Raw genomic sequence first — 57671 nt, 5'->3', positions numbered from 1 at the left:
GGGGAGATTATCGAGAGTCTTGGCAACCAGCAGTTGTTTCTGAAGAGTTGCTTCAGGAAGCGCAAGCGATCGCGCAAAAAGTTACTGATGCTTTGGGAGGCGCAGGTATCTTCGGAGTTGAGTTCTTTATCACCAAAGATTCAGTAATTTTTTCTGAGCTTTCTCCACGTCCTCACGATACTGGAATGGTGACATTAATTTCGCAGAACTTAAATGAGTTTGAACTACATTTGAGAGCTGTTTTAGACTTGCCAATTCCAAAAATTGAACAGCTGGGAGCTTCAGCAAGTGCAGTAATATTAGCAAACAGAAATTCAAATTCCATAGCTTTTGTGGGAGTGCAAGATGCCTTATCAGAACCAGATGTAGACCTGAGGTTATTTGGCAAGCCTAATTCACGTCCGGGGCGCAGAATGGGCGTAACTTTGGCAAAAGGGAGAAATGTTCAAGAAGCGCGGGACAAAGCAACTACCGCCGTCAGTAAAATCAAAATAGTCGATCAAGAGGATTTTGATGCTTAATTAGAGAAAAAATACACCAAGCCGAACCAATAAACTCCAGGGCGAACCAGCGAAGTCTCACAAGAGCAGGCTTTTTCTGGTTCCCAGGCTGAGCCTGTGAATGTTTATTACTGAGCCTCAGCCTCAATTAAAATCGGTTTCAAAGAAAGAGGAGGTAGAACCTCCAAATAAGGGTTTCCAGGTTGATACTGGGAACGAGGATATATGTAAAAAATTGGGAGTTATTAAAGTTGAATAATCCAATATTTTCTGATATTCAAAATCATTGGGCGGAAGATTGCATTAAGCAGCTCTCCCAGCGCAATTTAATTAGTGGGTACCCGGATGGAAGTTTTCGCCCTAATGCACCAGTGACGAGAGCGGAATTTGCGGCACTGCTGCGAAAAGCATTTCCCAACGCCGCACCAATACGTAATGCTATTACCTTTGTCGATGTGCCATCAAATCATTGGGCAAATCAAGCGATTCAAGCTGTATATCGGGCGGGTTTTTTGTCTGGTTATCCGGATCGAACTTTTAAGCCAAACCAACAAATTCCGCGAGTGCAAACTTTTGTTGCTATGGTGTCGGGATTAAAGTATAGCCCTACAAAAACACCTAGTGAGACAATAAAAAAGTATTTTGATGATGGGTTAGAAATTCCTAGTTATGCGATAAATGCGATCGCATCTGCAACCGAAAGATATCTTGTGGTTAATTATCCTAATGTTAGGCGCTTCAACCCCAATCAAAACGCCACCAGAGGCGAGGTAGCAGCATTGATTTGTCGTGCTTTAAAAATCTCTGGAGTGCCGTTGCAGTACATTCCGGGAATGGAATTTATTGTCATTGGGGCGCAATTTGAAGAAGCTGATGCCTTTGCCGAAGGGATGGCACGAGTCAAAATCGGGGAAAAATGGGGCTATATTGACAAAACAGGTAAACTCGTAATCGCGCCACAATTTGATGAGGCTGATGCTTTCTCGGATGGAGTGGCACTGGTCAGGCAATATAAGGTAAAGAGAGAGTAATGGAAACTCGTGGCGTTTGGATTACCAGCACAGACAGCAAAGTTTTGAATTCCCGGCAAAACATTGCCGAGGCGATGGATTTTCTCGCGCAAACGGGATTTAATGTCATATTTCCTGTTGTTTGGAACAATGCTTATACTTTCTATCCCAGTAAAGTTATGCGGGAAAATTTTGGTGTAGAAATCGACTCGCGATTTGTTGGACGCGACCCCTTAGCCGAAGTTATTATCGAAGCACGTCGGGTAGGAATTGGGGTTATCCCTTGGTTTGAATATGGATTCGCCTCTTCTTACAATCAAAATGGGGGCCACATCCTCGCAAAAAAACCTCATTGGGCTGGCCGCGACTTCAACGGCAATATTCTGAAAAAGAACAGTTTTGAGTGGATGAATGCGTTCGATTCTGAGGTGCAAGATTTCCTGCTGAACCTGTTACTAGAAGTTGCTAAAAATTATGATATTGATGGTATCCAAGGCGATGACCGACTTCCGGCACTTCCTAGCGAAGGTGGTTATGACCGGGGAACAAGCGATCGCTACTTTCGACAATTTAATCAAAACCCGCCGCAAAACTCTAGAGATCCGCAGTGGCTTCAGTGGCGTGCAGATATTCTCACTGATTTCTTAACTCGTCTGTATCAGGAACTCATTAATGTTAAACCAGGTTTGATAATTTCGATGGCACCCAGTCTCCCCGGTTGGGCGCTTCAAGAATATCTGCAAGATGCCATAGCTTGGCTTGACCGGGGGCTGATCGATATGCTGCACCCGCAACTTTATCGCCGCGACTTCTTGAGCTACAAACAGCTGATTGATAGTATCGTCACCCAGCAATTTACAACTTGGCAACTGCCTTTTTTGATGCCTGGTATCCTGTTAAAGGTGGGGTCGTATCGCATCAGTCCCGACTACCTTTTACAAGCGATCGCTTACAATCGTTCTCGTGGTATTCCAGGCGAGGTGTTATTCTTCTACGAAGGTCTGCGAGAAGACAACGATGCTTTAGCTAAAGCCTTGCGTTCAGGCCCCTACGCTCAACCTGCACCATTTAAGCCCTCAGACTTAAAAAAGCTTGGCTTTACTGAGCGGAGAACTAGCGGCAAATACAGCTATATAGATAGTACAGGAACAATCGTAACTCAGCCCCAATTTGATTGGGCTGATTCTTATAATAACGGGTTAGCGCCTGTAAAAATCGGCTACAAGTGGGGTTATATTGACAAAACAGGTAAACTTGTCAGCCGATTACAGTTTGACCGCGCTGAACCTTTAAAAGAAGGGCTAGGATTAGTAAAAATTGGGAACAAATATGGCTATATCGACAATACAGGAAAACTTTTAATTCTGCTGCAAGTTGATGATGCTGAATCTTTTTCCCAAGGGCTGGCAGCAGTCAAAATTAATAACAAGTGGGGCTACATTAATAAACTTTGGAATACGGTCATCCCTTTGCAATTTGATAGCGCTGATAGCTTTTCTGAGGGGTTAGCATTGATAAGTGTTGGTGGCAAATACGGCTATATTGATATGACCGGAAGGGTTATATTACCGCCGCAATTTGATGATGCTAAGTCTTTTTCCGAAGGGCTGGCGGCAGCAAAGATTGCTGGAAAATGGGAATATATTAATAAAACTGCTCAGGTGATAATACCACCGCAATTTGAGGAGCCTGAATCCTTTTCTGAAGGACTCGCGGCGGTAAAGATTGCTGGGAAATGGGGCTATATTGACAAAAGTGGCAAACTGGTAATTCCCACAGAATTTGATGTAGCTAAGCCCTTTTCCCAAGGACTGGCGCTGTTTAATATTGGTGGAGAATGGAAAGTGGACAGCAATAATGGCGAACTGTTTTTCAGCGGCGGTAAGTGGGGTTATATCCGCAATGTTATTTCTTAAAAATCGAGGCTAAAAATTTAAAACGCAAAGGTACGCAGAGATATTAGTTTTACCTTGCGTTTTTTTGCGTCAAAAAGATAATCATGTCTATGCTGTCAGAGTGGGTGAAGCGAAGCTATCGCCTTGAGGCGAGCTCTCAACCTGAATGCTTGAGGCGGTTTTGTTCGCTCCTATCTTTGCCGCCAAGAAAGGCAAAGTGATGCAAATCCCACTTGAAACCAGCGTCATTAGTAAACAATCAACTAAACCCATATTCTTATGTGCTTTTTTCACAATCAGGCTCAGGAAAACTTATCGCTTTCCATGTATTTATTTTGAAGGTAAATTTCGGAAATGGAGCAACTGCAAGGGTTTGAATAAATTGTAGCAGTAATAAGATTTACTTATACATACTGAGTGATCGCTGCCTTGCATTTTTGTAAGTGGCTAAGCAAAATTAATTTTTGAAAATTCAAAATCAGGGTGTCAGGAAACTAGGCAATTCCAGCAGATGAAAGTAAGCAAGAGCTGCAACTACCAGAGTGTAAAGCGTTGAGCCACCCAGCCCAATCAACAAATCCCGTTTTGGGTTTTGCTGCTCTTTGGCTACAAACATATCCATCGCTCCCATCTGCATCATCACAATCCCTAATACATTGGAGAGCCAATAGCCAACAATCGTAAACGGCAAAAACCAGTCTGGGTTCATCCAACTGACGAGATAGCCAAACAGTAGCGCAATCGGCAGATTAAAGAACAAGTCGTTCCACCACGAGAGGGGAGAGAGCATATAGCCAATTCCTAACAGAAAGCCACCTCGCAGTTTCTTGAACACGACGATTACTCCCGCTCTCAAATTGTTTAAATACGTTAAGCATCATTAATTAGTATGGCATCGCACGCGAACGAATCATTATGGTAAAGATTCCTTAACCCTGTTCTGGTGCGGTTGATGCTACACAAAGGAAGCTTGACGAGAGCAGGCGTGTTTATTTTTTTTTGTCTTTTCTCTAGTTAGCTGGCTGCAAACGCGGACGCACAACCTGAGCAAAATCTTCGCGTCCAGTCTCCAACTGCGGCGGAACGCCATTAGGATAAGTTTGAGAAATTAAATTTTGTAAGCGTTCAATGCGGTTACCGGGGTTGGGGTGAGTGCTGAAAAACTCCGGCGATTGTCCACCCGGTCTGGCATTAGCAAGTATCTGCATTACTTCTACAATACCTTTAGGGTTATAGCCAGCTTCAGTCATAAATCGGAAACCCAGGCGATCGCTTTCTAACTCATCCTCACGCCCGTACCGCAGACTGACCATCTGGTTAACCGCTTGGGCAAGCACTGCTGCTTGCCGACCCCCGCCTTGGTCGTCGCTTGCTGCTACCCCCACCGCACTCACCAGAGCTTGACCGAGTTGCTGCTTTGCCAAACGTTCCGCACCGTGTCTTCCTATGACGTGTCCTACCTCGTGTCCCAGCACAGATGCCAATTGAGCTTCCGATGAGAGACGACGCAGCAAACCAGCAGTGATGAAAATCTGTCCTCCCGGTAGCGCGAAAGCATTGACAGTTTGTGGGTCGCGCAATAGATGGAATTCAAAGGGATAGGGGGCATTCCTTGCCTCTGACCGCTGCACCACCGTAGTTCCTACCTGGTCAATATACTGCTGTAGCGCCTGATCTGGGTACAACCCGCCATGTTGAGCAGCCATACGCGATCGCGCTTGCAGCCCTAATATTACCTCCTCCTTTGGTGTCAGCTGTACGCGCTGGTTTTCCCCAGTTATCGGGTTTTGGGAAGTGGAACTACAGTAACTAACCAGTCCAAATAGCGTCAGTAAAAGCGCAATCCCCAGCCTTATCAATGCTCTCACTGCTTGTCTCCAAATTTACTGGTCTGAAGGGTATCATAATACCTGCCAATCCAGCATCAGTCTCAAGGTTACATTAATAGTTCTTCTTAATGATCTCCATGATTCTAAAGCTTGGACACTAGACTATGTTTTCATAAGAGCAAAGTGTTAATTTTAATTAATTTCAAACAACATATATTGCCCTACACAATTGTTAAACAATTCATCTAAAGGCTTATAGAAAAAACCGTTAGCTATTCCTTTGAGGTATATCAACTTATATCGTCTGGCAGATGGGATAGCTTTGTAAGAACTGATATTCTGTAGTTAACTCGAAAAGAAAGAGATTAAAGGAAACAGGACTATGAATATTATTGCTTGGATTGTTTTAGGACTGATTGCTGGTGCTATCGCTAAAGCCATCTATCCTGGTCATCAGGGCGGTGGGATTCTAGGAACAATCCTGTTGGGAATTATTGGCTCTTTCATTGGCGGTACGTTGGGGCTTTGGTTAACAACAGGGACTTTAGCGCTAGGAACTGCACCTTTTAGTATAGGCGGAATCATTGCTTCTATTATCGGCGCACTTATTGCAGTATTTCTGTGGAACTTGGTTACCCGCAGAGCCGCTTAATCAGCTTGGCTTAGCTGCTAACATTTCGGCGGCACTAAGATGAGGAATATGCGATCGCACTTCCAAGGTGAGTATCCCATTCTCCCAGTAGTGGAATTGCCACTTAATAAGCAATTTGCTTTACCTAACGCCCTTGCGGGAGAATACTCACCTTGCCCCCAGCCAATTAAAGGTTGATGATTTCTGACGTAGTTTACTGACTGCTAGAATCAGTAGTAAGACATTCCAGAATTTATCAACCTGGTAAAATATTCGGGCAAAATTTATTTGTGATTGTGATAAGCATCTATCAACAGCTAAAAAAAGCTTCCAACTGTAGCCGTATCCTACCAATAGCAATTTAAGGGTTAGGTGCAATACATCTGTAGGGACATGGCATTGCCATGTCCCTACCAAGGCCACGGGAAGGTCAGAATTGCGATATATTCCACCCAACTGAAGTTCCTACTTAAAGTTTTTCACTGGGCTCAAAACTTTAGTTGCGATCACTTGACTAGGTGACACTTGCCACTGAAATATTTTTACCGAAAATATAATAACTCCTAACTCCCTCCTTATATTGGTATCAGTTGACACCCAGCAATTTTCCAATTGCCGTTATGTTGTCTTTGCATCAGATAAATTGCCTTTATCAGCCTCCCTTCCCGGTCGAATAGCAGCACCTGTGCAGAAGGGAATCCTTCAATATAGGCGATTTTTTCAAACATCACCGAACGAGGACGATACACCGGATCGTAGGCAGTTTTTACCATCCTCATAAAGTTTTCGGGAGTGCCGAATTGAGCTTTAATTTCTCGGCTGGCAAAAGAGAAAGCGCCAACAGCATCATCCTTTTGAAACGCTTCTATTTGGTGAGAAATTACAAAGCGAATGGCAGTGCGGTCATTATCAGTTACTTCCATATTTTGAGCTTAAAAAAGTGATAGATATGGAACTAATTCGGGAACCAGAGTGGACAAGTTTAGGATTTGGGAACCTTAATCAAAGTAGCAATAACATCAAGGAAAGCACCTTGATTAAGGCTATTTTAGACCTAAAAAGGCAATTGTCAGCTTGTGTTTGCTAAATCCTTGCGGCGCAATAAAACACAAGTGCTTTAGGCTTCATGGAATCACAATATTTTCTAAACCAGTTTCTGCCCTTGGATATTGAGGATTCATTGCTTCCAAAGTGTCCACAATGGTTCGAGCAATTACCAAGTTGCGATACCACTTATTATTTGCAGGTACAACGTACCACGGGGCATAGGCAGTAGAGCAATTATTAATTGCTTCCTCAAACGCCATTTGGTAATCGTCCCAAAATAGGCGCTCTTTGATGTCATTACTAGAAAATTTCCAGTGCTTCTCCGGGTTATCCAACCGACTCTGCAAACGCCGTTTTTGTTCGTCTTTGGAAATATGGAGAAAAAACTTAATTACCCCAATGTTGTTAAAAGTGAGCATTTGCTCAAAGTCATTAATCGCGTGATAGCGCTTTCGCCAAATATCCTCCGGAACCAACTGCTTGACTCGCACAACTAGCACATCTTCGTAATGCGAACGGTTGAAAATCGTAATCATGCCACGTCGAGGCGATCGCTGGTGATAACGCCACAAGAAATCGTGACTGGCTTCCTCATCACTGGGCTTTTTAAACGACCAAACTTGGCAGCCTTGGGGGTTAATGCCTTGAAAGACGTGTTTAATCGTGCCATCCTTACCGCCAGTGTCCATCGCTTGCAGTACAATTAGCAGACTGCGCTGGTTTTCAGCATACAAGCGTTCTTGTAAATCTCCCAGGCGATCGCGCAGATGCTCAAGTTCCTCTTCGACGTGTTGCTTTTTTGTATAGTGTTCTGAGGCGTTTGGATCGATATCGGCTAAACTAATTCGCTCTCCCGGTTTAACCCGATATTGGGGATAATTCGGTTTCGGTGGTGGCTCATCGACTACGATTGTTTCCGGTGACATGACATCAGCAATTTGTGCCGCCGCCAAAGCTGCTGCCTTTTTGGTTTTGGGAGCTTCAGCTTGAGCTATATCGTTGGCAGCACTATCTGTATTATTTTCGGAATTACTGCGATCGCTCATAGGGCTTTTCTGGTTGTCCAGCTGAGGGGAACCTATTTTTGATATTAGTTCAGGTACATTGGAAAGCATCCCTGCCGCAAGGCAGACGAGAGGGATAACTTGCAGTGTCGGATGCTACAGCAGCGTCAATTGGCAACCCGATCCGTCTGGTGCTTTAACTGAACGCGATCGCCTTCCCAGTACGAATTAATAGTGCAACTGCAACTACCAAATCAGGTATCCACAAGAAGTGAACAGGAGATTTCTTCAACAATCAGAAAATTTTCCTATCTCCTTTAGGACTCGTTAGCCGCGTTGCATAATAGAAGAGTGAATTGTACTAGATGTGCATCTATTAAAATAAGTTTAATCACCTAGAGGTTAACTGAAATTGCTCAACTTGACGATTGACACTACTACAACTACAGAACCGCTGGGATTTTTGAGCGAGTTTGGGTAAGATTGATTCTTCCCCTACCCTACGTGGTTCAACAAGCAGGAGCGTATTTTACAAAGCAATCGGATTTCCTGCGTTACCCTAAAGATGTCAAAGGTCTTTCTCTCCTCTCTGGGATTGAGAAGACTCCTATGCTGTTGTGCTTACATCACCGGATCTTCAATGCCATTATAAAATTTTGCATCTATCCTGAATTTACAACAGTTTTACCTTGTATCAGGTATACTCACTTATTCTGCCTTGAATTACATGATGGCAATGAATTTGTGTGTAATTTAACTAGAGTATTCAGAGTTGCCAATAGGCAAATAACTTGCTAAATAAAGTCTCTTAGATTGAGGTTTATCCTTATGCCAAACCATCTTGTATACATTATCATGGACAGTTGCCGATATGACAGCTATGAGGCAGCATCAACACCGAATATGGATCGGTTAGGGCTGGCGGAGCCTCGCTACAGCTATGCTTCTTGGACATCTCCTTCCCACTACACAATGCTCATGGGGATGATTCCTCATACTAGCCCTCGCGGTGTGTTTGCCTCGGAAGTCTATAAGCAGGAATTTTTGAAATGGGTAGATCGGCTGGGAATTCCCGACTTGTCTTTCAAAACTTTTGTCCCTCAATTGTCTTTGCCTAAAGTTTTAAAAGACTTTGGATACAAAACAATTGCACGAGTTTCCATGCCTGTGCTGAATCAATTTACCAGTATAAATCAATTTTTTGATGACTATGTTTTGATGTCGAATCATAACGACTTCGCCACAATGGTGCATCAAATTGATTTTTCAGGTTCTGAACCTTGTTTTTACTTTCTGAACCTGGGGGAAACCCACTATCCATATATGCTTAAAGGCGATGATATGCCGCGTATATCTGGAGTTCATGGGGTGTTTAAGAATATGGATCAATTCGCACTTGCTAAGAATGAACCTGGAGAAAGCAAGTTTTTTGAACAGGAGGAAATGCAGCGCTTACACAAGCAGCAAATATCCTGTGTTGAATATATAGATGGGCTTTTGGGAGAACTATATCGCAAGTGTCCTGAGAACACTCACATTATCCTGACAGCAGATCATGGAGAGTTATTTGGAGAAGATGGCTATTTTGGTCATGGCCCTGTAATGCACCACAAATGCTTTGAAGTGCCTTTTGTCGAGGGTCTGCGTCCGACCATCTAAGAGCTATATGTTTCTGTGGTGACTACTTACAATAGATCAATAGATGGCAAAAAGCTGGGAAGTCTCAACATCTTGCAGATAAATAATTTTAGCTTCTACCCTGCCTTAATAAGCACCAAACCAGAGATGTTTTCCACTAATTTCTGGAAAATTTGGCGATTACATTGTAGACACTTTTACAAACACGGTAGAAAAAAACTATAATTCAGGCTTTGCGAGGATGCCAAGCCAATTAGCAAAACTCTTGTAAAGGAGGCACCGAGATTTGATGACTAGGGAGATATTATTAAAGAATGTAAGCTGTAGTTATATGTATTCTTAAAAGTATTTTTAGCTATAATGAGTAGATTTATTACATTAATTCACTAACAGAAAATATTCCGTGAAATTACGGATGAAAGTGAAACCCAAATAGAAATAGGCTGAAATTATTCAATATATTTTATAGTTAACAGAAAACCCACAAATTAATTATCCAAAATGTTAACTACAAAAAAGATATAAAACCAGAAACTTTTTTATTGCCAAACTCATCTGGTTATTTTATTTTTCCTTTACTTGACTGATCCCTGTCGTGATAATAAGGCAAGACTCATGAATACCTTCACCTGTTTCTCCCTAAGCCCTATTGGATTAGAACATCCTGGTCTAGCGATCGCAACCTCTAGAGCAGGCGGTGTGGGTGTGCTGGATTTAGAATTTTGTCGGGATTCCGAACAAGCGACGAGGAATCTGGATAAGCTTTTAGAGCTAGTTAATCCTAGCAGTCAGATAGGGTTAAGGTTAAAAGTTGACCAAGTTGCTGATAGCCAAAAATTGCTGCAACGGCTGCTGCATCGCTCCCATTGGATAATTCTAGCTGGATGGGAAGCACGATCCTTAGGGGAGGTTATCGCGTGTCTGCCCCAGTGCCAATCGCGCCGCCTATTGCTGGAAGTCACAGATGTTGAACAGGCACAAGGCATCAATTACCATGCAGAAATCTTTGGGTTAGTGGCGAAGGGACAGGAAAGCGGCGGTTGGGTAGGTGAAGACCCGGCATTTATCCTGACGCAAAAACTCTTAAATGTCAGTAGTCAGGAGTTAGTAGACGTTGGAACTACTGACAACAAACAAATTCTTCCAATCTACGTGCAAGGTGGGATTGGGATTCATACAGCAGCAGGAGTCTTGGCAGCTGGTGCAGCAGGTGTGGTACTTGACGATCAATTGTGGTTGATGCCAGAATCGCCCCTCCCCGGTGCATGGCAACGTTACCTCAACAACCTGAACGGACAAGAAGCGATCGCAATTGGCGATCGCCTCAACCGCAGTTGTCGCGTGTTGTCTCGTCCCGGTTTCCAGGCAATTACCGCTTTGCAACAACTGGCAGAAAAAATAGAAATTCAGGAACTGGGGACTGGGAACTGGGGACAAGGAAGCAACCCCTCAATCTCTAGTTGGCAACAGGCGGCTACATCCTTAATCGGTTGGGATTCGCCTGGAACTTTAGCATGGCCTATGGGACAGGCTGTAGGATTAGCCGCTCATTTTCGACTTCGCTACCAGACGACAGGCAAACTAATCCAAGCCATTCTCAAGCAAAGCCTCGCTAATGTGAAAAAGGCTGAACAACTACAGCCACTAGCACCAAATTCACCCTTAGCCGCTTCTCATGGCACCCGCTATCCGATTATGCAGGGGCCGATGACCAGAGTCAGCGACAAGGCAGAATTTGCGATCGCAGTGAATAAAGCGGGCGCTTTGCCGATGCTGGCGTTAGCGTTAATGCGAGGCAAGCAGGTAGAAGAATTATTGCAGGAAACGAAGCAAAAAATTGGCTCTAGCGCTTGGGGAGTCGGCATTCTGGGCTTCGTCCCCCAAGCACTACGGGAAGAACAACTGCAAATCGTCAAAGCTGTTAAGCCGCCATTTGCCTTAATTGCAGGCGGTCGTCCAGATCAGGCGGCTGACTTAGAAGCCGAAGGAATCGCCACCTACCTTCACGTTCCGACACCGGGATTGCTGCAAATGTTCCTCGAACAAGGGGCGCGGCGGTTTGTCTTTGAAGGAAGGGAATGCGGCGGACACGTTGGCCCATTGAGCAGCTTTATGCTTTGGGAAAGCGCCATTGAGACACTTTTAAAAGACGTTCCGGCGGGCAAAGAAAGCGAAATCCACGTTTTCTTTGCTGGGGGGATTCACGATGCTCGTTCTGCTGCCACAATCAGCGCGATCGCTGCGCCTTTGGTAGAACGCGGGATGAAGATTGGCGTGCTGATGGGAACAGCTTATTTATTCACCCAAGAAGCTGTCAAGTGCGGTGCAATTGTGGAAGGATTCCAGCGCACAGCACTAACTTGCACTCATACTATCAATTTGGAAACCGGGCCAGGTCACGCCAGCCGTTGTGCAATTACTCCCTTTGCTGAAGAATTTTACGCAACTCGACGGGAAATGTTGGCGGCGGGTCATTCCCCTGAAGAAATTAAGAATGTTTTAGAAGATTTGACGCTGGGACGCTTGCGCGTTGCTTCTAAAGGTTTGGTGCGCGATGAGCAAGGTATTGTTCTCGTGGAAACTCAAAAACAACTGACTGATGGAATGTACATGATTGGTCAAGTTGCCACTCTGCGTAACTCTGTTTGCACCTTAGAAGAGTTACATCAGGATGTTTCACAAAAGAGTTCAGAGTTGTTAGTTCATAGCAATGAACTATCAACCGTAAAAAATGAACCGTCTCCCTCAGATGTAGCAATTGTCGGTCTTAGCACACTGCTACCGAAGGCTGAATATCCAGATACCTTCTGGGAAAATATTTTGCATAAAGTAAGCGCCATTACAGAAATTCCAGCACACCGTTGGGATTGGCGACTTTATTACCATCCAGACCGTACCGCACGAGACAAAATCTATTCCAAATGGGGTGGTTTTATCGATGATGTGCAATTCGATCCGGTGCGGTATGGAATTCCGCCCAAGTCGGTGAAATCGATCGACCCAATTCAACTGCTGGCGCTGGAGGGAGTGCGACGGGCGTTAGCAGATGCGGGGTATGAGTCGGGAGACTTTGACCGGGAGAATACTTCGGTTATTTTTGGCGCAGCAACAGGTGCGGGGGATTTGGCGCATCAATACGCCACGCGATCGCATCTTTCTCTCTATGTAGACGAACCCTCAGAGCAAACTTTGGATCGTTTACCAGAATGGACAGAAGAATCATTCCCAGGCATTCTATTAAATGTTGCCGCAGGTCGCGCTGCTAATCGCTTTGATTTTGGTGGGGTAAACTTCGCCGTTGATGCTGCTTGTGCTTCTTCCCTAGCAGCAATTCACCTAGCCGTTCGAGAATTGGAAAGCGGTCGCAGCAATGTGGTAATTGCCGGCGGAGTAGACACCGGGCAAAGCCCCTTTGCCTACTTGACATTTAGCAAAACTCAGGCTCTCTCGCCACAACAGCAACCCCGCGCCTTTGACAAAGCAGCCGACGGGATTGTGATCAGCGAAGGGATTGTGATTCTGGTGCTGAAACGTCTAGCTGATGCTGAACGAGATGGCGATCGCATCTATGCTGTAATTAAATCTGTTGCGGGTTCCAGCGATGGCAAAGCCTTGGGATTAACAGCGCCCCGTCCAGCGGGACAAATGCGAGCCTTAGACCGCGCCTACACCCAAGCTGGTTTCTCACCCAACACTCTAGGATTATACGAAGCTCACGGAACGGGAACTGTTGCCGGAGATAGAGCAGAAGCCGAGACAGTCACCGAAACCTTAAAAGCAGCCAATACACCGCCCAAGTCCTGCGTCATCGGTTCCGTCAAAACTGTAATCGGTCACACTAAGAGTTCGGCTGGCGTAGCGGGACTCGCCAAAGCAACATTAGCTTTGCACAACGCAGTTTTGCCACCCCACTTAGGCGTAGAAAATCCCCTAGATACTCTTGCCGATCCGCAAAGCCCAGTGTACTTGCTCAAAGAAGCAAAGCCTTGGCTGATGCACCCGAATTATCCCCGCCGCGCTGGTGTCAGTGCATTTGGCTTTGGCGGCACTAATTTTCATGTAGTGCTGGAAGAATATCGAGGTAACTTGCGCGATCGCACGCTTGGTGCCGATACTTGGCCTTGCGAACTGTTTGTTTTCAAAGCTGCCAACTCCGAAGCTTTAACAAAAGAGATCGGCACTTTGTTAGAAGCTTTACGCACTGGTGCCACTCCTCGCCTACGAGACTTAGCTTACAGCTACTCTCTCAAAGCTCAAACAACCTCACAGAATGTTTGTCTAAGCATTGTTGCCGAAAGCCTCCAACAGTTGCAAGCAGCTTTGGAATTAGTCATTAATCAAGACACACAACAACCCTTACCACCGCACATTCAACTGTCGTCTGTCAATAACAACGGACAAAAAATTGCCTTCCTCTTCCCCGGACAAGGATCGCAATATCCAGATATGGCTCGTTCCGTGGCACTATATCGCCAGGAAATGCGAGAAGCATTGGAATTTGCCGACCGCGAGTTACAGCAGTGCTTTCCCCAATTGTTGAGTCAATTTATCTATCCACCGAGTGCCTATTCTGAAGAACAAGAAGCACTCAACCAAAAACAACTGACTGATACGCAGATCGCGCAACCGGCAATTGGTGCTGTGGAAACCGGATTTATCGACTTGGCGGCAAATCTGGGTTTAAAGCCGGATATGGTTTGCGGTCACAGTTACGGAGAATATACTGCCCTTTACGCGGCGGGAGTTTTGTCTCGGCAAGACTTTCTGCACCTTTCTCAAACCAGAGGCAAAATCATGGCAGCTGCCTGTAAAGGTGCCGATGGTGCAATGGCAGCAGTGCAGATGCAACGCCCAGAATTGCAGGCGCGGTTAGCTAGTGTTGAGGGGGTGGTAATTGCCAATCATAACGCTCCTTTGCAAACAGTAATTTCTGGAAACAAAGACGCGATCGCTCAAATTGTAGACCAGCTGAACGCCGAAGGAATCATGGCGCGGATGCTGCCAGTCAAGGGCGCTTTCCACTCTCCCTTAGTAGCTTCTGCCCTTAACCCACTAATCGAAGCTATCGACAAAGTGACATTGCGATCGCCCACGATTCCTGTTTATGCTAACTCCACGGCTCGTCCCTATGATGCCGATTCCGAGGCAATTTCCACTCAGTTATCTAAACACCTGATCCACAGCGTCGAGTTTGTCAGCCAAATTAACGCCATGTATGCAGCTGGCGCTCGAATTTTTGTGGAAGTTGGCCCCAAGAGCATCCTGACTAAATTAGTTGGGCAGATTCTGGAAGGAAAAGACCATACAGTTGTCTCCCTCGACGGACAAGGCGGGGGGATGCGAGGTTTTCTGATAGCTCTGGGTACACTATGTACGCAGGGCATCAATATCCAGTTACCAACTCTATTTGAAGGGCGGAACGTGCGTCAGCTAGATTTATCCTTGCCAGCTTTGACGAAAAAACCAGATATTTCGCCCACAACTTGGCTGTTAACTGGTGCTAGTTCCAGACCTATCAAGGACGCGGTGGGTCACATGGGTAAAACACCGCTGATAAATCAGGACACCGCCGCCCAAAGCAAAGCGCTAAATGCAAAACAACCAGAACAAGAAACAGCCTTACCAGTGGTGGGAACTTCTGGAAGTTCTACAAAGTCAGCAGTGAAGTTTGCTGGACAGCATCAGGAAGAAGAAAACAAGAAACCCACTACTAATTCCGCCCCCACTTCGTGCAGCGCTAACAGTCCTCAGCCCTCAGCACTATCACCAGGAGTTGCTCCCAAATTGACAATGACCCCTTACCCAGAACAACAGCCCACACCATCACCCAGCGCCTCAGCTCTTACTGGCGAGACTGCCCTAGCAGCTTACCAAGCTTATCAAGAAACCATGCGGCAATTCCTGGGGTTACAGGAACAGGTGATGAAGCAGTTTCTCGGAGGGGTGAATTATCAATCGCCCCAACAGCCGCAACAAATACCATCAAAGAAGGCGATCGCGTCTACTCCCCGGATCGTTACCAACTTCAGCCAGCCTTCGGAAAATGGTAGCAACAATGGTGCAAAAACGCCTGAAGTGTTAATCCAAAATACCAATGGTACAGCGATCGCTCCTGTCGTACCGACACCACAACCTGACATTCAATTGCCAGTTGTCACTCCTCAGCCCTCAGTCGTCCAAACCCCAACAAACAACGCACAGCTTCCAGATCGCGCTGTTTTGACCCAAAAATTATTGCAGTTAGTTAGCGATCGCACTGGCTACCCAACAGAAATGTTAGGGTTAAACGCTGACATGGAAGCGGAACTCGGTATCGACTCGATTAAACGGGTGGAAATTTTGGGTGCTTTGCAAAAAAGCTTGCCAGAACCTTTCAGCAGCTTGATGCGATCGCGCATGGAAAACTTCACCCGCGCCAAAACCCTCAACAGCGTTGTTGAACTACTAAATAGTCAATTAACAACCAACAGCCAACAAGCAACAACTAACAACCAACAGCTTCCAGATCGAACTGCTTTGACCCAAAAATTGTTGCAGTTAGTTAGCGATCGCACTGGCTATCCAACAGAAATGTTAGGGCTAAATGCTGACATGGAAGCCGAACTCGGTATCGACTCGATTAAACGGGTGGAAATTCTGGGTGCTTTGCAAAAAAGCTTGCCCGAACCTTTCAGCAGCTTGATGCGATCGCGCATGGAAAACTTCACCCGTGCTAAAACCCTCAACAGCGTTGTGGAACAATTACTAAAATCTGGTAATGTTCCGGAGGAAAATAATAGCCTGGGAAAGTCATTGCCCCGGTAGAAGCCCTGCCGCGCTACATAATGAAAGCGCGGACAGAACTTTTACCTGACACGGAAGTAGTCTCCCTTAACGGGCTATTTCTGATTACCCAAGATCAGATGTCCGTTGCGCCTTACGTCTCGGAAGGCTTGCGGCGCATGGGAGCCACCCCAGTTACCATCTCCACTGCTAGTCTGCTCAATCCGGAAAAACTGGCGGCTGAGATTAACGAAGCGCGATCGCTCAATGGGGAAGTCAGAGGAATTATCCATCTGAGCGCACTTTCTCCCATCCCCATGCCGGAAACTCTCTCAGAGTGGCGACAGTACACCCAAATCGACTGCAAAAGCTTATTGACAGTTCTCCAAATTTGTGAATCTGACCTAATCCCCCCAGCCCCCCTTCCCTATGAGGGAAGAGAGGTGTCTAGCGCCCCTCTCCTAACAGGAGAGGGGCAGGGGGAGAGGTTCCCCTATACGCAAGTCCTAGCAGCCTCGCTACTAGGAGGGCAGTTTGGGCGCGAAGGTAGCTGTAGTTCTGGTCTTCCCACAGGTGGCGGTAGTAAAGGGCTACTCAAAACAATGGTGCAGGAATGGTCTGGAGTGGAAGCGAAAGCCATCGATTTCGACGATAGTTTATCAGCCGCCGAAATTGCTAGAACAATCATCCAAGAATTGCTGGGATCAGGAGGTCACTCAGAAATCGGCTACCCACAAGGAAAGCGGATGGTATTTCAGCCAGTTTTGGCACCTTTATCTTCCATTCCTGGTTCCTCCTTGCCGATTCATCCTGCCAAAGATTGGGTAGTTCTAATTACTGGTGGTGCCAGAGGTATTACAGCCGAAATTGCCAGTACCTTTCTGATTCCTGGGATTACCCTGATACTGGTTGGTCGTTCTCCTGAACCTGCGGAGGAATCTCCCGACACAGCAGGAATCGAGGATGTCTCGCAACTGCGGAAAATATTGCTAGCAGCGCAAGGAAAGCCAGTAACGCCTGTACAGATTGAGAATCAACTACGGGGAATATTACGCGATCGCGTCATCCGTCGCAACCTCAGCCATTGTCGGCAAGCTGGTGTCAACGTTGAATATCAAGCAGTTGATGTTAGAAACGCTGGAGAATTTGGCTATTTCATCGAGGAAATTTACTCTCGCTACGGTCGTCTGGATGCCGTCGTTCACGGTGCTGGTGTCATCGAAGACAAGCTAATAGTTGATAAAACCCTAGAATCCTTCGACTTTGTGTTTGATACGAAAGTCGATAGTGCCTTTATTCTCAGCCGACACCTGCGACCCGACTCTTTAAAATTACTCGTTTTCTTCACCTCCGTTGCCGGAAGCTTTGGCAATCGCGGACAGTCAGACTATGCTGCTGCTAACGAAGTTGTCAACCGTCTGGCATGGCAACTAGACCAGCGTTGGCAAAATACTCGCATTGTCGCCCTCAACTGGGGGCCTTGGGACATCACGGGTATGGCTTCTGAGTCAGTGAATCGTCAGTTTCGAGAACGAGGCGTTATTCCCATTCCCCCTCATGCAGGTCGTCACTTCTTTATTGAGGAACTGCGTTATGGAAATAAGGGCGACACAGAGTTAATTATTGGGACTTTTGAAGGATTGGGGGCTGGGAATGAAGGGACTGGGGACTGGGGACTGGGGACTGGGCATCCAATCACGTTTTCTCAACTACAAATTCAACCCAATAGCACCGTTACCTTAGAACATACTTTCTCGCTTCTGTTGCATCCCTACTTGCAAGATCATTGCCTGGACGGTAAACCAGTTTTGCCGGCTGCGGGTGCCTTAGAGTGGATGGCGCAATTTGTCCAAGCTGCTTGGTCAGAATGGACAGTAACAGAGGTTCGGGATTTGCGAGTTTTGCGGGGAATTGTACTCGAAGAAACCAGAAAAGTGCTTTTTATCGCTCGTGCTTCTAGTCACTCCGACTTGGAATCTTTGGAAGTGGCAGCCCAAATTGTAGACCCTGAGAGTAAAATTCCTTTCTACAAAGCTACTGTGATTCTGCGTCCGCAGATGCTGGCATCGCCTAAGGTGCAAATAGACGCTTTAGATTCCGGCAATAGTTTGGATGTTGCTGTTGCTTATCGTGACTATTTATTCCACGGGCCTAGTTTCCAGTTATTGACAGCTATTGACCGATTAAATGAGCAAGGAATTGATGCTGAGGTGATGCCATCGCCGCAATCATCTTGGTTATTTGACTTGGCTTTAATTGATACAGCACCGCAGTTAGCGATCGCTTGGTCGCGTGTCCAAAAAGGTACAACTGCCTTACCTTCAAGATTTGGCTCAGTTATCCGCTATGGCAAATCAGCGCTCAATAGTGTGCTAAAAGTTGCTTTTCGGGTTACTCAAGCTGACGACCATATGCTTGTGTACGATGCCATTTTTATTGATAAAAACGGTAACGTCCGCTTCCATCTCAAAGACATAGAAAGTACCTGCAATACCGCCCTTAATCGTTTGGCAAGCAAATTATGAATAAAATAGGTTCATCTACCAATATTGCGATTATCGGGATGTCTGCCTTGTTTCCGGGAGCCAAAAATTTGTGTGCTTACTGGGAAAATATTCTGAACAAGGTAGATGCGGTTGAGGATGCACCCGATGAATGGGCTGGTGCTTATTTTGATCCAAATTCTACCGAAAGCGGTCGCATATACACCCGTAAAGGTGGCTTTTTGGGTAAATTAGCTGAATTTAACCCGGTTGAATTTGGGATTATGCCAAATTCAGTGGATGGGGGAGATCCAGACCACTTTCTATCCCTGAAACTAGCACGGGATGCGATCGCTGATGCGGGCTACACAGATAAACCTTTCAATCGTGAAAAAACCGGGATTATTCTAGGGCGAGGCACCTATATTAATCGGGGTTTTGTCACGGCACTCCAGCAGAGTATGATTGTAGACCAAACGCTGGATTTGCTGTGTCAACTGCATCCAACACTCGACCAAGACACATTAAATAGTATTCGCCAAGAGCTAAAGAGTAGCGTACCGCCTCTAGCTGCGGAAATCATCCCCACTTTGGTTCCCAACGTAGTTACAGGACGCATCGCTAACCGCCTAGACTTGATGGGGCCAAATTACGTAGCTGATGCTGCTTGTAGTTCTTCCCTGATTGCGGTTGAACTAGCAATGAACGAATTAATCAGCGGTCGTTGTGACATGATGCTGGCTGGAGGCGTACAAGCTGCCACGCCTGCACCGATTCATATGTTGTTCTGTCTGTTGGGGGCTTTATCTCACGGTAAAATTCGCCCGTTTGACACGTCAGGGGCAGGGACTCTGCTAGGCGAAGGTGTGGGTTTCTTGATTTTAAAACGGCTAGAGGATGCAGAACGAGATGGCGATCGCATCTATGCTGTTCTCAAGGGAGTCGGCACCTCCAGCGACGGCAAAGCACTAGGCTTGCTAGCACCCCGCCTCGAAGGTGAAGTTTTGGCGTTACAGCGTGCTTACGAAAATAGTGGCATCGATCCAGACACTATCGGGCTAATTGAAGCGCACGGCACTGGCATCCCCTTGGGAGAACAGACCGAGATGCAGACGCTAAATCATGTCTTTGGTCAGCGTCAAGGAAACTTCCCACGCTGTGCCTTGGGTTCTGTGAAATCGATGATCGGTCACTGCATCCCAGCCGCAGGTGTTGCCAGTCTAATCAAAACTGCGTTGGCATTGTACCACAAAGTATTGCCCCCGATGCTGTGCGACGAGGTGAATCCAGCCTTAGAAATTGAGAAAACGCCATTTTACATCAATACCGAAGCTAGACCTTGGATTCATGGAGAACAAACTCCACGCCGCGCCGGAATCAACGCCTTTGGATTTGGTGGAATTAATGCTCATGCAATCTTAGAAGAATATAGAGGCTGGGGACTGGGGACTGGGGATTGGGAACTGGGACAATCCCAATCCGAAATCCAACAACCAATTACCAATTGGTCTACAGAACTACTAATTTTCTCTGGTAATAGTAAGCAAGACCTGATTGCTTCCATCAACAACATTCAGCAAATTTTGCAAATCGATGAAAGTATATCGCTTGCCAACCTTGCCTATACTTTATCGGAAGCAAACACGCAGCACCCTCATCGTTTAGCAGTCATTGCCAAAAACGTTCCAGAAATACAAACAAAGCTAAAACAAGCACTAGAAAAATTAGCCGATCCCAAATGTACTAAACTGCAAACGCGCAGCGGAATTTACTACACAGCAAATGTAAAAGAATCGGGTAAAACAGCCTTTTTGTTTCCCGGCGAGGGGTCGCAATATCCTAATATGTTGGCTGACCTCTGCTTGTACTTCCCTAAAGTTCGGGCGTGGTTCGACTTGTCAGATGAAACCTTTGCGGGAATCTGGAAAAATCCACCCAGTCGCTTTATTTTCCCATCCCCAACAGGCTTAACACAAGAAGAACAAAAGCTGGGGGAAAAGCAGTTATATGCGATGGATGTTGCTACCGAAGCTGTGTTTACTGCTGGCATGGCTTTAGACGAACTGCTGCACGATTTTGGCATCAAATGTGATGTTATGGTTGGTCACAGCACGGGGGAACATACTGCTTTACTCGCTTCAGGTGTCTCCCGCGTCAAAGGGAAAAAGCAACTGATAGAAATGAAACGTCTTCTAAACCAAAGTTATAAGGATTTAGAGGCAACAAATAGCGTTCCAAAAGGAGCATTATTAAGCGTTGGTGCTATTGAGCCTGATTTCATTAAAACGCTGCTCAATGCTTACTCAGGACGCTTGCATTTGGCGATGGACAACTGCCCAAATCAGGTGGTTTTGTTTGGCAGTACGGGTGATATTGATGAAGCTGCAAATCAAATAAAAGAGGCGGGCGGAATTTGTATGCACTTGCCCTTCGACCGCGCCACTCATACGCCTCTATTTGAAGAGATGGCATCGGCTTTACGCAGCTACTATGAAAAGTTGGACATGAGTGCTGGTCATACTAGCCTTTATAGTTGTGCGACTTGTACCGAATTTCCATCAGACCCAGAAACTATCCGCGATGTAGCTATTAAACAGTGGTCTAGTCGAGTACGTTTTCGAGAAACAATTGAAAACCTTTATGATGAGGGCGTGAGAACCTTTATCGAAGTTGGCCCCAGCAGCAATCTAACTGGCTTTGTCGATGATATTCTCCGTAACCGTGATTATGTTGGTATACCCAGTAATACTCAGCGAAAATCTGGTCTAGAACAAATCCAAGTTTTGCTGGCAAGACTGTTTGTAATGGGCAAAGAAATTGATCTGGCTCCTTTGTATAAAAATCGCCAAGTAATGCCAGTCAATTTGGATGTGACAACTGTACAAAATGGCATTAAAAAACCTAGCCCTATTTTGGATCTAACGCTGCCCATAATGCAGTTGCGTCCAGAGTTTGCCCAATCAATACAGGAGAAGTTTCACTCCCACCAACCTGCTGACTCACATTTTGCACCGGAAAAACCTAACCCCTTAACCGTTTTACCCTCCGTTGAAGGAGAAGAAATTCTCTCTTCTCCAAGGGAAGCAAAAGAAATTCTCCCCTTCCATAGCAGGGGAGAGGTCGAACCTGCGGAAATTCAAACAATGGCGTTAAACCAACCCTTACAATCTTTTGAAAATAGTGCAATATCCAGTGAAGTCAGTTTGGAGAAAGTGAGGAAAGTAGACGCACAAGAGTCCTTTGATACTTCTTCCGAAACTCCTGTTTTCTCGGATGACATCCGCTTAGCTGTTGTATCGGCACACTTTGATTTGATGCAAGAATTTCTCGCGAGTCAGGGAAGGGTGATGACATCTCTGTTTTCTAACCCTACTGACAGCAACGATTCGGAGTGATAAAGCCAAAAAACTCGGTTTTCTTAGAAGTTACTCTTACGTGTCTAACACCGAGTTTTTAGTAAAAGCTGGTTTTTATGTACATACCGACAAAGAAAATGCTTCCTTCTCCTCCTTTCCCTCTTTCGCCCTCTGCCCCTGTCCTCTCCGAACCTTGGATGCAAGTAGAAACGGGTCTAGTTAGTAGGCGTATTTATGTAGATCCAATACCAGAAAATTCTCTAAATCCTTGGCATCAGGAACTGGCTGATTTGATGTTAAATGACAAAGAGCGGGAGATTTGGGATAAACTACCAGAAAAAGGGACAAGACGACGCGATCGCTTATTCGGTCGGATCGCTGCTAAAGACGCTGTACGCCAGTGGGCAAAACAAGCTTTCAACTTGGAAATTGCACCTCTAGATATTGAAATTTTAGCTACAGAATTGGGTAAACCGTTTTTGCGTTGTCCTAGCTTAGAGGTGATGGTGCCATTACCGGATATTTCTATCAGTCACAGTCGAGGTTATGTAGTTGCAGCTTTAGGGCGATCGCGTCTTGGTATCGACTTAGAAAGACTGGGAAATATTCGCTTTGAAGATTGGATTGATGCTGCCTTCAGCCCCTCAGAATTGGAATTACTGCCTTCGGCAAATCTCCTGATTGCACTCGGTTTTTGGTGTGCCAAGGAAGCCGCCAGCAAAGCAGTCGGGACAGGATTGCAAGGAGTACCGGGAAAGTGGGCGATCGCTTCCTGTTCTCCTGATGGTAAACAAGTAAAAGTAACTCACAATAATGAGTGTTTTCCTGTCCATATATGGTATAGCGATAATGAAGTCTTAGCTATTTGTCAGTGTTAAATAGATGGGCATAAATAAACGTCACAAAAACCTAACCCTCGACTCCCTTCCCTCATAGGGGAGAGGAAGTCAGATTCTCCTCCTCTCGTAGGGGAGGGACGACATTAAAAAAGCAACAAGCCAGGTTTTAAAGAGGCAAAAATCATGCAAGTCACCGAAACAAATATTCACTCAACAATCATCGACATTCTGCAAGACATGACCCAAGAATGGGAACTGGAATTAGATGGAATTACTGGTAATACAAAGTTAGTAGAAGACCTGAGTTTTGCTTCTGTTGACATCATTCATTTAGTTGTCACTTTGGAAGAGCATTTTAAGCAAAAGTTAGGGTTCGATCAGTTGCTAATGCGCGGCGGTCGCTATGTAGATGACCTCAGCGTAGACGAAATAGTAACCTTTGTCACACAAAAATTAAACGGGTAAAAATAATGACTCGCACTCTCTTTATTGGACTCGATGGTGCTACCTTCACAGTTCTGGATAATATCACCTCTGATTTGCCAGAAATTGGCGTAACGATGCCTTTTCTGAAACAGTTTATAGAAACAGGAGTACGGGCAAAATTGCGCTCAACTCCCAATCCTTTGACCCCGCCAGCTTGGGTTTCCATTATGACGGGAAGAACTCCGGGAAGTCATGGAGTTTATGACTTTGTGCGCTACGAAGATAAAGGTCAGGATGTTTATTTCACCTTGTATGATTCGCGGGATATTCGTACAGAAACAATCTGGTCAATGGCAAGTCGTCAAAATCGCACCGCTGTAGCTTTAAACTTTCCATTTACAGCACCCCCGCGCCCGATTTCCGGTTCTCTCGTTCCTGGTTTTGTCCCCTGGAAACATCTGCGTCGCAACACAACACCACCTGAATTGTACGACCGACTCAAAGAAATTCCAGATTTCGATCCCAAAGAGTTGGCGTGGGACTTTGAAAAAGAAAATCAAACTCTAACCTACATGAGTACAGATGACCTGGAAAATTGGGTTAAATATCATATTATTCGGGAGGAACAGTGGTTCCGGGTGGCGGAGAAACTGCTAACCGAAGATAGTCCCGATTTGATGGCAGTTTTGTTTGATGGTACCGACAAACTTCAGCATCAAGTTTGGGAATTCCTCGATCCTGGGATATACCCCACACACAACACACCTTGGCAGCAACAAATGCGGAAGTCTTGCTTGGAATATTTCCGCCGCTTAGATGGTTATATTCAGCGACTTGTAGAAATTGCGGGGCCAGATGCTCAAGTTTTCATGGCATCGGATCATGGCTTTACAGCAACTACAGAAGTTGTTCGCATCAATGCCTTTTTGCATGAAAAAGGTTATCTGACTTGGAGAAAAGTGGATAACTCTGACGCGGAAAAGAGACGGGAAGCCAGCAACTTTGCTAACTTAGATTGGGAAGAAACCTTAGCTTACTGTCCAACTCCTTCTAGCAATGGGATTGCAATTCGCGTTGCTAAAAAGCCGGGAGAACCTGGAATAAAACCCGAAGAGTATGAAAGTTTCCGGGAAAAACTAATTCAAGACTTGGAAAATTTCAAAGACGAAAACACGGGAGAACGGATTATCCAAGCCATTTATAAGCGCGAAGATGTATATTCGGGGGATGCTCTTTTAGAAGCACCCGATTTAACTTTAGTTTTGCGCGATTATGGCTTTGTTTCTATTAACAATGTCTTACCTCCCGTGGAACCCCGGAAATCACCCCAAGGAACTCATCATCCTGATGGCATTTTCCTGGCGGGAGGGAAAGGTATCAAGGGTGGGTTTGAAGCTGAGCGACATAATGTTGCAGATGTTCCTGCCACTTTGTTGTATAGTTTAGGCTTAGAGATTCCCTCGGATCTGGAGGGATTGGTTGCCAAGAGCTTCTTTACTGACGAGTGTTTGGAGTCAAAACCAGTAGTTACAGGTGCTACAACGGCAAGCGATCGCTCTCCAGAAGTCGATAATCAGTCTGGGAATATTACCGAGGATGAAAAAGATAAAATCCTCGCTCAACTACAAATGCTTGGCTACCTGGAGTAGAAATTGCCTGTCGCTCACCTAAAAGCAGTCGATTTAAACTATCTTCAACTCCCTCAAAAGTTGTCCCCTCTCGATTCTCCTTTAAACCCCCTTTATCAAGGGGAGCAAGGGATAGAGGGGGAGCAAGATAGTCAAAACGACATCCCAAGCAACCTAGTTATGGTGCATGGGTTGGCGACAAATTTGGCTTTTTGGTATCATCTGGCACTAGAGCTGAGTGTTACCCATCCGGTGACACTCTTCGATCTGCGCGGACACGGACGGAGTTCCATGCCTGAAAATGGCTATACTCCCCAGCAAATGGCTGAGGATTTAAGGGAATTATTAGATTATTTGGGAATAGAAACCGCTCATTTAATGGCGCACAGCTTTGGTGGTTCTGTCATCTTAGATTTTGCTTGTGCCTATCCAGAGCGTGTAGAAAGTTTAATTCTGGTAGATGTACGCTTGAGAGTGTTGCAGCCGAGGCAGAGGTTGCGCGACTGGCCCCGTTGGAAAAGGACACAACGAATTTTAAACCGGATTGGTGTTGAACTGGATGAAGACGATCCAGAATCTGGGTATCAAATACTCGAAGCGATCGCGCGATTGCAGATGAGATTACCAAAAGGGAAACATCGCCTCCGCAAATTATTATCAAAATTGGTGCCAGAAAATAGTCAACGCACTGCATCACGCTGGCTAAAGTTATTAGAAACAACTTCGGCACGGCGCGATTTGAAAAATATTGAAGGTATTAGTTTAGAGCAATTGCAACAAATAAACAAACCTACATTAGCGATTTATGGTGAATCTTCGCCCACACTTCCAACTGCTAATGCTTTAAAAGAAGTATGGACTCACGCACATTTCGAGTTTGTTCCTCTTGCTGGACATTTTTTTCCAGTATCTCAACCGCAAGCATTAATAGCATCAGTAGAAAGCTTTTTAAAGCAACTTAATTATTTAGACAATGCCTGTTAGTACCGAAATGAGAATTTTTAATCCAGAACCAAAACCAGGGCTGAAAGAATCCAACTTTCGCAAGATTTGTCAGAACGGTTTTGGAGACTTAAATAATTGCTACGCTCATGCGATCGCGTGGTTCAAAGACCATCTCTATGTTGGGACTTCCCGCGCCAATCTCTGTCTCATCAAAGCCGGGATGCCTCATGTAAAAATTGGCGTTTGGCCTGTTGAGTGTCCCTATCCAGTTTATTCCCCAGAGTTTGAGCAAAATCAGGCACGAGGGGAAATCTGGCGCTATAGTCCAGTTTTAGAACAGTGGGAGCGCGTTCATCAAGCTCCGATGGTTATCGGCAGTGAGGGAGATGAAATTAGCCGCGAACTTGGCTATCGGGCGATGGTGGTGTTCCAGGGAGAATCGGACACTGAGCCTGTACTTTATCTGGCCAATTGGTCGCGATCGCGCGGGGAAGGCGCTCTAATTTTACGCAGTGAAGATGGCAAAAACTTTCTCCCCGTATCCCAGCCTGGTTTAATAGGTTTAAAATTCACAAGTACACGCTTGCTCGTACCTTTTAAAGGCAAATTATTTACCGCACCAACAGGTTCTGCTGGAGGTAAACATAATATTTCTGGTGTCCCATTTATTTGTGAAAGCCGCGATCCAGCTAAGGGTGAATGGCAAATAGTAAATGAACCCGGATTTGGAGATCCAAGTAATCAAGCTATTTTCGAGTTAGTCGGATTTGGCGATTATCTATATGCTGGAACCGCCAACAACAATGGTTTTCAAATATGGCGTACTTTGGCAGAAGGAGAACCGCCCTATGAATGGACAAAGGTAATCTCAGATGGTGCTGGTCGTGGCAGTTTAAATCAAATCACGGTCAGCATGGTAGTTTTTAATGATGCTTTATATGTAGGCACTGGTATTCAAGGCGGCGGCTACGATCAGCAGAATAAAATAGGGCCAGCCGCCGCTGAAATTATCAGGCTGCATCACGATGGCTCCTGGGAACTAATTGTAGGAAATCCCCGTGAAGGAAAACAGCATCTAAGCGGCTTTTATCCGGGATTTAATAATTATTTCGGGGGCTACATCTGGAAGATGAGTATCCATGATGGCTGGCTTTATGCAGGCACTATGGATTGGACTATCTTCCTCCGCTACACCAATTTTGAGGGTAAAACTCAGAGGCTATTTAGTTTCCTAAAGCGGGTAGGAGTAGAAAATATTATTGAGCATCAAGGCGGCTTTGACCTGTGGCGAACCTACGATGGAGAAAATTGGCTACCAGTCACCCGCCAAGGATTCCAAAATCCATATAACTATGGAGTTCGCAACATCGTTTCTACGCCTCATGGCGTTTTTATCGGCACAGCTAATCCCTTCGGCCCAAAAGTAGCTACGAAGGTAAGTGATGAGTGGGAATGGACTTACACAGATAACCCAAATAGTGGTCTTGAGGTGTGGCAAGGAAAATAAAATTAGTCATATCAAATCTGGTTAATTATCCACAATTAAGAGGAAACCGAGATTCCACCCCCAACCCTTAGAAAGCAAGCCAACCAGAGAGCCGGAGCCGCAGGCGAAGACCGGGGCGGGATTCTTTTATTATGGGCCATCAACCGATTTTGATATTATTAGTCATTAATTATTAGTTGTATGCTGAATTAGCTAAATGACCCATCCTGACATAAATCTCTCTTTGATTATCAGAAAACGACTTTCTGCCATGAAGTAATCTTGTGTTATCTATCATCAAGATATCTCCCTCTTGCCATGCAATCGGGAGAGTCAATTTATCAGTAACGTCTTTGAGTTCAAAGATTACGTCATCAGGAATTTTTAAACCGTCTTCAAACCTAACAATACTCGATTGCAAACCCTGGACGTATTCCTGAGCAATTACTGGCAAGATGTTATTGATGAAAGCTTTATGTTTCCCGCTTTCAGTAATCGCATAAGTAACAAATTCAGTGGTAATTGAGTGGTCTTTTTCATCTACCTTCAGGTATGTATCGTTTTCTTGGCAGATTCTTTTAACTATATTCAAATCATCAGTTTTATATATTTCTTGCCACATGAATTTCGGATAGCTGCGAATATATTTCAACCGTTTTGTGTGAAATAATTCTTTTGTGGAATCACTCAATTTCTGATAAACCTGGATTCCATCACATACTGTTGTTTCACCACCACTCAAGGGGGGAGTAGCACAATAAAACCACAGCAGACTTGGTTTATTCTTGGTATAGTACATTTCCCCATGCAGAGGCACTGCATATCTCAGATTTGCCCCGGTTACTGATAAAACAGTTTTGTCGCCGTTAATTGCCTCTCTTTGGTTATAAGCACCGCCGATATAGGGCATGAATTCTGTGCTGAGTGAGGCGGTGAATTTTTTAAATTGTTCAGTGTCTGTATCAAATCCTCTGAGCAACAAAAATCCAGAAGATTTGAATAATTTAATAATTTGCTCTTTATCTAAATTACATACATTAGTCTCGCTTTCATGGTATATCATCGAGCCAAAGCTTTCGGAAATAGGCACTGTTTTCATGTCCATAACCTCTTATGGTTTATCAGTACAGCCAACAACACGCTTTGTATTTACTTACCTAACCAAACTTCCACATCGTGGGTTTTAGGCTTCGATGGATTGTCGGTATTCTGGAGATTTGTTTTACCTAAAACAGTAACTAATCCCAACGGAGTAGTTACTACAGTATAGATTTCTATATCACGGCGATCGCTTAATGGTTCCAGACGGATCGGTTCCCATATTTCACCATCTTCTGTAGCCCAAAGCTGAAAACCACCTTTTCCTTGAGTTCCCACATACAAACAGTCATTATGAACAGTCATAAACTGGAGCGTACAATTGTGAGAATCATCGAATCCCGCGCCCATAACTGATAAGGGAACTTTCAAACCATCGGGAGTAAACTTGGGTGCGCCAACAATCAAATCCCAGCTATCATCGGGATAAATCCGAATAATTTCCGGGGCAGTAATGGGAATATCATTACCTCTGTCGTAACTATCCGCAGGCATTCCACTGGCAAAATACAAATTGCCTTGGAAAACAACCATAGAAGATACACATGAGTTAAAGGCATACCCGCGCGCACCATCAGAAATGATTTGTTTCCAAGTATAGGATGTTTGATTGGTATCCTGGGTTTTCCAGATTTGAAAGCCTGTTTCGGGATTTACAGTTCCTGCGTACAGGCAATTGTTGAACGTCACTATTTGAGAAACGGCTTGATTGTCTAAATTATCGAACCCTGGAAGATTGACTGCTTGCCATTTGCCTGTTTCAGGGTCATCACAGGCGCAGATGAGGTTTTTTGCCGTATTGTCTGCGGGAATCGCGTACAGCCGATTCTGGAATGGCAGGAGGCGACGAAATGACAGGACATGGTTGTCTAGCTGGGGTTCAGGGAGGGTATGAAAAGTCTTGCCATCCTCTGAATGTAGAAGTTGCGAACTAGAGGGAGAAAGCAAGCTAACGATTAGCGAATGTGTTTCCTCCAAAAATGCGATCGCTAACGGTATGCCCGAAGCGCTATTACCACTCCCAACACCTTTATAATTATTTTCTCCTTCTAATGCTCCTGCATATACTTCTTCCCAACTATCATTTTCTGAGTCGTAGCGCAATATTTTCCCATTGTATGATTTTTTACCAGCCTCGCATATTCTCGCTAAGTACAGGCGATCTTGGAACGCAGCCATCGAACAGGTAGCGATGCTCCCTAGTCCGTCTATATTAACTGGACTAATATTTTTCAACTGCTGGGCGGTCATTAAAGACACCTTAGACATTTCTTTCCTTTCTGGGTTAATAACACGCTAGCGATAGCCTAGTTGCTTGGCAAAGTTGATAAGTTTTTCAGCAAACTCATCGTCCACAATATCTTTTAACTCTCCTTTTTCCAGTTCATCTTTCAGCGAAGGTTCCCGAATTTTTCCCGGACGTAGGGCTGGACTATGCATAAATTTTACGTCATTACCCCCGCGAGCCATAATCGGGCCAACCCTGGCGTAGGGAGAATTTTCCGGATGCTTCATTGCTTCAATTGCTTCGCTGTCTGTTCGCAAGCCCAGCCAATCAGCTATTTGTGGTAAATACAAATCTGGCTCAGATAGTACATCTTCCCCTTTAATCCGTATACTCTGACCCAAAGGCAGAGTATTACAGAAATTCATAATATTTCGGTGGGTATTAAACCAAAATCTTAAAGGATCTAGCTTTATCCCAGAGGAAGGATCTACCTTTGTTGCTTTTCGTTTGCGTTCCACCATCTCTATAATTGACTTCCTAGCTGATATTGGATGGCGGGTGAGATGCAAATAATTAGCTGTTGGAAAGCAAGAATAGGCACGTTCAATAAATTGTCGTGTTACAACTGTAATTGGACTTTTTTCTACGCCGATTTGCGGGCTAATCTTCTCCAGCATATAGTCATACAGTTTTTTTACAGGCCAATCCCGCCGCTCATCCAACCACAGTCTAGCTTTGAGAACAGTTGATGTTGTTTGAGCCCCGCTATGAATTTCTGCTATTGTTCGCAGTAATCCTGGTGGACCTTCAGGTCTGCGTCTGGTTTCGTGGTGCTTGATAACCTCATCGATAGTATCGCCTACAAAGAGGTGGAGTTCCGGGAAACCATACAACTGCGGATGTTGTCCAATCATTGTGGACACAACTGATGAAAAGGAACGGGGCGGTGAGAGTATAATGAACAGTTGAGACATTTGTAATAATTTGCAGATTTTTGTTTTGTAGTAATTGGCTTTGATGCCTGCTGTACTATATTTTAATCAGACATAAAGTATTTATTTACGGATTTTCATACGGAAATAATCATTTATTTCCTGCAATTGGCTAGTATTAACTATTGAATGCAGAATCAAGCGCAAACAATTTGTTTGCAGATGAAGCTTTAAATGCTTAAAAAATTCATTTTGACCCTTCTTGGTGTTGACTTTGTATAACTGAGTGCAGTCTATCGATGATATTATCTTGAAGTTTATCTAATTCCAAGTGCATCTCTTCAAGGATTGAGCGCATCCAATTATAGCGGTATTGCAATTCTTTTCTGCGTTGTTCAAGTTGCTCTAGCGGTAAGACGCTGAGATTGGATTCAGCATTACCCAATAATTGCTGTATAGTTTTTACAAAATCAGCAGAGGAAACATTTTCGGGAAGCCTATTGTGGCTGATTCCTAATATTGGCTGCAAGGTTGAATTAGTTGTTTCAGGCTGAGTTTGCTGCTTGTTGGCTGCCTTCTTTTTCTTTTTGGCATCTCGCTTAGCTTTGGTTAAATGCAAATACATTTCTAGTATTTTGGTATCTTCACCAAGCTCTGATGTTTCAGATTGCTTTTGTTCGGGTTCCGCTGGCAAAGCGGCTGCTTTTTTAGCTTTTCTAGTTTGTTTAAGCTCTACCAAAGATTTTACAAGTGCTTCATCTTCACCAAGATCGGATATTTGTTGAGCGATATCCGCACCTCTAGCTATGTCTACTTGAAAATCTCTTAGCTTCAAGAGGGTACGCATAAATGGATCGCCATGATCCTCGGTTTTTTTCTGATTTATATCAAAGCGTCTAGCTTCTCCACGACGATTTCGGAGACGCTGTAAAATCTCTTGGCGCTTTTCGTCAGATATTGCCTGATTTTGAGTCATGGATGAAACATACTAGATGTCTGAGCTATCGGGTTCATTCTCATGGAATGAGCTTTACCCAGTTTTTACAATATAACCTATTACTCTCGTAGAGTATAAAAAGGTTATTTATCGGTAAAAATTACCTAGAAGCGATCGCTTTTAACAGAGCAGAGGTCATTTGATATGTTAGCCCCCCAGCCTGTCTTCATTCTTGCATCTCCACGTTCCTTTACATCTTTAGTCTGTGCCATGCTCGGTCAGCATCCCGAAGCCTATGGAGTTCCAGAACTTAATTTGTTCGTTACTGATACTCTAGAACAATTCTTACAGCGAATGAGTGGTTTTCGCCGATTTCAGTTGCATGGCTTATTGCGAACTGTTGCTCAGCTCTACGCTGGCGAACAATCCCTCTATTCTATTGAAATGGCTCATCGCTGGATTTCCACACGCCTCGACCATAGTGTAGGCGAAGTTTACAGGGAACTGTGCGAAAAAGTTGCGCCTCTGCGGATTATCGATAAAAGTCCTGTGTACGCTGCAAACCGGGCTACTCTAAATCGCATCCGCAAAACTTTTCCCGATGCTTACTACTTGCACCTCGTTCGCCATCCGAGAACCCAAGGACAATCGTTGATGAATGTGCGGGGTGGTCAGATTATGGCTGTCATGTTTAATTCTGTTGATCGTTCCACCAATCCACCAACTGTCGATCCACAGTACAACTGGTACAGAATGCAGTCTACCATTTTAGATTTTTTGAGCGATATTCCCCCCCAACAAAAAATGCACGTATGTGGGGAAACTCTTTTAAATGATCCTAAATTATATTTGGAAAAAATATGTAGGTGGTTAAATTTTAGCTGGAATGAAACAATTCTTGAGGCAATGTTGCACCCTGAAAATTCTCCCTATGCAACATTAGGCCCTTATGGCGCTCACTTGGGGAATGACCCTAACTTTTTGAAGTCACCCGCTTTTCGTTACCAAAGTGTAGTACCTAGTCAACTGGATGGTTCCTTGCCCTGGCGTGAAGACGGTAAAGGATTCATCCCTGAAGTTGTAAAGTTAGCCCAAGAATTGGGTTATAGTTAATCACCATTTAACAATGGTTTGCCTATCCATGCCCACCAAATCTAGCAATGGCAAGCTAAAGCCCACCGTTGTACCTACAAAATCTAATTTGAATAAAGCTAACATGAGCAGGCTAACACCATTAATCTACATGGATTTGCTGCTGGTGGGAATACTGTCATCTTTCGTAGCTAATCAGGTAGCCAACGCCCAAACCGCCACCGATACTCCCTCCATCTTCGGTACCCGTCTAGGAGTAGGCTACGCCACCGAAGGTACTGGCTATGATGACTTTGCTAGCTTTTTTGGCTTCATTCCCCTGCTGCAAAGTTCCGGGAACAGCCTTACTTTCTTGGAAGGACAGCTACTCTTATCAACACCTAATAGAACTCTTGGCGGAAACGTCTTGCTGGGACACCGCTTTTACAGTGCTTCTAATAATCGCATCTTTGGCGGTTACATCTCCTACGACAACCGCAACACGGGAAACGCAGTTTTTAACCAACTCGGCGCGGGTTTTGAGACTTTAGGGGAAGTTTGGGATTTTCGTGCCAACGCTTACATCCCGGTGGGAGATACGCGCCACCTGGTAGAAGAAAGCGTTTTCAATGTAAATTCGGTGCTTTCCGATACCTTTTTTGCCGGAAACTTTTTAAACTTTGCGGGGGAGACTTCGCGTCAAATTAATCGCCGTGTTGAAGTTGCAATGACGGGATTTGATGTCGAGGTAGGTGCAACAATAGCGCGTTTGGGTGAAACGGGTGATATCCGGGGTTATGCTGGGCTTTACTATTACAATGCTCTGGGTAGCGATGAAATTCTCGGCTGGCGCACCCGCTTAGAAGTTCGCCCAACTGATACTTTGAGCTTGGGTTTGTCAGTTCAAGATGATGCGAATTTTGGTAGTAATGTTATTTTGAGCGTGGCGGCAAATTCCCCTGGAAATCGTTCTAGAGGTAGTACCTCCAAAAATCGGGTGCTGGCACGCATGGGGGAGTCGGTAGCGCGTCAAGCCAACATCGTTGTAGATAAACAATTTGAATCTGAGTTGTCAAAGGAAAGTTTCACTGTTTTAGCAACAAATCCCAAAACTAACGAACCGTACTTTTTTCAACACGTCAAACTGGGGACATTTGGGGGAGATGGCACGTTTGAGCGTCCGTTTGGCACGGTGCAAGATGCCCTGAATGTTGCCAAGTCTGAGAATATTGTTTACCTACAACCACGTAAAAATCCTGGAATTAGTAGCTTTACTCTGCCGAACAGGGTGACGTTGCTATCGACTGGTCCGGTGCAAAGGCTGGATACCATACAACGGCTGGGTGCGGTGTTGCCGCTTTCTGGTGCTGGAGTGCTGCCAAAAGTTACGGGTTCTGTGGCTTTGGCTGGCAATCAAACCCTTTCCGGATTGGAGATAGACACCAAGAGCGAACGTGGCATCGTGGGGATTAACACCAGCAACTTGACTATTCGAGATAATGTTATTACTACTGGTAACTTGGGCCCGGCTAAAATTAAAAATTCTCTAAGTGAAGGAATCTATTTAGAAAACGTTACAGGCACTGTTGCGATCGCTAACAACGTCGTTAAATACACTGGCTCTAATACAGTTCTAAGCCACATCTTCTTCCGAAATAATCAAGGACAGGTTGATCTGACTATTTCCAACAACACGATTGTAGGCAATCCTCTCTCTAACTCTGACGCAATTGAAGTCAACATTTGCCGTAATATTTGGGGATCAGATCCATTTTTTAGCCCCTGTAGAGAGTCTAGTCAAGCAACAGTCCAAATTTTAAACAACACTCTTACCAATATCGGCAATCCTAATGCTGTTCCTAGAGAGACAGGGGATGGTATTGATATTAATTTAGGTAGCTATGGCAAAACAGATTTTACGATTAGTGGCAACACCATTCAAGAAGTTGGTGATAGAGGCATCGGCTATGGAACTAGCGGTACTGCTCAATCAACAGCCACTATATCTAACAATGAGATTAGCAACTATTATCGAGATGCTATAGGAATGTACGCCCGCGATACGGCAAAAGTAAAGATGAGGATTTACAACAACAAGTTATCTAACAATAATTTTGAGGACAGTACCGGATTTCAATCAAAAACGCAACAAAGCGGTCAACTTCAGGTAACGATGGACTCGAATAATATTGAAAATGTTGGAACTAATGCAGTTGAACTTATTAGTAGAGATAACTCCCAGACCTTAGCTAATATTCAGTTTAACTACGTACCAACTGATGGTTTTAAGGTGGAGGCGAGCAATCAAGCCAAGATTTGCTTGCAACCGCGCAATAACACCAGCAAGTTAGGCTTTAATCTGGAGCAAAGCGATTTTTCAACGTTACAGGTTGAAAGCACTCTATTGGAAACAAACACTGGCACTATCAATCAGACAGGTACTATCACCAATATTCCTCAAGGAGCTTGTGGCTTTCCTTGAGTCAAGAAAAGCCATTCTCCAAGAGAACCAATCACTTCTTAAATAGTGTGACTTGACCCCCACCACTACTTGGTAGCCTATCCCTACGTGGAAACGCATCTCTATTGCTACGTGGGAACGTATCTCTATTGCTATTTAGGGGTGAATCCATATTGCCACCTGGAAGCGCATCAGACTGGAGAAACTGCTTAGCGGCATTGTCCTGTTTGAGGTAACTATCCCAGAAAGCAATACTGGCACTTTGGAGATAAGTGTGAATATTGTCAATAGTCTCCCTATCTTGCATGAGTCCACGCCTACCACCTGGTTTATAGTCGTTATAGGACGAGTGGTAGGCATCTTGGAATAAGAGGTAATACTTATTACCAGCAGGCATATTCTTGAAAGGTTCCATCCTCCAATCGTCGCCTCTTTCATTACTACCGCTAACAATCATTACAGGAGCGGTGATTCTATCCCAAGAGCGCTCATCTAACCCACCTCTACCAGTTCCCGCTGGAGATATAGCCAAAAACGCACGGACACGGGGGTCTCGGAAACTAACGTCTTTTCTCTGGGCTGTGTCCACCATCTGTCCTGCCATCCATAGGGCTGAGTATGCGCCAAATGAGTGGCCAGCGACACCGATGCGAGCGCGATCTATTTTCCCTCGCAACTGGGGAATTTTCCCTTCTAATGCTTGCAGAGAGTCTATGACAAACGATACGTCTTGAGGGCGATACTCTAAAGGTTGGGCATTATCTTCGGTTTCCCGCAAGAAAGATGAATCACTGTGAGACGGATGGATGGAGATGTATCCCTGACTAGCCCAGAATTCGCCTAAGTATGAGAAGCCCTCCTTGGAGCCACCTCCCCCATGAGAAAAGATAATTACAGGGAATGGTCCTTGCCCTTGAGGATAGTAAACCTTAACAGGAAGTTGTCGCTTGCGCCGACTGTCGAATAGAGAGAGGTCGTCTGCGACTCCAACGGTATAGGAACCAAGATTAGGTTTGTACAGAGACTGAGTAGGTATACTCTGATTGCTTGGAGTGAACGTTGGCTGATCAAAAACAGGTCGCTGACGCGGGAAAGGTCGCGAACAAGCAGGTAGGGCAAAGCCTATAGGTAAAACTATCATCGCAGCTATAACTAAAGTGGAAGTTTTACGCAGTAGCAAGAAGCCGACGATTTTCCTAGTTACTCTGTCCATCACAAAAGCGAATCTCCTGTAATTATGGTAATAAGTTTTGCCAATTACAAAAACCCAGCTAAGAGGGAACTAAAAACTCTTAAAGTTGGTGAAGCCGAGTAGTAATAAGAGGCACTGTAATGCCTGCGGGATAACACTGAGTTAGATAGATGATGCTTGGCATACATCTTTACATCAAGACTTATGCCATTATAAGTATGTTCCAACGGAAGCGGTATCGTTTTTTTGTGGATTAAAAACCAATACGGTTCACTTAAAGCTAAAAATCTAAACTCTATGTAGCTTGGCCGCTTGGATGCGAAACCCAACAAAACTCCAGATTTCATCCAACGCCGCTTCGTTTGAGTGAATCTTAGCTGTAACTTCCACTTTACGGATTTCTACCGCCCCTGATTCTGGCTTAAGATATTTCAGGACTGCCAGATTTACATTTTGCACCTTTTTCGGGAAATATAGAACGTCTCTATAAATTAAATTTTACGATTTCTTTAGGACTGCTATACATGGTTTGAATATCACAATTGTGAGGGGAGAGAATTTAGTTGCAGTTGTATCTATTCAATAAACTGAATGAACCGCACTTGTGGTTGCGATAGATGACTTTAGTGAGCAAATTTAACTTCAATGTCTTGCATCTGTCGCCAAGCTAAACCACAAGGTCTGCCATACTTTTCCTGAACGCGATCGCTTGCAATTTTCAGGGCTGAACGCAATCGCTCAACAAAGTCATCAATATCGTAGTCACTGTTAGGTGTGAAATAGCCTTTGACAACTTAAGAACGGGAATAGCAGGTTTCCGGATAACCATCAGTCCATTGATGAAAGCGGATTTCAGCCATAGGATGTTATAAGTCGCTGATAGTGGTGCAGGTGCATTCTTGCAGATTTTTCCCAAGAAAGATTCTCTCCATCAACCAGTAGCTTATGGAAAGCCCAGCTTGACCAGCTCCTACAACAACGGAATAGTGCGTTTTCATTGGCTCACTTATCGCTTAATTGCTCGAATGTATTGCCAGACTAAGTGTTAGATAAGGAGGTGTCTTGTATCTCTGAATACGGAAAGTTTAAGTCTAAGGATAGGGCTAGCCGCAGCGATCGCGCTGCCTCAAACTTTACTAAGCAGCCATCAGAACACTATCTAAATCGATAGATGATGAGTTTTGGGGAGAGCGCGCTCTCCCCTAATAGATTAAATTGATGGTAAGACGTTCGTCAACCAAATTGTAGAGCAATTCGATCAAGCGCAACAAACACAAGCATGAATCGCTTCGTCATCAACAATGAGACAATTTAATAAGCGGAAGATGTTTGTGAAGATTTTAGTCTAATTGGCTTTTAGTATACATCATCCAGAAAGTTTCAGGATAATCATCCTTTAAGGAATGTTATGTGCGAAGTATCTGAATAATTCCTTGCTCAGGGCTTTTATCAGGAAAATTCAGCATAATGAATAGTTAGGCTCCTTGATTTGTCTGGTGGCAGGGTACTTTGAGATTCCCTGTTAGTATTCAAGGTAAAGTTAGGTTGCGGTACATAGTATATGTCTATTGAAGCTGACGAGGTTTCTTTAAATGGGTAAAGGGAAAACGTATGAGCTTGATGTGGCAAGCCTCCTTCAGCAATTACTAGATCAAGGAGAGTTAGGAATTCATCCTGAACAAGCTAGAATTCAACATAAGCCAGCATATTACTCTCGTGATCGAATGAAAGACATACTCTTTGATGTATCGATTGAAGTATGTCGAAGAGGTGCATCTACACCTTTCTGGATTTGGATTTGGGAATGCAAAAACTATAGTCACACCATTCCAGTTGATGATGTTGAAGAATTTCACGCCAAGCTCAATCAGGTCGGGGCTGATCGAACGAAGGGCACAATGATTACTCCGATTGGATTTGATGAGGGTGCATATGAATTTGCACGTTCAAAAGGAATTGGTTTATGGCGTTGGATTCCTAAAGATACTCCTGTAATTCGTCTGGATACTGGCTCTGAGTTATGGTCACAAGAGAGTATTCTGTATGGGCTGATGACGGAAATCACACCTGGATTGCCAGATGGTGAATTTATTTACGGCTTGACGACTAATGGACAATTGACTACAAAACGTTCTGAGTTGATTTCGTTAGAGTTCATGGATGCTCAGAGTAATGCTAGTTTACAGTAGGCGCAGCCGCTTATTCTATTATTATGGTATTCAGCGCTTGCCCGACTTAATAAGACAGTTGCAGTCGCAGGATACGAGGTATCTTTGCCAAAACAGGATTTTTTGTTACCTGGGTGTACCACTGAACGGCAAGACATTATGCGTAGTTTAATCTAGTCCTTTTGGGAGATGCCAATGAATAAAGGATGTGAAAAGTTAAGTATTCTTTTGGAAGAACAAAATTGGAAAGAAGCTGACCAAGAGACAGCTAGGCTAGTTAATAACTTAGATGTGCGAACAATAAAGGAACTATCCATTGAGAAATTGGAATTTATTGATGGTCTTTGGCAGCAACATAGCAGCAATAAGTTTGGTTTTGAGGCTCAAAGACGAGTGTTAAACCGTGCCTTTGTAGACAGTAGAGTTACACCTGAAACTTGCCGCAACGACTATGAACCGTGCAGAGATAATCAGGATTATCAAGACTGCCTCGCTCAACGCAAAAAAAAGTTTGCAACCTATTCAGGTTGGTTTGATGCAAATCAATGGATTACGGATATCGATTACAGTCAATATGTGATTAACAAGCCGGAGGGGTATCTGCCACTGTATGGAAAGATGCCTGTAAGTTTGTTTCAAATTCACGTTCTTCCTGAAGATAAAAGACTTATTCCTCTGTTGTGGCAATTATTGCTATATTTCAGAGCTTGGCAGGTGTGATAAGTCACTAAGCTGCCTAACAAACGCCTGCACCGGGCTGACTGTTTACTCTTAGCTTGGTTTGGATGCTATCTGCCGCCAGTGATGCTTGCCATTAAACTACTGAATCCAGCCATTGACAATCGCATGATGCAGTGCTTAATAACGAGTTTGAGTTTTGAGCTTTTTAAGAATGTTATTGATGTGAAATTTGACGGTACTCTCGCTGATCATGAGACGATTGGTGATGTCGCGATCGCGCTGTCTAAAACTCTGCCAAGTAGCCATCAAACCCCTATCTAAATCGGTAGGTTCTGGATTTTGTGATAGTAGAACGATATTCTATTTTAGGGTAAGTTGAGGTAGGAAACCGCCTGCAACTCTTTGAGAAGACTTGAAGAGGTTGTGAGTGAAGGGTTTAGAGGTTAAAGTATTGTCAGTAGGGCGATCGCAGGGTGAGACAATTGAATTAAGTGAAAGACGTAGGGAAGATTTCGATAACTTTCTGAATATGCCTGCAAAACTCTCTGGGCCATACCAACCTTTTCTTCTTCGTATTCTGCATGGGTTTACTGGTCTTTTCGTAATTGCCGCGATTTTGACCGCATTCTGGACATACGATGTCTACGACGGACGATGGGGAAGAATTCCCTTGCCTGAATTAAAGGAAATAGAAGGAATTCATGGCACCTTTGGGCTATATGCTTTACTGGTATTCCCTCTATTTGCTCTATACGCTTTCCATCGTGGACACAAAAGACTTATCCAGCAGGATTTTGTGGCAAAACTTGGAAAGTTGGGTACACCTATATGGTGGTATACGCTGCATCGAGTAATTAACACGCTTGCTATATTGGCACTGACTTTTGCGGTTTTCTCCGGGAAGATGATGGATGAAAAGTGGCTACCTAAGGGAGAGCTTAATCATGGCTGGTATTATGCTCACCTCATTTCATGGGTGGTGATGGTTGTCTGCATCGCCTTGCATCTGTTAATGAGTGCCAAGGTAGGAGGAATTCCCCTTCTCTTGTCAATATTAAGCTACCAATTCCGCCCTAAAGATAGTCCCGCTTTGTGGCGCGAAAATATTTTTCAATGGTGGAATGGTTTGCAACCTACTTTAGCTAAAGAGTGGTTGAAGCTGTCCTTTCCTCTGAAAGTTTTAGAGATTATTGTGTTGATGAGCATAACGGGTGCTTGGATTGTTTCACTCTTTAAGTAGTCTGGTTAGCCTCCTGAATCCAGCCGTTTATGAGCGCTTGATGGAGTTGCTCATAACAAGTTTGAGCTTTTAAATTTGCACAGATGCTCGGATAGAGAAAGGTGTTTAAATCTATGGTTACGAGTTGAAGACTGCCAAATCTGCTTTTATTCCTGGTACTGCAAAGCTGTATCTAACACAATAAATTGTACAAAGCGTCTGCACAGCGTCTAAAAATTCTGGCTCTATACCATAGTGGGTAAAAGTTTCCATAACTCCAATTGCTCTATCTTTAATCGCTAGGGGATACCCAGCAAACCCAGGAATATTATTAACTCTATTGAGGCGTAGAGTTAGACCTAGCTTTGTATCTGAAACTACAGAATTTGGGTTTTTTGATTGCCTAAAATTAACCTCATGAACCAGCTATGGTTCATGACTCAATAAAATCTCTCCCTTTGAATATAGCAGTCCTATTGGATTTACAAACTTGTGGTAAATTTGTACTAAACTCTTGATTGCGGCCTATACCTATGAAGAATTTTTTACTGGAACAACAACAAAAAGAAGAAAGAATAGGAATATTAACAAAATTTATTCAAAGCAATCCAGAGGCGAGGGAACTCAAACGGGCAATGGCTGTAAAAATGGCGCTACAGGGTGAAGTATACTCTAAAATTACCCAACTCTTGGGTATGAATAAGTCCTGTATCACTACTTGGAAGCAAAAATTTGAAGCTCAAGGGATAAATGGTATTAAGCTAGCTTATAAAGGGGCTAAGAGTTATTTAACACCAAAGCAAAGGGGGGAAGTTATAACTTGGTTAGAGACAAAGAAATATTGGGATTTAGATGAATTAGTTACCTATTTAGATGAACATTACGGCGTAATTTATCAATCAAGACAGAGCTATTATGACCTGCTATCAGATGCAGGTATTAGCTGGAAGAAGTCCCAGAAAGTCAACCCAAGTTACGACCCAGAGCTAGTAAAAAAAAAGAAAAAAGAAATTATTGATTTCTTAGAGCAGAATCAAGCTGAAATTGAGGCAGGACGACTGATTGTGTTTTTTGTAGATGAGTGTCATTTACTTGGAGATGACGTGTGCGGATATGTTTGGGGTAAGAGGGATATCCGAATTGAGATTCCCATAAAAAATACAAAGAAAAGGCAAACTTATTTCGGAGCCTTAAACTATCATACTAAAAAATTTATTATCCGCGAGTATCCGGCAGGAAATTCAGAAAACACGGTAAAGTTTATCAAAGATTTACGAAAAGAGTATCCTGAGACAAGAATTGCTTTAATTTGGGATGGAGCTAGTTATCATAAATCAGATGAAGTTAAAGATTTCTTAGCATCAGTCAACAATAATTATGAACCTACAGAGTGGCGAATTACTTGTATTGTATTTGCCCCCAATGCACCCGAACAAAATCCTGTAGAAGATATTTGGTTACAAACCAAGAATTTTTTGAGAAAATGTTGGCATCTCTGTAAATCGTTTTCTGTCGTTAAGTGGCTATTTAAGTTCTTTACCAATAACCAAAAATTTGATTTTCCTAAGGTGCATCAGTATGCACCTTGTTCTTAACTCATTTAGGACTGCTATAGCCACAATTTCCCCTCCCTTTCCCTTTGTGGAAGGGTGAAAGTTCTTGTGGGGGTATTTATTGTCAGTTGCAAACAAAAGATACCGATCATAGTAATAACTAAAACACAATTAATTTTTATGTAACTTTTTTAACAGTTTTTCCGAGCAGCTATAGCTAAATATAAAACCACAATACTGTAATCAGCGGGGCAAAGTTATGGTCAGCACTGTAGGCGAGAAGACCGTTGTACTCGGCGCGTGTCCTCACGATTGCCCCGACACCTGTGCGATGCTCATAACAGTAGAGAATGGTCAAGCCACATCAGTAAGTGGCAACCCAGACCATCCTTTTACACGGGGTACTCTCTGTGGCAAAGTCAGCGACTACCTTGACCGAGTTTACAGCCCAGACCGAGTGCTTTACCCGATGCGGCGGGTCGGCCCCAAAGGTAGCGGTCAATTTGAGCGTATTAGTTGGGACGCTGCCCTAGACGAGATTACCAGCCGTTTCCAAGAAATTATTGCCGAGTATGGAGCCGAGGCTATCCTCCCATGCAGCTATCTGGGCCACGAAGGACTTCTCAACGGTTTGACTGTTGGTGATGCCTTCTTCAACAGGCTAGGTGCTTCCATCAGCGAACGCACCTTCTGCATTTCTGGAACCAGCACCGCTTGGTTGATGACTTATGGTGCAACGCACGGTACTGACCCAGACACCTTTTCCCACTCTAAATACATTATCCTCTGGGGTTGCAATGTACTCTCTACCAACGTGCATTTGTGGCCGTTTATCAAGGAAGCAAGACAAAACGGCGCTAAGTTAGTTGTGATTGACCCAGTTCGGACAAAGACTGCAACGCAAGCAGATTGGCATATTCCGATTCGTCCCGGTACAGATGGTGCTTTTGCACTAGGGCTGATGCACGTCATCATCAACGAAAATTTAATTGATGCAGACTATGTAGAAAATTACACCGTTGGGTTTGCAGAACTCAAGGAAAGAGTTAGCGAATTTCCACCAGAACGAGTTGCTGAAATTACGGGTATTCCTGCTGGAGACATTGTAACTCTGGCTAGGGAATACGCCACAACACAGCCATCCGTTATTCGCCTGGGTGTTGCCCTTGAGAAGCAAGCTGGAGGCGGTCAAGGGATACGGGCAATTTGCTGTCTGCCTGCTTTAGTAGGTGCGTGGCGGCACTTGGGAGGTGGAATGCTACAGGCTCCTATGTGGCCTTTCCCCATCCGCTGGGAAGTGGTGCATCGCCCTGAGTTTATCAAGGCGGGTACGCGAGTGGTTAATCAGTGGCAGATTGGTCAAACTTTAACTGGAGAAATGAATCCACCTATTAAGGCTTTGTTTGTCTACAACTGCAACCCAGTGACCCAAGCAGCTGAACAGGACAAAATCGTGGCAGGTTTGTCCCGCGAGGATTTGTTTACTGTTGTCAGCGAGCAGTTTATGACAGATACCGCTGATTATGCAGACATTTTGCTGCCTGCTACTACTCAAGTTGAGAATTTGGATTTGATGTTTTCATGGGGACACACCTATGTAACTTTAAATATGCCAGCGATCGCGCCTTTAGGAGAAGCCATCCCAAATATCGAACTTTTCCGGCGCTTGGCAACTCGTATGGGGTTTGAGGAAGAGTGCTTTAAACTTAGCGATGAACAGATGGCAATGGAGGTTTTGGACTGGTCTGCACCTGCGCTAGATGGCATTGATATGGATTTGCTGAAAACTAAAGGGTTTGCCAAGTTGAAAATCGACTTGGTTCCTCACGCCGCTGGAAACTTCCCTACCCCTTCCGGGAAATGCGAGTTCCTGTCATCTATGGCTGTGGACAGCAACTATGTGTTACCAGCATTTCGCCAAGGCTGTGAAGAATTTCAACCTGGAATGCCAGTAGACCCGTTGCCTACCTATACTCCGCAGCGGGAGTCACCGATTAGCAATCCGACGCTAAAAGAGCGTTATCCTCTAAGTTTGTTATCAGCTAAACCGCATCAGTTTATTAATTCCTGCTTCGCCAATTTGCCTAAGCACCGCAAACTACAGAGAGAACCAAGGGTAATTGTCCATCCATCCGATGCCGCGGCTCGTGGTATCGTCGAGGGGCAGTTAGTGAAAGTGTTCAACGACCGGGGAGCGTTTCAGGTTCCGGCTCATGTTAGCGACATTACGCGACCGGGTGTAGTAGTTGCGCCTCTAGGTTACTGGCGCAAGCTTTCTCACGCAGCGAATACTGTAAATGCGGCAACTTCATCTGCTTTTGCTGATTTGGGTCGAGTGGCGGCGGTGGGAGATTCTTTGGTCGAAGTTGTGAGTGTTAACTGAGTTGTTTAACTTTATGCTGTCTTAGCCTATCTGCTTAGGTAGTTCACGCAAGTGCTTCAATCACTGCCTTAGCTACACTAGCACTCGATTGGGGATTCTGACCTGTAATTAGCTTGCCATCTACAACTACATAGTCACTCCACATAGATGCCTTTTCAAACTTAGCTCCGAGTTCCTGCAACCGCGATTCGAGTAAGAAAGGCATCAATTGAGCTAACTTAACTTCCTCTTCTTCTTCGTTGGTAAAACCAGTGACTTTTCGCCCTTTTACAATCGGCGTACCATCTGATTGCGTTGCTTGCACAAATGCAGCAGGGCCATGACAAACCGCCGCTACCACCTTTTGAGCATCGAAAAACTGGCTGACCACCCGACCCACTTCAGGAATAGGTAAGTCGTACATTGTCCCATGTCCGCCAGGGAAAAAGACTGCATCGTAGTCGTCAACATTTACGCTATTCAATGGTTCCGTATACTGTAGAGCTTGCAGTGCATCACCATGAGCTTCAGCTGGCTCAGATGTAGACAAGCTACGGGGATCAATTGGTGCCATCCCGCCTAGAGGACTGGCAACTGTGACTGTATATGTGTGTTGACGAAACAATTGAAAAGGAATCGCGAACTCTTCTAACCACAATCCTGTTGGATGGTCGGCATCAATTTGGTTGTGGCTGGTCACAATTATCAGAATATTTTTCTGGTCGCTCATAAAAGCTGCTCTTGATAGGGAGAAAGTCCGGTTGCTGTCAATTCTAAAGCCTTGACCTTCTTCTGGGCGTATGCCTGAGGAGTGTTAATTAAAACCAGGTACTTTTCTCTCTGGCGCGATGTCCACCACAAGCAAGCTACTGACTGCTAGTTCTCATCTCTGCCTACAAGTGGACGGGATTTTTAATAGCTCACCCTACATACTTTAATATCAGTCTGTAACTTATATCACAAGCATAGCCTTTTTCTGTCACCATAAAGGTGCATTTATCATCACAACTATCAGCCAGTAATTATCACAACTTACTAATTGAAACGATCACACTATTTAGAGGGAGAAACGCGCGATATTAGAGAATACTAGATTTATAGCTTTTTCTGAGATTAGCCTGATGTTTTATGAGGTTTTATGAGGTTTATATTTTTCACATCAATTATTTAGCCCAATTCTTGGGAACTAATTTGCTAAAAGCTAAAAATCGATGAGTTTTTCTGGTTGCTTTCTTATGAACTAGGCATCAAAATTTTAATAAGGGTTTTCCTCTTAACCACTTGAATGAAAAGAATTACCCAATAGCCTATTTAAAAGATTGACAGCGTAAGCGTGTATTTATTTCAAAAGTTACCAATTCAGTCAGGGGAAGAGCAATGTTTAGTCTCACAAAGGCAATGATTGGTACTTGCGTTGAACGCCTCCAAGCAGGTTATCGTCAGGCTTACGGAAATCTTAAACCCGATTATGTTGACCTGATTAGTTGGGTGGCAAATATGGCGCTGGAAAACATTGCTACTAGCAACGCCTTGTATCACAACGTTGAACACACTATCCTTGTGACTTTAGTAGGACAAGAAATTTTGCAAGGGAAGCACCAAAGTGAAGGAGGTGTTTCCTGTGAGGATTGGTTGCATACAATAATTTCTTTGCTGTGTCATGACATTGGCTATGTTAAGCGTGTTTGTCGTCAAGACCAACTTAATGAGAGGTTGTATGCTAAGGGAATAAAAGGTGAGATAATTTCTTTACCACTTGGTTCCACCGATGCAAGCCTAACTCCTTATCATGTAGACCGGGGGAAATTGTTTGTTGAGGAGTGTTTTTCGGGTCATCCACTGATTGATGTGGAAGTGATTAAGCACAACATTGAGTTGACCCGTTTCCCAGTCCCCCCTGATGAGGAACATCAGGACACTGTTAACTATCCCGGTTTAGTTCGCGCTGCTGATTTAATCGGTCAGCTTTCAGACCCGCAATACTTGCAAAAAATTACAGCGCTGTTCTACGAGTTTGAAGAAACTGGTGTCAATAAAAATTTGGGCTACCATCATCCAGAGGACTTGCGTTTAGGTTTCCCAAATTTTTTCTGGAATGTTGTTTATCGTTATATACAACAAGGGGTACGCTACTTGGAGGTAACGCCCTCTGGTAGACAAATCATTACTAACCTAATGAAGAATGTGTCTGTAGTAGAGGATGAAATTGTTGGGAATACTCTCAAAGTATCAGTGGACAAGTCTTATATGAGTTTCCCCAATTTGAAGAAAGTCTCTCGTGACACAATTGGGTATGAGGCTAATCAACTAGCAACTAACCAAGGGTCGGTTGCTATTAATAAATTAGTTTCCTCAAAAAGCGTGTTTGTGAATGCTAGGTAGAAGTTACGCTTTACTTTAGTAAGGGCTGTTGTTGAATTGGAGAATGATAGGATTGAATAATCCCTTACTATTTACTCAAGGCAGTTTTTTAACTGCTGTTGAATTTGGGCTATGTTCAAGTTACGCCCAATAAATACCAGCTGATTGCTTTTATGAGAAGACCACTTATCAGTTTTCAACTCAATTCGTTTGCCGCACAGTTGAAAGATGTGACGTAAACTGCTTTCCTTAAACCAGAGTAACCCTTTGGCGCGAAAGACATCATCGGGCAATTGGTCAGTTAAAAGGTATTGAAATTTCTCTAAGAGGAAAGGGCGATCGCTTTGAAAAGAAAATGACATGAAACCATCATTTTCTAAGTGGTGGGAATGATCGTGATGATGATCGTGGTGATGATGATGGTGGCTGGATTCCTCTTTAGCTGCATAAGATTCCGCTTGGGAAAATCCCACATCTAAAATTAGTGGTAGAGGAACTTGTCCGTAGGAGGTTCGCAAAACTCTCGCGCCAACTTTCACTGTGCGAATGTATTCTTCTAATTCCTTGACTTTCTCTTCTGGAACCAAATCGGTTTTGTTTAGCAGAATGATGTCACCATAAGAAACTTGATTGAGGGCGGCATCGCTTTCAAAATGCTCTGGTGTAAATGTTGCAACATCCACCAAAGTTAAGATAGAATCAATCCTGGTTAAATCCCGCAAATCTGTACTAATAAAGGTTAGGGCAATTGGTAATGGATCGGCGACTCCGGTTGTTTCAACAATTAAGTAGTCGATGCGATCGCTTCTTTCCATCACCTTGTGAACTGCATCGAGTAATCCATCGTTAATCGTGCAGCAAATACAGCCATTAGTTAATTCCATCATGGTTTCATCAACCGAAATCAACAACTGGCTGTCAATATTAATATTGCCAAACTCATTCACTAAAACTGCCACCTTCAAGTCTTGGCGATTTTGTAAAATATGGTTTAGTAGGGTTGTCTTTCCACTACCCAAGAAGCCTGTAATAATCGTTACAGGCATTCCCCGTTTAGGAATATCTAATATTGCGTCTGGTGTTGTTGCTGTGATATTTGTCATTGCTCTTGTTTTGTTAATTGAGCTGATCGGAAATTTGTAATTGATATTCCCAAGCCTTTTTCTGCATAGTTTGGAAAATGTTGTAAAAACCATTGGCGCGAGAAGGTGTCAGCTGGAAATTCTTTTAGCCGCTTGGCGTACCAAATTAGTTGCTCATAGCGTCACTTGGGATCGGCTTGACGTTGAAAGCGTTCTATAATTCGTGCTAGGGAATTTGGTAACGAGGAAGCGGTGGACGACATAATAGAGGCTTCAGATAATGGTTCTTATCTTACTTAAAAACTAGCCTGGGTAGCGTGGGGTAAAGGCGGAATTCGAGCAAGAATGCCTTTTTTTAGTGCTTCTGGTCGTTCTTGTCGTGGGATGATACCTGTGGCACTGGTAAAGTATTTTTCGCTGAATTTGAGGATTTCTGCTGCACTCTCTAAAGGTGGTAAATCGCCAAACATGAGGGTAGCTTTATTAGGAGCAGAAAAGGCAATAGTACACGAGCGATCGCATCCACTTAGACACTCAACTTCTTGAATTGCAAACTCTGATTGTAACGACCAATTTTCATACAAATTCGATAGCTGAGTCAGCAAATGATCGCCCCCAGTCTGGTTCATGTATTTTCGTTCGGTTGACGAAAATGAACAGGATTTGCAAACAAATAAAACGTGTTCAGTCATGGGAATAATATTGTTGGAGAAACTAAACTGGGTGGAATATAGTGTTTCTCAGTTGCGTGAAGTACATCAGAATAACCTAACCCCCAACCCCTTCCCTACAAGGGAAGGGGAGTAAGAATTAAAGCCTATCTTCTACAAGGAGAGAGGTCACAGTGTACCTCATCCAACCGAGAACCGCTATATATGGCGGTTTTGACGTTATCGCCACTTTGGTAAGGACATGGCAATGCCGTGTCCCTACAGGTTTATCGCACCCAGCCCTCGAATTACTATAGACGATGCAGGAACGCGATCGCATATTTGCTGATAATGATTATCATTATATCATCAACTGATTCCAGGCAGGGTATTTTACAGTTTCGAGTGCAATAGAGTGCTACATTGCCTCTAGCCGTTGACGCAGCTTACTACTGAGGGCATCAATTGCGGTGACGACTACTAACAGCACCAACATCATCGTTGTTGCCTTGTTGTATTCAAAACCACGGATGTAGTTAACCAGCTCAAAACCAATGCCACCCGCACCAACGACACCCAACACCGAGGCGGCGCGAATATTATACTCAAACATATACAAGGTATAGCCTAATCCCAAAGGCATCACTTGCGGCAAAATTCCATATTGGGCAATTTGCAGCCAAGAAGCACCAGCAACTTGCAAAGATTCGATAGAGCGTTGATCGACAGCTTCAATGGCTTCTTGATAAAATTTACCGAGATAGCCCACAGTGTAGATGCCTAATGCTAAAGTTCCGGCTGGTGCTCCTAGCCCGGTTGCGGCTACAAAAAGTAGCCCCAGAACAATTGAGGGAATAGAACGCACAGCATTTTGCAGAAAATTAGCCCAGAATCGTAACCAACTAGGTGCCAAATTTCGGGCGGAGAAAATCGCAACTGGCAAGGAAATAATTGCGCCGATAGTGGTTCCCCACAACGACATTTGAATTGTCTCAATTAGCCTCTCAATCGCCACATCTAAAACGTCAAAATTGGGAGGCCATAAACGGGTTACAAAATCAGTTACGTAAGGCCAGCTATCCTTAAGGAGTGCTAAATCTACTTTTAGCCCTTGCAACGCCCAAGCATATACCAAAACAATAATAATCAGTATAATTAGGCGATTAACCCAGGTGTAGCGTCTCCAGAAACTCGCAAAGTTTTTCATAAATTTGTTTTTTTAAACGCTCTAGGTAGCAAAGGAAAGTGCAAAGGTACGCAAATACCTGTGCGTACCTTTGCGTTTAATTTCTTTATCTTGAAAATTGGAATGGTAAATTTTCGCAGTCGCCATCGTGGACTATACGACCTGTATCAAGGATGATAGCTCGTTGGGCGTAGGCGGCGGCGATGCTCAAATCGTGCAGAACTACTACAATCGTCATCTGGCGATCGCGATGTAACTCGGCGAAGGTTTGCATCACTTGTTGGCAACCCATGATATCCAACCCGGCAATAGGTTCGTCTGCTAAGAGGATTTGTGGGGATTGGATAAGGGCGCGGGCGATCGCTACCCGTTGTTGCTGTCCGCCGCTGAGTTGACCAGTTTTTTGATAAGCCTGATCCTGCAACCCCAACTGGCTCAGAAGTTCTAAAGCTTGGCGGCGATCGCGTGGCTTAAATCCCCACAAGCTTTGCCAAGTTGACAACGTTCCCAAACGTCCCACAAGCACGTTTTCCAGGGCGGTGAGTTGCCGAATCAGCCCTCCGCCTTGAAAAATCATGCCTACGTCTCGCCGAATTCTAGGCAAGGTGCGGGGAGTCACCGCTACACCGTTGATGCGAATTTCTCCCCGTTGCACTGGAACTAACCCAACTAGCGATCGCAACAATGTGGACTTTCCCGCCCCATTGAGTCCTAGCAAAGCGACAAATTCACCCTGCCCAATCTTGCAATTAATCCGGTTTAGAATCGGACGATTCAAAGATGCTGCATAGGGCGTTTCTAAGTCTTGGCATTCAATGGTCATTGCAGGATTGCTAATTGCTAATTGCTAGTTGCTAGTTGCTAATTGCTATTAACTATTAGCAATTAACAAATTTCTATGGTTCAATTCCAGCACGACTTAGAGCTTCGCGCATTGGTTGTAAATGCTGATTGCCGTTAACTCTAACTAATTCAGTTGAGTTATACAGGTTTTTTAGCAGTTGATTATTCGCTGGCTGATTCAACTTCAGCATGGCGTTGATGATTCTTTCCCGCATCGGGTTTGGTACGTCATCATCAATGGCGACACCGTGAGCAGGTACGCCAGAAATTCCATGAAGAACCCGCAGTTTTTTTGCTTCTTCTGCGGTGATATATGGGGGGAAAAGGGCGTATTCTGAGACTGCGGCTACATCTGCCTGACCTCTGAGAACAGCTTGCAAGGCTCCGCTGTAGTTGTTACCGTATGAGATTTGTCCGAAGAAACCGTTTAAGCGATCGCGATTCGGCACCAATCCCTGTTTTACCATCTCACCGACTGGGAAAATAAACCCAGATCCAGAGGTGGGGGAAGTGAAAGCCATTTTTTTGCCCCGCAGTTGTTCCAGCGTCTGCTTAGCTGTTGCTTGGCTTTTCAGCGTGCTATTAGTCGGTACTACAAAAACAGATCTATAAGTGTGTCTTCCAGAATAATTTGGACGCACCTCGGCTAGGTACAATCTGGCATTTGCCAACTGCTGAGCTTTCAACGCGGGACGACTGCTCAAAAAAGCAACATCAGCTTTGTTAGCTCTCAAGGCTTCCACAGCAGATGTATCATCAGCAACAAATGCGTCAACTGGCATTCCCAGCTCTCTTGACAAAAACTGTGCTACAGCATTTGCCTTGTTTTGTAAATCTGCGGTATCTCCTCGGCCAGGGAAAGCAATTGTCAAACGCCTAACACGACCCTGAGCAATGGGACTTTGCACTTGGTTGTTGGCGGAGTTGTCTGCCAACGCCTGTGGCACTTTTTCAACCGTGTTGATAGCCAAACCTGCCAGTGCTAATACCGCTACAGCACCTGCACCAAGTAAAATGTTCTTCTTCACGATTATTTTTAACGCTCCGTTGCAAAAATAAAGACTATGCCACTGTTTATAGAGAAATAGTGGCAACAAGCACTTAGTAAAGTCTTAAACGTTTGACAACAAAAGTCAATAACTTTTAAGAAAAAAAGTCAATAAGATTAAATATATTATTACGGTGCGATCGCCCGTAGGCTAAAGCCTCGATGCTCCACAAACGAAGTCCGCGCAACGCAAGACTTAATAAAAGCCTGGGTCAGGAGGCTTTGTTTGTGTAGCGCCACCCTTTAGGGTGAGCGCACCATTCAAATCACGGCAATACAGTCAATTTCTACCAGCACATCTTTGGGGAGACGGGCTACTTCTACGCAAGCACGGGCGGGAGCTGTTTCGGCATCAAAATATTTACCATAAACCGCATTCATCGCGGCAAAATCATTCATATCTTTGAGAAAAACGGTGGTTTTTACCACATTTTGCCAGTTAGCACCACCAGCAGTGAGAATAGCTTCAAGATGAGCCATTACCTGTTCTGTTTGTTTAGCTACATCGTCGGTGTAGACAATATCGCCTATTCTGGGGTCGATGGCAATTTGACCAGCGACGAAGATCATTTGACCAGAAGCAGCGATCGCTTGATTATATGGCCCGACTGGTGCTGGTGCGTTTTCTGTACGAATTACTTTGCGAATCATTGCTATTTGTGTTGATAACGATGTTTCCTGTTTGCGGGGTTGTGAATTGGAGGATTCCAGTTTGTAGCGTTCTCCATCGGGCATTATCGCACCACTAAAGTCCACATTCTGGATGTTCGCTCCGTAAATGTTGGCATCAGTTAAGATTGCCTTCTTTAAGTTGGCTCCATCCAGGTTAGTCTTTATCAAATTTGCTTTTTGGAGTGTTGCTCTCTCTAGATTTGCTCCTCGCAAACAGGTTTCTCTAAGGTTTGCCTCTCCCAGGGATACTCCAGCCAAATCCACATCAGCGAGATTCAAGCCTGACAAATCGCGTTTATCCAGACTTACTCCCCGGAGTTTAGCTCCCTGGAGATTTGCATTTTGCAAGTTTACATTAGCTAGGTTTGCCTGAGTTAAGTTTGCTCCAGCCAAATCTGCCCCTGTAAGATTTGCGTTATTTAAGTCAGCACCACTCAAGTCAGCACCCCTGAGGTCTGCCCAACTTAGATTAAGTGAATTTCCCTGCACACCTTTCAAGTTTGCACCTATCAGGGATGCCCTACTCAGGTTTGCTTCCCACAGACTAGCCTTGGTTAGAGTTGTTTCACTCAAGTCAGCTCCAGTCAAATTTGCTCGATATAGGTCTATCTCACTCAGGTCTGCTTCTTTGAGATTTACCCCACTCAGTTGTGCAGAATGAAATCTCCGTTCTCCTGCTGCGTATCTTTCTAGAAGTTCTTCAGCGTCCATTGTTGATTTAGCAATTATCGCGCCCTTGCATCAGTTTACCGCTTTGTTTCAGTACCGCCTTGGAGTTTGTTCCGAATCTAATAGCCAAAATAAGCCCTGGCGATTAGAAATCGCGGCTTCACATAAGTCCGCCTGCGCGGACTTAAGACAAATCAAAGGTTTTGAAACCCGCGCAGGCGGGTTAAGTCTGTGTAGACGCGGTTTCAACCGCCCAGTTAATGGCAGGGTGAATTTATTTCGCCAACACACCATTGAGGAAAATATCAGCCAAACCTTCAGCCATTTCCTGCATTGCTTTAGGAGAAGAACTACCTCCCATTAGCGTATCTTGGCTAAAACCTGCAATTGTGAACATTCCTAAGAAAACTTGGGCGACAATTCGGGGATTTGTGCGACGATAAATCCCTTTATCCATTGCTGTTTGAAAAAAAGCTTCAGCAACGTCTGTCATTTTGACAATAACTTCAACTTGGATGCGATCGCGTAACTCTGGATGAAACTGCGCCTCCGTAAAACAAACCCGCAGCATATCTGCATTTTCATGCAAATTCATCATCCGGCGGTGCATCACTTGAGCCACAGCTTTATAGCTGCCCATTTCGCTCAATTCTGTCAACAAATCGGTGAGAATTTCCACCCAGCCTTGGGTCGCCACTTCAATCAAAATGGCTTTTTTAGTCGGAAAATGACGAAACAGCGTACCTTCGGCAATCCCAGCGGCGGCGGCGAGATCGCGAGTCGTTGTCCCCTCATATCCCTGACGGGCAAACAACCGCTGGGCTGCGCTCAAAATCTTGGTGTGCGTATCGTCCTCTGTACGAGCGACTTGCTTGGTCGCACCTACGGATTTCCGGTTAAAAATTCCCATATTGAGAAGAATTAGATTAATGGATTGCCACTTACACGTTAATGCTATTGTGCAATGCACAGTTGCGCGATCGCTCAAAGCTTCACACATTGTTAACAGCACGCAATCCACGTTAAAGTCAATATCTTGGAATTAGCGCTGCTTGATTTTTGTACCGTATGAGCCAGTTTTGTCGATTCCTGTTTATCCCAATCCCAAAAACCGAGCAACTATTACGGGAGGCTATGAAACCAGTCCCCAAATGGTCAATAAAACGCCACTGTTCGGCTCTTTTGGCATTTTTGCTAGTTTTTCTCCTCTCGTGGGGAATGCTCCCAGAGGCGGCTGTGGCTCGTACCCAGACACCTCCCAATACTTCAAGGGATACCTCTCCCCCAGCCCCTCTCCTGCAAGGAGAGGGGAGTAATTCTCCCCCCTTCCCTCGCAGGGAAGGGGGGCTAGGGGGGTTAGGTCAGCTTTATCCGAGAAGTACCCAGACACCTCCATCTACTGCTCAATCTATCCAGCCCTACCTAGATCGCGTCATCGAGAAGGTGACTGAATTTAAGCTGGATAATGGTCTGAAGTTTATTGTGCTGGAACGGCACGAAGCGCCTGTAGTTTCGTTTTTCACCTACGCTGATGTCGGCGGTGCTAACGAACCCGATGGTCAAACGGGTGTGGCTCACTTTCTAGAGCATTTGGCTTTTAAGGGAACTACGCGCATCGGAACGCGAAATTACCAGCAAGAAAAGCCGCTTTTAGACCGCTTGGATGAGTTAGCTAAACAAATTCGGGCTGCCAAAGCTGCTAAAAAAGAGGCAGAGGTAGCATCTTTGGAAGCTGAGTTTGCCAAAGTTGAGGCTGAAGCTACTAAATTTGCCAAGCAAAATGAGCTGGGTCAAATTGTAGAGCAAGCTGGAGGCGTAGGATTGAATGCCGCAACCTCAACAGATGCCACAATGTACTTCTTCAGCTTTCCTGCTAACAAGCTGGAACTGTGGATGTCACTGGAGTCAGAGCGGTTTTTAGATCCAGTTTTTCGGGAGTTTTATAAAGAGCAGCAGGTAATTCTAGAGGAACGACGGCTGCGGACTGATAATTCTCCTATTGGTCAAATGATTGAAGCTTTTATTGACAAAGCTTTCAAAGTGCATCCTTATCGTCGTCCGGTGATTGGCTACAACGAAGATATCCGCAATCTCACCCGCGAGGATGTGCAGAAGTTTTTTGATACTTACTACGTTCCCAATAATTTGACAATCGGGATTGTGGGAGATGTTGACCCAGCGGAAGTTAAACGGCTGGCTCAGATTTACTTTGGTCGCTACAAGGCTGCGCCTGCACCGCCGAAGTTAACAGCGGTGGAACCGAAGCAAACCCAACCCCAGGAAGTGACTTTGCGGCTACCATCTCAGCCTTGGTATCTGGAAGGTTATCATCGTCCAGCAATGAGTCATCCTGATAATGCGATTTATGAAATTATCGGTCGTTTGCTGAGCGATGGGCGTACATCTCGCCTGTATAAGTCTTTGGTACAAGAGCAGCAAGTGGCTCTGGCGGCTCAGGGTTTCAGTGGCTTTCCGGGGGATAAGTACCCGAATTTGATGCTGTTCTACGCGCTTACAGCTCCCGGTCATACGGTTGACGAGGTGCAGCAGTCTTTGAGTAAGGAGATTGAGCGGCTTAAATCGGAACCTGTTTCAGCTAAAGAGTTGGAGAGGGTGAAGACTCAGGCTAGAGCTGAGTTGTTGCGATCGCTCGATTCTAATATGGGCATGGCTACTTCTCTGGTGGAGTATGAGGTGAAGACTGGTTCTTGGCGAAATCTGTTTAAGCAGCTAGATGCGATCGCTTCTGTGACACCTGGAGATATTCAACGGGTGGCGCGGGAAACTTTCCAGTCGGAAAATCGCACTGTTGGGCGCATTTTGCCTAAAGAGGGATGAAGATTAATGAACCGCGTTAGCGCCTTAGCCATGCGCGTTAGCGCTTTAGACGCAAAGAGCGCGAAGAAGGGAGAGAAGGTAATATGCAGTGGTTTGGGCATTTGAGGGGTAAGGATGGAAGAAGGAAACATTATTTCGTGTTTCTTTTTTCTTTCGCTTTTTTACTTTTTTCTTTTTTGTTGCCAGCTGTGGCGGACACGGCGCGGCATTACACTGAGTTGAAGTTTTCGCCTGTGCCGGAAGTTAAGGTGCCGGAATATACGCGGTATCAGATGGACAATGGGATGATTGTTTATTTGATGCAGGATCGGGAGCTTCCTTTGGTTAGCGGTACGGCGTTGATTCGCACGGGCGATCGCTTGGAACCTGGTGAGAAGATCGGTTTGGCTGGTTTGGTCGGGGAAGTATTGCGAACTGGGGGAACTGCGAAGCACTCTGGTAATGAGTTAAATGAGCTGTTAGAACAAAGAGCAGCTTCTGTGGAAACTAGCATTAATACTACTGTTGGTTCTGCTAACTTTAGTTCGCTCAGTGAAGATTTGAATGAGGTGTTTAGTCTATTCGCTGAGGTGATTAAAGAGCCAGTTTTTGCCCAAGAAAAGCTGGCTTTAGCTAAGACTCAGCAGCGTGGTGAAATTGCCCGTCGCAATGACGATCCTGGTGATATTGCTTCTCGCGAATTTCAGAAGTTAATCTACGGCGATAGTAGTCCTTATGCTCGAACTGTTGAGTATCAGACTCTGGATAATATCACCCGCGAGGATTTGGTAAGTTTCTACCAGAAATATTTCTTACCCAGTAATGTGATTCTGGGTATTGTGGGGGATTTTGATAAGTCTGCGATGCGCCAGTTGATTGAGGAAAAGTTTGGCAACTGGAAGCCGTCGGGAGTTAAACAGGAAGCACCAATACCAAGTGCATCTCAAGCGAAGAAGGGCGGGATTTTTATGGTGAATCAGCCGCAGCTGACCCAGAGTAATGTTCTCATGGGTCATCTGGGCGGTCAGCTGAATAGTCCTGATTTTGCGGCGCTGGAAGTTCTCAATGGGGTATTAAATGGTTTTGGGGGACGGCTGTTTAACGAAGTGCGATCGCGTCAAGGTTTAGCATACTCGGTCTACGGTTATTGGAGTCCCCAATTTGACTATCCTGGTACGTTTCTGGCTGGTGGACAAACTCGATCTGATGCTACTGTGCCTTTTATTAAGGGCGTTCTAGCTGAAATTGAACGCATCCGCACGTCTGCAATTACTCCAGCCGAACTTGCTTATGCCAAAGAATCAGAACTCAATTCTTTTGTCTTCAAGTTCCAAGATCCCAGCCAAACTTTATCGCGGTTGATGCGATACGAATATTACGGCTACCCGCCAGATTTTATCTTCCGCTATCGGAAAGCTTTGGAAGCAACAACGATTGAGGATGTGCAGCAAGTTGCTCAAAAATACCTCCAGCCAGAGAACATTGTTACTCTGGTAGTTGGAAATGCTGCCGAAATTAATCCGCCTCTGACAAGTCTTACACCAAATGTCACGTCGGTAGATATTTCGATTCCAACGCCAAAGAGCAGTAACCGTTGAGTTAAAAAGCATAAATGCAGAATCCAGAAGAAATATTTTGGCTTCTGAATTCTGCATTCTAAAACTACTCGCAATACTTTTGAGTTAACCTTTAAAAATATAGCGCCTACTTCATGAGTAGACGCTAAAACATAGGAACTTTTAACTCAGCCCGATCGCTTTTTTACAAGCGACAACAATATGCAATCGGCAATTGATGCACTAAATTATTGGGTAGTCCTGCATAGTAATGATAATCAAGCTTTTTGCTCTATAGATAAACTGGCGTTATACTCATGAATAAAATACCAGATAGCTCCTATATGATTGGAGAGTTTTTTAGAGAACGAAAGAGTTTTTCTTACTAAACGCGATATTCTTTGTC

General features: G+C 44.5%; 43 protein-coding genes and 4 pseudogenes (1 of these 47 running past the window's edge). 25 read left to right on the top strand and 22 right to left on the bottom strand.

The window, feature by feature from the left end; all coding sequences use genetic code 11:
* The 3 genes from purT to H6F66_RS11900 form a co-directional block, all read left to right on the top strand.
* A protein-coding gene (gene purT, locus H6F66_RS11910) for a formate-dependent phosphoribosylglycinamide formyltransferase (protein ID WP_190421404.1) crosses the window boundary here: on the top strand, nucleotides 1-521 show its 3' portion. The gene continues 670 nt to the left of window position 1, outside the view; only the last 521 of its 1191 coding nucleotides appear in the window; the start codon falls outside the window, past its left edge; it ends in the stop codon at nucleotides 519-521.
* A gap of 230 nt (nucleotides 522-751) precedes the next feature.
* Nucleotides 752-1531, top strand: coding sequence for an S-layer homology domain-containing protein (locus H6F66_RS11905; RefSeq protein WP_190421402.1), 780 nt, complete (start codon nucleotides 752-754; stop codon nucleotides 1529-1531).
* The gene (locus H6F66_RS11900; RefSeq protein ID WP_190421399.1) at nucleotides 1531-3426 is read left to right on the top strand and encodes a WG repeat-containing protein; all 1896 of its coding nucleotides are present in this window, start codon (nucleotides 1531-1533) and stop codon (nucleotides 3424-3426) included. The genes H6F66_RS11905 and H6F66_RS11900 overlap by 1 nt, the downstream gene beginning before the upstream one ends.
* A 457-nt stretch (nucleotides 3427-3883) precedes the next feature.
* On the opposite strand, the gene H6F66_RS11895 is transcribed toward H6F66_RS11900, so the two are convergent.
* Both H6F66_RS11895 and H6F66_RS11890 read right to left on the bottom strand, forming a co-directional pair.
* On the bottom strand, nucleotides 3884-4240 hold the full coding sequence (locus H6F66_RS11895) for a hypothetical protein (protein ID WP_190421398.1): 357 nt from the start codon (nucleotides 4238-4240) through the stop codon (nucleotides 3884-3886).
* A 175-nt stretch (nucleotides 4241-4415) separates the two neighbouring features.
* Nucleotides 4416-5273 carry a M48 family metallopeptidase gene (locus H6F66_RS11890; RefSeq protein ID WP_347269370.1) on the bottom strand — a complete coding sequence of 286 codons (858 nt, stop codon included), beginning with the start codon at nucleotides 5271-5273 and terminating at the stop codon, nucleotides 4416-4418.
* A gap of 343 nt (nucleotides 5274-5616) precedes the next feature.
* On the opposite strand from H6F66_RS11890, the gene H6F66_RS11885 reads away from it, so the two are divergent.
* Nucleotides 5617-5886 carry a GlsB/YeaQ/YmgE family stress response membrane protein gene (locus H6F66_RS11885; protein ID WP_190421396.1) on the top strand — a complete coding sequence of 90 codons (270 nt, stop codon included), beginning with the start codon at nucleotides 5617-5619 and terminating at the stop codon, nucleotides 5884-5886.
* 554 nt (nucleotides 5887-6440) lie between these two features.
* On the opposite strand, the gene H6F66_RS11880 is transcribed toward H6F66_RS11885, so the two are convergent.
* Together H6F66_RS11880 and H6F66_RS11875 are read right to left on the bottom strand one after the other, a co-directional pair.
* Complete coding sequence (locus H6F66_RS11880) at nucleotides 6441-6788, bottom strand: DUF4864 domain-containing protein (RefSeq protein ID WP_190421394.1); 348 nt, start codon at nucleotides 6786-6788, stop codon at nucleotides 6441-6443.
* Between the two features lie 201 nt (nucleotides 6789-6989).
* A complete protein-coding gene (locus H6F66_RS11875; protein ID WP_190421392.1) occupies nucleotides 6990-7958 on the bottom strand; it encodes a polyphosphate kinase 2 family protein in 969 nt (322 codons plus the stop codon).
* 58 nt (nucleotides 7959-8016) lie between these two features.
* Between H6F66_RS11875 and H6F66_RS28890 the strand changes: the two genes are divergently transcribed.
* From H6F66_RS28890 to H6F66_RS11830, 10 genes are all read left to right on the top strand, one after another.
* Entirely contained in the window at nucleotides 8017-8148 is a 132-nt protein-coding gene (locus H6F66_RS28890; RefSeq protein ID WP_277873939.1) for a hypothetical protein, read from the top strand.
* A 596-nt stretch (nucleotides 8149-8744) separates the two neighbouring features.
* On the top strand, nucleotides 8745-9575 hold the full coding sequence (locus H6F66_RS11870; RefSeq protein ID WP_190421391.1) for a sulfatase-like hydrolase/transferase: 831 nt from the start codon (nucleotides 8745-8747) through the stop codon (nucleotides 9573-9575).
* A 594-nt stretch (nucleotides 9576-10169) separates the two neighbouring features.
* On the top strand, nucleotides 10170-16358 hold the full coding sequence (locus tag H6F66_RS11865) for a type I polyketide synthase (protein WP_190421389.1): 6189 nt from the start codon (nucleotides 10170-10172) through the stop codon (nucleotides 16356-16358).
* A gap of 20 nt (nucleotides 16359-16378) precedes the next feature.
* The gene (locus H6F66_RS11860; RefSeq protein WP_190421387.1) at nucleotides 16379-18841 is read left to right on the top strand and encodes an SDR family NAD(P)-dependent oxidoreductase; all 2463 of its coding nucleotides are present in this window, start codon (nucleotides 16379-16381) and stop codon (nucleotides 18839-18841) included.
* Nucleotides 18838-22194 (top strand): type I polyketide synthase, encoded by a 3357-nt coding sequence (locus tag H6F66_RS11855; RefSeq protein WP_190421385.1) that lies wholly within the window; start codon nucleotides 18838-18840, stop codon nucleotides 22192-22194. Before H6F66_RS11860 ends, H6F66_RS11855 begins: the two co-directional genes overlap by 4 nt.
* 98 nt (nucleotides 22195-22292) lie before the next feature.
* Complete coding sequence (locus tag H6F66_RS11850; RefSeq protein WP_190421383.1) at nucleotides 22293-23033, top strand: 4'-phosphopantetheinyl transferase superfamily protein; 741 nt, start codon at nucleotides 22293-22295, stop codon at nucleotides 23031-23033.
* 144 nt (nucleotides 23034-23177) lie between these two features.
* On the top strand, nucleotides 23178-23459 hold the full coding sequence (locus tag H6F66_RS11845) for an acyl carrier protein (protein WP_190421381.1): 282 nt from the start codon (nucleotides 23178-23180) through the stop codon (nucleotides 23457-23459).
* A gap of 5 nt (nucleotides 23460-23464) precedes the next feature.
* Nucleotides 23465-25069 carry an alkaline phosphatase family protein gene (locus tag H6F66_RS11840; RefSeq protein WP_190421379.1) on the top strand — a complete coding sequence of 535 codons (1605 nt, stop codon included), beginning with the start codon at nucleotides 23465-23467 and terminating at the stop codon, nucleotides 25067-25069.
* A 3-nt stretch (nucleotides 25070-25072) separates the two neighbouring features.
* The gene (locus H6F66_RS11835) at nucleotides 25073-26032 is read left to right on the top strand and encodes an alpha/beta hydrolase (RefSeq protein WP_190421377.1); all 960 of its coding nucleotides are present in this window, start codon (nucleotides 25073-25075) and stop codon (nucleotides 26030-26032) included.
* Complete coding sequence (locus H6F66_RS11830) at nucleotides 26022-27500, top strand: hypothetical protein (RefSeq protein WP_199295330.1); 1479 nt, start codon at nucleotides 26022-26024, stop codon at nucleotides 27498-27500. Before H6F66_RS11835 ends, H6F66_RS11830 begins: the two co-directional genes overlap by 11 nt.
* A 172-nt stretch (nucleotides 27501-27672) precedes the next feature.
* Here the strand turns inward: H6F66_RS11830 and H6F66_RS11825 are convergent, their stop codons facing one another.
* The 4 genes from H6F66_RS11825 to H6F66_RS11810 form a co-directional block, all read right to left on the bottom strand.
* Nucleotides 27673-28578 carry a TauD/TfdA family dioxygenase gene (locus H6F66_RS11825; RefSeq protein WP_190421375.1) on the bottom strand — a complete coding sequence of 302 codons (906 nt, stop codon included), beginning with the start codon at nucleotides 28576-28578 and terminating at the stop codon, nucleotides 27673-27675.
* Nucleotides 28579-28628: 50 nt separating this feature from the next.
* Nucleotides 28629-29846, bottom strand: a complete 1218-nt coding sequence (locus H6F66_RS11820) for a hypothetical protein (protein ID WP_190421373.1) — start codon at nucleotides 29844-29846, stop codon at nucleotides 28629-28631.
* A 27-nt stretch (nucleotides 29847-29873) separates the two neighbouring features.
* Complete coding sequence (locus H6F66_RS11815; RefSeq protein ID WP_190421371.1) at nucleotides 29874-30779, bottom strand: sulfotransferase; 906 nt, start codon at nucleotides 30777-30779, stop codon at nucleotides 29874-29876.
* A 205-nt stretch (nucleotides 30780-30984) separates the two neighbouring features.
* Entirely contained in the window at nucleotides 30985-31572 is a 588-nt protein-coding gene (locus H6F66_RS11810; RefSeq protein ID WP_190421369.1) for a hypothetical protein, read from the bottom strand.
* A gap of 306 nt (nucleotides 31573-31878) precedes the next feature.
* Here H6F66_RS11810 and H6F66_RS11805 point away from each other — a divergent pair, with 306 nt between their 5' ends.
* Both H6F66_RS11805 and H6F66_RS11800 read left to right on the top strand, forming a co-directional pair.
* On the top strand, nucleotides 31879-32787 hold the full coding sequence (locus tag H6F66_RS11805) for a sulfotransferase (RefSeq protein ID WP_190421367.1): 909 nt from the start codon (nucleotides 31879-31881) through the stop codon (nucleotides 32785-32787).
* Nucleotides 32788-32815: 28 nt separating this feature from the next.
* Complete coding sequence (locus H6F66_RS11800; protein ID WP_206755784.1) at nucleotides 32816-35227, top strand: inverse autotransporter beta domain-containing protein; 2412 nt, start codon at nucleotides 32816-32818, stop codon at nucleotides 35225-35227.
* A gap of 31 nt (nucleotides 35228-35258) precedes the next feature.
* On the opposite strand, the gene H6F66_RS11795 is transcribed toward H6F66_RS11800, so the two are convergent.
* From H6F66_RS11795 to H6F66_RS28885, 3 genes are all read right to left on the bottom strand, one after another.
* Nucleotides 35259-36419: an alpha/beta fold hydrolase gene (locus tag H6F66_RS11795; protein WP_242019247.1), complete on the bottom strand. Its 1161-nt coding sequence runs from the start codon at nucleotides 36417-36419 to the stop codon at nucleotides 35259-35261.
* A gap of 267 nt (nucleotides 36420-36686) precedes the next feature.
* Nucleotides 36687-36857, bottom strand: a complete 171-nt coding sequence (locus tag H6F66_RS11790; protein ID WP_190421361.1) for a hypothetical protein — start codon at nucleotides 36855-36857, stop codon at nucleotides 36687-36689.
* Between the two features lie 407 nt (nucleotides 36858-37264).
* On the bottom strand, nucleotides 37265-37396 hold the full coding sequence (locus H6F66_RS28885) for a hypothetical protein (RefSeq protein WP_277873938.1): 132 nt from the start codon (nucleotides 37394-37396) through the stop codon (nucleotides 37265-37267).
* 594 nt (nucleotides 37397-37990) lie between these two features.
* Between H6F66_RS28885 and H6F66_RS11780 the strand changes: the two genes are divergently transcribed.
* Together H6F66_RS11780 and H6F66_RS11775 are read left to right on the top strand one after the other, a co-directional pair.
* A complete protein-coding gene (locus H6F66_RS11780) occupies nucleotides 37991-38587 on the top strand; it encodes a restriction endonuclease (protein WP_190421359.1) in 597 nt (198 codons plus the stop codon).
* A gap of 174 nt (nucleotides 38588-38761) precedes the next feature.
* Complete coding sequence (locus H6F66_RS11775; RefSeq protein WP_190421357.1) at nucleotides 38762-39286, top strand: GUN4 domain-containing protein; 525 nt, start codon at nucleotides 38762-38764, stop codon at nucleotides 39284-39286.
* A gap of 138 nt (nucleotides 39287-39424) precedes the next feature.
* Here H6F66_RS11775 and H6F66_RS28375 read toward each other — a convergent pair.
* Nucleotides 39425-39526: pseudogene (locus tag H6F66_RS28375) on the bottom strand (LuxR C-terminal-related transcriptional regulator); the annotation flags it as partial.
* A gap of 250 nt (nucleotides 39527-39776) precedes the next feature.
* On the opposite strand from H6F66_RS28375, the gene H6F66_RS11765 reads away from it, so the two are divergent.
* The 3 genes from H6F66_RS11765 (at nucleotide 39777) to H6F66_RS11755 (ending at nucleotide 44402) form a co-directional block, all read left to right on the top strand.
* The gene (locus tag H6F66_RS11765) at nucleotides 39777-40487 is read left to right on the top strand and encodes a cytochrome b/b6 domain-containing protein (RefSeq protein ID WP_190421440.1); all 711 of its coding nucleotides are present in this window, start codon (nucleotides 39777-39779) and stop codon (nucleotides 40485-40487) included.
* A gap of 512 nt (nucleotides 40488-40999) precedes the next feature.
* Nucleotides 41000-42061 (top strand): IS630 family transposase, encoded by a 1062-nt coding sequence (locus tag H6F66_RS11760; RefSeq protein WP_199295329.1) that lies wholly within the window; start codon nucleotides 41000-41002, stop codon nucleotides 42059-42061.
* 217 nt (nucleotides 42062-42278) lie between these two features.
* On the top strand, nucleotides 42279-44402 hold the full coding sequence (locus tag H6F66_RS11755) for a molybdopterin oxidoreductase family protein (RefSeq protein WP_190421353.1): 2124 nt from the start codon (nucleotides 42279-42281) through the stop codon (nucleotides 44400-44402).
* Nucleotides 44403-44445: 43 nt separating this feature from the next.
* Here the strand turns inward: H6F66_RS11755 and H6F66_RS11750 are convergent, their stop codons facing one another.
* Complete coding sequence (locus tag H6F66_RS11750) at nucleotides 44446-45111, bottom strand: type 1 glutamine amidotransferase domain-containing protein (protein WP_190421351.1); 666 nt, start codon at nucleotides 45109-45111, stop codon at nucleotides 44446-44448.
* Between the two features lie 647 nt (nucleotides 45112-45758).
* Here H6F66_RS11750 and H6F66_RS11745 point away from each other — a divergent pair.
* Nucleotides 45759-46586, top strand: a pseudogene (locus H6F66_RS11745) (Npun_R2479 family HD domain-containing metalloprotein); the annotation flags it as partial.
* 248 nt (nucleotides 46587-46834) lie between these two features.
* Here H6F66_RS11745 and H6F66_RS11740 read toward each other — a convergent pair.
* From H6F66_RS11740 to H6F66_RS11735, 3 genes and pseudogenes are all read right to left on the bottom strand, one after another.
* Entirely contained in the window at nucleotides 46835-47845 is a 1011-nt protein-coding gene (locus H6F66_RS11740) for a GTP-binding protein (protein WP_190421349.1), read from the bottom strand.
* A gap of 13 nt (nucleotides 47846-47858) precedes the next feature.
* Nucleotides 47859-48087 (bottom strand): annotated as a pseudogene (locus H6F66_RS28370) (hypothetical protein).
* Nucleotides 48088-48120: 33 nt separating this feature from the next.
* Complete coding sequence (locus H6F66_RS11735) at nucleotides 48121-48516, bottom strand: DUF1636 domain-containing protein (RefSeq protein WP_190421346.1); 396 nt, start codon at nucleotides 48514-48516, stop codon at nucleotides 48121-48123.
* Nucleotides 48517-48668: 152 nt separating this feature from the next.
* Between H6F66_RS11735 and H6F66_RS28880 the strand changes: the two genes are divergently transcribed.
* Nucleotides 48669-48791: a hypothetical protein gene (locus tag H6F66_RS28880; RefSeq protein WP_277873936.1), complete on the top strand. Its 123-nt coding sequence runs from the start codon at nucleotides 48669-48671 to the stop codon at nucleotides 48789-48791.
* A gap of 101 nt (nucleotides 48792-48892) precedes the next feature.
* Here H6F66_RS28880 and phnE read toward each other — a convergent pair whose 3' ends face one another.
* The 5 genes from phnE to H6F66_RS11710 form a co-directional block, all read right to left on the bottom strand.
* Complete coding sequence (gene phnE / locus H6F66_RS11730; protein WP_190421344.1) at nucleotides 48893-49681, bottom strand: phosphonate ABC transporter, permease protein PhnE; 789 nt, start codon at nucleotides 49679-49681, stop codon at nucleotides 48893-48895.
* An 85-nt stretch (nucleotides 49682-49766) separates the two neighbouring features.
* On the bottom strand, nucleotides 49767-50483 hold the full coding sequence (locus tag H6F66_RS11725; protein WP_190421342.1) for a phosphonate ABC transporter ATP-binding protein: 717 nt from the start codon (nucleotides 50481-50483) through the stop codon (nucleotides 49767-49769).
* Nucleotides 50484-50556: 73 nt separating this feature from the next.
* Entirely contained in the window at nucleotides 50557-51537 is a 981-nt protein-coding gene (locus H6F66_RS11720; protein WP_190421436.1) for a phosphate/phosphite/phosphonate ABC transporter substrate-binding protein, read from the bottom strand.
* Nucleotides 51538-51812: 275 nt separating this feature from the next.
* Nucleotides 51813-52934 (bottom strand): Rid family detoxifying hydrolase, encoded by a 1122-nt coding sequence (locus H6F66_RS29320; protein WP_190421340.1) that lies wholly within the window; start codon nucleotides 52932-52934, stop codon nucleotides 51813-51815.
* 232 nt (nucleotides 52935-53166) lie between these two features.
* Nucleotides 53167-53802, bottom strand: coding sequence for a TetR/AcrR family transcriptional regulator (locus tag H6F66_RS11710; protein WP_190421434.1), 636 nt, complete (start codon nucleotides 53800-53802; stop codon nucleotides 53167-53169).
* A gap of 224 nt (nucleotides 53803-54026) precedes the next feature.
* On the opposite strand from H6F66_RS11710, the gene H6F66_RS11705 reads away from it, so the two are divergent.
* Together H6F66_RS11705 and H6F66_RS11700 are read left to right on the top strand one after the other, a co-directional pair.
* On the top strand, nucleotides 54027-55730 hold the full coding sequence (locus H6F66_RS11705) for a pitrilysin family protein (protein WP_242019240.1): 1704 nt from the start codon (nucleotides 54027-54029) through the stop codon (nucleotides 55728-55730).
* 83 nt (nucleotides 55731-55813) lie between these two features.
* Entirely contained in the window at nucleotides 55814-57307 is a 1494-nt protein-coding gene (locus H6F66_RS11700; RefSeq protein WP_190421338.1) for a pitrilysin family protein, read from the top strand.
* Between the two features lie 236 nt (nucleotides 57308-57543).
* Here the strand turns inward: H6F66_RS11700 and H6F66_RS29315 are convergent.
* Nucleotides 57544-57671, bottom strand: a pseudogene (locus tag H6F66_RS29315) (IS1 family transposase); the annotation flags it as partial.

Origin of the sequence: Trichocoleus sp. FACHB-6 (genome assembly GCF_014695815.1) — a bacterium.
Lineage (GTDB): Bacteria > Cyanobacteriota > Cyanobacteriia > Cyanobacteriales > FACHB-T130 > Funiculus > Funiculus sociatus.
The sequence above is the reverse complement of the archived record's forward strand: the minus strand, read 5'-3'. Positions and strand labels throughout refer to the sequence as shown.

Excerpts from the sequence above, each read along its gene's own strand:
- H6F66_RS11775 (WP_190421357.1), top strand. The coding sequence starts at position 38,762 with ATGAATAAAGGATGTGAAAAGTTAAGTATTCTTTTGGAAGAACAAAAT.
- H6F66_RS11760 (WP_199295329.1), top strand. The coding sequence starts at position 41,000 with ATGAAGAATTTTTTACTGGAACAACAACAAAAAGAAGAAAGAATAGGA.
- H6F66_RS11825 (WP_190421375.1), bottom strand. The coding sequence starts at position 28,578 with ATGAAAACAGTGCCTATTTCCGAAAGCTTTGGCTCGATGATATACCAT.
- phnE (WP_190421344.1), bottom strand. The coding sequence starts at position 49,681 with ATGAAAAACTTTGCGAGTTTCTGGAGACGCTACACCTGGGTTAATCGC.
- H6F66_RS11700 (WP_190421338.1), top strand. The coding sequence starts at position 55,814 with ATGCAGTGGTTTGGGCATTTGAGGGGTAAGGATGGAAGAAGGAAACAT.
- H6F66_RS11765 (WP_190421440.1), top strand. The coding sequence starts at position 39,777 with ATGCCTGCAAAACTCTCTGGGCCATACCAACCTTTTCTTCTTCGTATT.
- H6F66_RS11870 (WP_190421391.1), top strand. The coding sequence starts at position 8,745 with ATGCCAAACCATCTTGTATACATTATCATGGACAGTTGCCGATATGAC.
- H6F66_RS11800 (WP_206755784.1), top strand. The coding sequence starts at position 32,816 with ATGCCCACCAAATCTAGCAATGGCAAGCTAAAGCCCACCGTTGTACCT.
- H6F66_RS11735 (WP_190421346.1), bottom strand. The coding sequence starts at position 48,516 with ATGACTGAACACGTTTTATTTGTTTGCAAATCCTGTTCATTTTCGTCA.
- H6F66_RS11750 (WP_190421351.1), bottom strand. The coding sequence starts at position 45,111 with ATGAGCGACCAGAAAAATATTCTGATAATTGTGACCAGCCACAACCAA.
- H6F66_RS11830 (WP_199295330.1), top strand. The coding sequence starts at position 26,022 with ATGCCTGTTAGTACCGAAATGAGAATTTTTAATCCAGAACCAAAACCA.
- H6F66_RS11860 (WP_190421387.1), top strand. The coding sequence starts at position 16,379 with ATGAAAGCGCGGACAGAACTTTTACCTGACACGGAAGTAGTCTCCCTT.
- H6F66_RS11840 (WP_190421379.1), top strand. The coding sequence starts at position 23,465 with ATGACTCGCACTCTCTTTATTGGACTCGATGGTGCTACCTTCACAGTT.
- H6F66_RS11795 (WP_242019247.1), bottom strand. The coding sequence starts at position 36,419 with ATGGACAGAGTAACTAGGAAAATCGTCGGCTTCTTGCTACTGCGTAAA.
- H6F66_RS11820 (WP_190421373.1), bottom strand. The coding sequence starts at position 29,846 with ATGTCTAAGGTGTCTTTAATGACCGCCCAGCAGTTGAAAAATATTAGT.
- H6F66_RS11875 (WP_190421392.1), bottom strand. The coding sequence starts at position 7,958 with ATGAGCGATCGCAGTAATTCCGAAAATAATACAGATAGTGCTGCCAAC.
- H6F66_RS11805 (WP_190421367.1), top strand. The coding sequence starts at position 31,879 with ATGTTAGCCCCCCAGCCTGTCTTCATTCTTGCATCTCCACGTTCCTTT.
- H6F66_RS11845 (WP_190421381.1), top strand. The coding sequence starts at position 23,178 with ATGCAAGTCACCGAAACAAATATTCACTCAACAATCATCGACATTCTG.
- H6F66_RS11755 (WP_190421353.1), top strand. The coding sequence starts at position 42,279 with ATGGTCAGCACTGTAGGCGAGAAGACCGTTGTACTCGGCGCGTGTCCT.
- H6F66_RS11780 (WP_190421359.1), top strand. The coding sequence starts at position 37,991 with ATGGGTAAAGGGAAAACGTATGAGCTTGATGTGGCAAGCCTCCTTCAG.
- H6F66_RS11855 (WP_190421385.1), top strand. The coding sequence starts at position 18,838 with ATGAATAAAATAGGTTCATCTACCAATATTGCGATTATCGGGATGTCT.
- H6F66_RS29320 (WP_190421340.1), bottom strand. The coding sequence starts at position 52,934 with ATGGACGCTGAAGAACTTCTAGAAAGATACGCAGCAGGAGAACGGAGA.
- H6F66_RS28885 (WP_277873938.1), bottom strand. The coding sequence starts at position 37,396 with ATGAAAACGCACTATTCCGTTGTTGTAGGAGCTGGTCAAGCTGGGCTT.
- H6F66_RS11865 (WP_190421389.1), top strand. The coding sequence starts at position 10,170 with ATGAATACCTTCACCTGTTTCTCCCTAAGCCCTATTGGATTAGAACAT.
- H6F66_RS11705 (WP_242019240.1), top strand. The coding sequence starts at position 54,027 with ATGAAACCAGTCCCCAAATGGTCAATAAAACGCCACTGTTCGGCTCTT.
- H6F66_RS11850 (WP_190421383.1), top strand. The coding sequence starts at position 22,293 with ATGCTTCCTTCTCCTCCTTTCCCTCTTTCGCCCTCTGCCCCTGTCCTC.
- H6F66_RS11815 (WP_190421371.1), bottom strand. The coding sequence starts at position 30,779 with ATGTCTCAACTGTTCATTATACTCTCACCGCCCCGTTCCTTTTCATCA.
- H6F66_RS11880 (WP_190421394.1), bottom strand. The coding sequence starts at position 6,788 with ATGGAAGTAACTGATAATGACCGCACTGCCATTCGCTTTGTAATTTCT.
- H6F66_RS11740 (WP_190421349.1), bottom strand. The coding sequence starts at position 47,845 with ATGACAAATATCACAGCAACAACACCAGACGCAATATTAGATATTCCT.
- H6F66_RS11900 (WP_190421399.1), top strand. The coding sequence starts at position 1,531 with ATGGAAACTCGTGGCGTTTGGATTACCAGCACAGACAGCAAAGTTTTG.
- H6F66_RS11885 (WP_190421396.1), top strand. The coding sequence starts at position 5,617 with ATGAATATTATTGCTTGGATTGTTTTAGGACTGATTGCTGGTGCTATC.
- H6F66_RS11725 (WP_190421342.1), bottom strand. The coding sequence starts at position 50,483 with ATGACCATTGAATGCCAAGACTTAGAAACGCCCTATGCAGCATCTTTG.
- H6F66_RS11710 (WP_190421434.1), bottom strand. The coding sequence starts at position 53,802 with ATGGGAATTTTTAACCGGAAATCCGTAGGTGCGACCAAGCAAGTCGCT.